50 protein-coding genes and 3 pseudogenes (2 of these 53 only partly in view) are annotated in these 56,237 nt (G+C 75.0%); 20 read left to right on the plus strand and 33 right to left on the minus strand.

Annotated features, from left to right (window positions below):
- Positions 1 to 201 (minus strand): annotated as a pseudogene (locus ACQPYN_RS27990) (PspC domain-containing protein) (its annotated part extends 225 nt beyond the left edge of the window); the annotation flags it as partial.
- A gap of 31 nt (positions 202 to 232) precedes the next feature.
- On the opposite strand from ACQPYN_RS27990, the gene ACQPYN_RS27995 reads away from it, so the two are divergent.
- Both ACQPYN_RS27995 and ACQPYN_RS28000 read left to right on the plus strand, forming a co-directional pair.
- A complete protein-coding gene (locus tag ACQPYN_RS27995; protein WP_433029984.1) occupies positions 233 to 1,438 on the plus strand; it encodes a PspC domain-containing protein in 1,206 nt (401 codons plus the stop codon).
- Positions 1,431 to 1,721: a hypothetical protein gene (locus ACQPYN_RS28000; RefSeq protein ID WP_433029986.1), complete on the plus strand. Its 291-nt coding sequence runs from the start codon at positions 1,431 to 1,433 to the stop codon at positions 1,719 to 1,721. The genes ACQPYN_RS27995 and ACQPYN_RS28000 overlap by 8 nt, the downstream gene beginning before the upstream one ends.
- Positions 1,722 to 1,800: 79 nt before the next feature.
- On the opposite strand, the gene ACQPYN_RS28005 is transcribed toward ACQPYN_RS28000, so the two are convergent.
- A complete protein-coding gene (locus ACQPYN_RS28005) occupies positions 1,801 to 3,735 on the minus strand; it encodes a primary-amine oxidase (protein WP_433029988.1) in 1,935 nt (644 codons plus the stop codon).
- Between the two features lie 67 nt (positions 3,736 to 3,802).
- Positions 3,803 to 5,260, minus strand: coding sequence for an APC family permease (locus ACQPYN_RS28010; RefSeq protein ID WP_433029990.1), 1,458 nt, complete (start codon positions 5,258 to 5,260; stop codon positions 3,803 to 3,805).
- A gap of 294 nt (positions 5,261 to 5,554) precedes the next feature.
- On the opposite strand from ACQPYN_RS28010, the gene ACQPYN_RS28015 reads away from it, so the two are divergent.
- Both ACQPYN_RS28015 and ACQPYN_RS28020 read left to right on the plus strand, forming a co-directional pair.
- Positions 5,555 to 7,000, plus strand: coding sequence for an APC family permease (locus ACQPYN_RS28015; protein ID WP_433029992.1), 1,446 nt, complete (start codon positions 5,555 to 5,557; stop codon positions 6,998 to 7,000).
- Positions 6,997 to 7,728, plus strand: a complete 732-nt coding sequence (locus tag ACQPYN_RS28020; RefSeq protein ID WP_433029994.1) for an IclR family transcriptional regulator — start codon at positions 6,997 to 6,999, stop codon at positions 7,726 to 7,728. The genes ACQPYN_RS28015 and ACQPYN_RS28020 overlap by 4 nt, the downstream gene beginning before the upstream one ends.
- Before the next feature lie 50 nt (positions 7,729 to 7,778).
- Here ACQPYN_RS28020 and ACQPYN_RS28025 read toward each other — a convergent pair whose 3' ends face one another.
- On the minus strand, positions 7,779 to 9,002 hold the full coding sequence (locus ACQPYN_RS28025; RefSeq protein WP_433029996.1) for an FAD-dependent monooxygenase: 1,224 nt from the start codon (positions 9,000 to 9,002) through the stop codon (positions 7,779 to 7,781).
- Positions 8,999 to 10,171: a PucR family transcriptional regulator gene (locus ACQPYN_RS28030; protein ID WP_433029998.1), complete on the minus strand. Its 1,173-nt coding sequence runs from the start codon at positions 10,169 to 10,171 to the stop codon at positions 8,999 to 9,001. The genes ACQPYN_RS28025 and ACQPYN_RS28030 overlap by 4 nt, the downstream gene beginning before the upstream one ends.
- Positions 10,172 to 10,279: 108 nt before the next feature.
- Between ACQPYN_RS28030 and ureA the strand changes: the two genes are divergently transcribed.
- Genes ureA through ACQPYN_RS28050 form a run of 4 tightly spaced genes read left to right on the plus strand, consistent with a single transcriptional unit; the run spans position 10,280 to position 15,586 of the window.
- The gene (gene ureA / locus ACQPYN_RS28035; RefSeq protein WP_433030000.1) at positions 10,280 to 10,879 is read left to right on the plus strand and encodes an urease subunit gamma; all 600 of its coding nucleotides are present in this window, start codon (positions 10,280 to 10,282) and stop codon (positions 10,877 to 10,879) included.
- The gene (locus tag ACQPYN_RS28040; RefSeq protein ID WP_433030002.1) at positions 10,876 to 12,564 is read left to right on the plus strand and encodes an urease subunit alpha; all 1,689 of its coding nucleotides are present in this window, start codon (positions 10,876 to 10,878) and stop codon (positions 12,562 to 12,564) included. Before ureA ends, ACQPYN_RS28040 begins: the two co-directional genes overlap by 4 nt.
- Positions 12,565 to 12,572: 8 nt before the next feature.
- Positions 12,573 to 14,258: an amidohydrolase gene (locus ACQPYN_RS28045; protein WP_433030004.1), complete on the plus strand. Its 1,686-nt coding sequence runs from the start codon at positions 12,573 to 12,575 to the stop codon at positions 14,256 to 14,258.
- Positions 14,255 to 15,586 (plus strand): MFS transporter, encoded by a 1,332-nt coding sequence (locus ACQPYN_RS28050; protein ID WP_433030006.1) that lies wholly within the window; start codon positions 14,255 to 14,257, stop codon positions 15,584 to 15,586. The genes ACQPYN_RS28045 and ACQPYN_RS28050 overlap by 4 nt, the downstream gene beginning before the upstream one ends.
- Here the strand turns inward: ACQPYN_RS28050 and ACQPYN_RS28055 are convergent.
- Positions 15,564 to 15,935, minus strand: a complete 372-nt coding sequence (locus tag ACQPYN_RS28055; protein ID WP_433030008.1) for a cupin domain-containing protein — start codon at positions 15,933 to 15,935, stop codon at positions 15,564 to 15,566. The two genes, ACQPYN_RS28050 and ACQPYN_RS28055, sit on opposite strands and share 23 nt — an antisense overlap.
- Positions 15,936 to 16,008: 73 nt before the next feature.
- Here ACQPYN_RS28055 and ACQPYN_RS28060 point away from each other — a divergent pair, with 73 nt between their 5' ends.
- A complete protein-coding gene (locus ACQPYN_RS28060) occupies positions 16,009 to 16,455 on the plus strand; it encodes a MarR family winged helix-turn-helix transcriptional regulator (RefSeq protein WP_433030010.1) in 447 nt (148 codons plus the stop codon).
- Between the two features lie 70 nt (positions 16,456 to 16,525).
- Here ACQPYN_RS28060 and ACQPYN_RS28065 read toward each other — a convergent pair whose 3' ends face one another.
- Together ACQPYN_RS28065 and guaA are read right to left on the minus strand one after the other, a co-directional pair.
- Positions 16,526 to 17,623 (minus strand): aminotransferase class I/II-fold pyridoxal phosphate-dependent enzyme, encoded by a 1,098-nt coding sequence (locus ACQPYN_RS28065; RefSeq protein ID WP_433039081.1) that lies wholly within the window; start codon positions 17,621 to 17,623, stop codon positions 16,526 to 16,528.
- Between the two features lie 31 nt (positions 17,624 to 17,654).
- Complete coding sequence (gene guaA, locus ACQPYN_RS28070) at positions 17,655 to 19,223, minus strand: glutamine-hydrolyzing GMP synthase (RefSeq protein ID WP_433030012.1); 1,569 nt, start codon at positions 19,221 to 19,223, stop codon at positions 17,655 to 17,657.
- A gap of 70 nt (positions 19,224 to 19,293) precedes the next feature.
- Between guaA and ACQPYN_RS28075 the strand changes: the two genes are divergently transcribed.
- Positions 19,294 to 19,908 carry a PadR family transcriptional regulator gene (locus ACQPYN_RS28075; RefSeq protein WP_433030014.1) on the plus strand — a complete coding sequence of 205 codons (615 nt, stop codon included), beginning with the start codon at positions 19,294 to 19,296 and terminating at the stop codon, positions 19,906 to 19,908.
- The gene (locus ACQPYN_RS28080) at positions 19,905 to 21,233 is read left to right on the plus strand and encodes an FAD-dependent oxidoreductase (protein WP_433030016.1); all 1,329 of its coding nucleotides are present in this window, start codon (positions 19,905 to 19,907) and stop codon (positions 21,231 to 21,233) included. Before ACQPYN_RS28075 ends, ACQPYN_RS28080 begins: the two co-directional genes overlap by 4 nt.
- A gap of 50 nt (positions 21,234 to 21,283) precedes the next feature.
- On the opposite strand, the gene ACQPYN_RS28085 is transcribed toward ACQPYN_RS28080, so the two are convergent.
- Positions 21,284 to 22,438, minus strand: a complete 1,155-nt coding sequence (locus ACQPYN_RS28085; RefSeq protein WP_433030018.1) for a cytochrome P450 — start codon at positions 22,436 to 22,438, stop codon at positions 21,284 to 21,286.
- A gap of 70 nt (positions 22,439 to 22,508) precedes the next feature.
- Between ACQPYN_RS28085 and ACQPYN_RS28090 the strand changes: the two genes are divergently transcribed.
- Both ACQPYN_RS28090 and ACQPYN_RS28095 read left to right on the plus strand, forming a co-directional pair.
- Positions 22,509 to 23,102, plus strand: coding sequence for a TetR/AcrR family transcriptional regulator (locus ACQPYN_RS28090; protein WP_433030020.1), 594 nt, complete (start codon positions 22,509 to 22,511; stop codon positions 23,100 to 23,102).
- Between the two features lie 56 nt (positions 23,103 to 23,158).
- Complete coding sequence (locus tag ACQPYN_RS28095) at positions 23,159 to 23,797, plus strand: maleylpyruvate isomerase family mycothiol-dependent enzyme (protein WP_433030022.1); 639 nt, start codon at positions 23,159 to 23,161, stop codon at positions 23,795 to 23,797.
- Between the two features lie 9 nt (positions 23,798 to 23,806).
- Here the strand turns inward: ACQPYN_RS28095 and ACQPYN_RS28100 are convergent, their stop codons facing one another.
- The 3 genes from ACQPYN_RS28100 to ACQPYN_RS28110 are packed head-to-tail and all read right to left on the minus strand — an operon-like array spanning position 23,807 to position 26,660.
- Positions 23,807 to 24,856 (minus strand): maleylacetate reductase, encoded by a 1,050-nt coding sequence (locus ACQPYN_RS28100; RefSeq protein WP_433030024.1) that lies wholly within the window; start codon positions 24,854 to 24,856, stop codon positions 23,807 to 23,809.
- A 5-nt stretch (positions 24,857 to 24,861) separates the two neighbouring features.
- A complete protein-coding gene (locus tag ACQPYN_RS28105) occupies positions 24,862 to 25,704 on the minus strand; it encodes a dioxygenase (protein WP_433030026.1) in 843 nt (280 codons plus the stop codon).
- Positions 25,701 to 26,660 carry an amidohydrolase family protein gene (locus ACQPYN_RS28110; protein ID WP_433030028.1) on the minus strand — a complete coding sequence of 320 codons (960 nt, stop codon included), beginning with the start codon at positions 26,658 to 26,660 and terminating at the stop codon, positions 25,701 to 25,703. The genes ACQPYN_RS28105 and ACQPYN_RS28110 overlap by 4 nt, the downstream gene beginning before the upstream one ends.
- Positions 26,661 to 26,755: 95 nt before the next feature.
- Between ACQPYN_RS28110 and ACQPYN_RS28115 the strand changes: the two genes are divergently transcribed.
- From ACQPYN_RS28115 to ACQPYN_RS28130, 4 genes are all read left to right on the plus strand, one after another.
- A complete protein-coding gene (locus tag ACQPYN_RS28115) occupies positions 26,756 to 28,324 on the plus strand; it encodes a bifunctional 3-(3-hydroxy-phenyl)propionate/3-hydroxycinnamic acid hydroxylase (RefSeq protein ID WP_433030030.1) in 1,569 nt (522 codons plus the stop codon).
- Between the two features lie 50 nt (positions 28,325 to 28,374).
- Positions 28,375 to 29,613: an MFS transporter gene (locus ACQPYN_RS28120; protein WP_433030032.1), complete on the plus strand. Its 1,239-nt coding sequence runs from the start codon at positions 28,375 to 28,377 to the stop codon at positions 29,611 to 29,613.
- 22 nt (positions 29,614 to 29,635) lie between these two features.
- Positions 29,636 to 30,439 (plus strand): IclR family transcriptional regulator, encoded by an 804-nt coding sequence (locus tag ACQPYN_RS28125; protein WP_433030034.1) that lies wholly within the window; start codon positions 29,636 to 29,638, stop codon positions 30,437 to 30,439.
- An 83-nt stretch (positions 30,440 to 30,522) separates the two neighbouring features.
- Positions 30,523 to 31,689 (plus strand): RtcB family protein, encoded by a 1,167-nt coding sequence (locus ACQPYN_RS28130; RefSeq protein WP_433030036.1) that lies wholly within the window; start codon positions 30,523 to 30,525, stop codon positions 31,687 to 31,689.
- Between the two features lie 92 nt (positions 31,690 to 31,781).
- Here ACQPYN_RS28130 and ACQPYN_RS28135 read toward each other — a convergent pair whose 3' ends face one another.
- From ACQPYN_RS28135 to guaB, 8 genes are all read right to left on the minus strand, one after another.
- Positions 31,782 to 35,039: a bifunctional cytochrome P450/NADPH--P450 reductase gene (locus ACQPYN_RS28135; protein WP_433030038.1), complete on the minus strand. Its 3,258-nt coding sequence runs from the start codon at positions 35,037 to 35,039 to the stop codon at positions 31,782 to 31,784.
- 17 nt (positions 35,040 to 35,056) lie between these two features.
- Positions 35,057 to 35,740: a hypothetical protein gene (locus ACQPYN_RS28140; protein ID WP_433030040.1), complete on the minus strand. Its 684-nt coding sequence runs from the start codon at positions 35,738 to 35,740 to the stop codon at positions 35,057 to 35,059.
- A complete protein-coding gene (locus tag ACQPYN_RS28145) occupies positions 35,737 to 35,892 on the minus strand; it encodes a hypothetical protein (protein ID WP_433030041.1) in 156 nt (51 codons plus the stop codon). Before ACQPYN_RS28145 ends, ACQPYN_RS28140 begins: the two co-directional genes overlap by 4 nt.
- A gap of 20 nt (positions 35,893 to 35,912) precedes the next feature.
- Positions 35,913 to 36,380, minus strand: a complete 468-nt coding sequence (locus ACQPYN_RS28150; protein ID WP_433030043.1) for a helix-turn-helix transcriptional regulator — start codon at positions 36,378 to 36,380, stop codon at positions 35,913 to 35,915.
- 118 nt (positions 36,381 to 36,498) lie between these two features.
- The gene (locus tag ACQPYN_RS28155; protein ID WP_433030045.1) at positions 36,499 to 37,401 is read right to left on the minus strand and encodes a hypothetical protein; all 903 of its coding nucleotides are present in this window, start codon (positions 37,399 to 37,401) and stop codon (positions 36,499 to 36,501) included.
- Positions 37,402 to 37,414: 13 nt separating this feature from the next.
- Positions 37,415 to 38,743, minus strand: coding sequence for an AAA family ATPase (locus tag ACQPYN_RS28160; RefSeq protein WP_433030047.1), 1,329 nt, complete (start codon positions 38,741 to 38,743; stop codon positions 37,415 to 37,417).
- 84 nt (positions 38,744 to 38,827) lie between these two features.
- Positions 38,828 to 39,964 carry a GuaB3 family IMP dehydrogenase-related protein gene (locus tag ACQPYN_RS28165; RefSeq protein WP_433030049.1) on the minus strand — a complete coding sequence of 379 codons (1,137 nt, stop codon included), beginning with the start codon at positions 39,962 to 39,964 and terminating at the stop codon, positions 38,828 to 38,830.
- An 18-nt stretch (positions 39,965 to 39,982) separates the two neighbouring features.
- Entirely contained in the window at positions 39,983 to 41,488 is a 1,506-nt protein-coding gene (gene guaB / locus ACQPYN_RS28170) for an IMP dehydrogenase (RefSeq protein WP_433030051.1), read from the minus strand.
- 83 nt (positions 41,489 to 41,571) lie between these two features.
- On the opposite strand from guaB, the gene ACQPYN_RS28175 reads away from it, so the two are divergent.
- On the plus strand, positions 41,572 to 41,961 hold the full coding sequence (locus ACQPYN_RS28175) for a DUF5319 domain-containing protein (RefSeq protein ID WP_274190714.1): 390 nt from the start codon (positions 41,572 to 41,574) through the stop codon (positions 41,959 to 41,961).
- A gap of 70 nt (positions 41,962 to 42,031) precedes the next feature.
- Here the strand turns inward: ACQPYN_RS28175 and ACQPYN_RS28180 are convergent, their stop codons facing one another.
- The 3 genes from ACQPYN_RS28180 to ACQPYN_RS28190 all read right to left on the minus strand — a co-directional run bounded on the left by ACQPYN_RS28180 (position 42,032) and on the right by ACQPYN_RS28190 (position 44,424).
- Positions 42,032 to 42,913, minus strand: coding sequence for an anti-sigma-D factor RsdA (locus tag ACQPYN_RS28180; protein ID WP_433030053.1), 882 nt, complete (start codon positions 42,911 to 42,913; stop codon positions 42,032 to 42,034).
- A complete protein-coding gene (locus ACQPYN_RS28185; protein ID WP_274194704.1) occupies positions 42,914 to 43,492 on the minus strand; it encodes a sigma-70 family RNA polymerase sigma factor in 579 nt (192 codons plus the stop codon).
- Between the two features lie 335 nt (positions 43,493 to 43,827).
- Positions 43,828 to 44,424 carry a response regulator transcription factor gene (locus ACQPYN_RS28190; RefSeq protein WP_116709579.1) on the minus strand — a complete coding sequence of 199 codons (597 nt, stop codon included), beginning with the start codon at positions 44,422 to 44,424 and terminating at the stop codon, positions 43,828 to 43,830.
- 626 nt (positions 44,425 to 45,050) lie between these two features.
- On the opposite strand from ACQPYN_RS28190, the gene ACQPYN_RS28195 reads away from it, so the two are divergent.
- The gene (locus ACQPYN_RS28195; RefSeq protein WP_274190717.1) at positions 45,051 to 45,347 is read left to right on the plus strand and encodes a WhiB family transcriptional regulator; all 297 of its coding nucleotides are present in this window, start codon (positions 45,051 to 45,053) and stop codon (positions 45,345 to 45,347) included.
- Positions 45,348 to 45,469: 122 nt separating this feature from the next.
- Here ACQPYN_RS28195 and groL read toward each other — a convergent pair whose 3' ends face one another.
- The 9 genes and pseudogenes from groL to glmS form a co-directional block, all read right to left on the minus strand.
- On the minus strand, positions 45,470 to 47,101 hold the full coding sequence (groL, locus tag ACQPYN_RS28200) for a chaperonin GroEL (RefSeq protein WP_433030056.1): 1,632 nt from the start codon (positions 47,099 to 47,101) through the stop codon (positions 45,470 to 45,472).
- Between the two features lie 93 nt (positions 47,102 to 47,194).
- On the minus strand, positions 47,195 to 47,506 hold the full coding sequence (gene groES / locus ACQPYN_RS28205; protein ID WP_274190719.1) for a co-chaperone GroES: 312 nt from the start codon (positions 47,504 to 47,506) through the stop codon (positions 47,195 to 47,197).
- A gap of 130 nt (positions 47,507 to 47,636) precedes the next feature.
- The gene (gene rimI, locus ACQPYN_RS28210; protein ID WP_433030058.1) at positions 47,637 to 48,143 is read right to left on the minus strand and encodes a ribosomal protein S18-alanine N-acetyltransferase; all 507 of its coding nucleotides are present in this window, start codon (positions 48,141 to 48,143) and stop codon (positions 47,637 to 47,639) included.
- A 133-nt stretch (positions 48,144 to 48,276) separates the two neighbouring features.
- Positions 48,277 to 48,714, minus strand: a pseudogene (gene tsaB / locus ACQPYN_RS28215) (tRNA (adenosine(37)-N6)-threonylcarbamoyltransferase complex dimerization subunit type 1 TsaB); the annotation flags it as partial.
- 150 nt (positions 48,715 to 48,864) lie between these two features.
- The gene (tsaE, locus tag ACQPYN_RS28220) at positions 48,865 to 49,407 is read right to left on the minus strand and encodes a tRNA (adenosine(37)-N6)-threonylcarbamoyltransferase complex ATPase subunit type 1 TsaE (protein WP_433030060.1); all 543 of its coding nucleotides are present in this window, start codon (positions 49,405 to 49,407) and stop codon (positions 48,865 to 48,867) included.
- A complete protein-coding gene (locus tag ACQPYN_RS28225) occupies positions 49,404 to 50,600 on the minus strand; it encodes an alpha/beta fold hydrolase (RefSeq protein WP_433039083.1) in 1,197 nt (398 codons plus the stop codon). Before ACQPYN_RS28225 ends, tsaE begins: the two co-directional genes overlap by 4 nt.
- The gene (alr, locus tag ACQPYN_RS28230; protein WP_433030062.1) at positions 50,597 to 51,772 is read right to left on the minus strand and encodes an alanine racemase; all 1,176 of its coding nucleotides are present in this window, start codon (positions 51,770 to 51,772) and stop codon (positions 50,597 to 50,599) included. Before alr ends, ACQPYN_RS28225 begins: the two co-directional genes overlap by 4 nt.
- A pseudogene (locus ACQPYN_RS28235) lies at positions 51,768 to 53,224 on the minus strand (NAD(P)H-hydrate dehydratase); the annotation flags it as partial. The pseudogene ACQPYN_RS28235 and the gene alr, both read right to left, overlap by 5 nt.
- A 68-nt stretch (positions 53,225 to 53,292) precedes the next feature.
- Positions 53,293 to 55,167, minus strand: a complete 1,875-nt coding sequence (glmS, locus tag ACQPYN_RS28240; protein ID WP_433030064.1) for a glutamine--fructose-6-phosphate transaminase (isomerizing) — start codon at positions 55,165 to 55,167, stop codon at positions 53,293 to 53,295.
- Positions 55,168 to 55,270: 103 nt separating this feature from the next.
- Between glmS and ACQPYN_RS28245 the strand changes: the two genes are divergently transcribed.
- On the plus strand, positions 55,271 to 56,152 hold the full coding sequence (locus ACQPYN_RS28245; protein ID WP_433030066.1) for a dienelactone hydrolase family protein: 882 nt from the start codon (positions 55,271 to 55,273) through the stop codon (positions 56,150 to 56,152).
- On the opposite strand, the gene ACQPYN_RS28250 is transcribed toward ACQPYN_RS28245, so the two are convergent.
- Positions 56,124 to 56,237: the final stretch of a hypothetical protein gene (locus ACQPYN_RS28250; protein WP_433030068.1), read on the minus strand. It continues 642 nt past the right edge of the window; only the last 114 of its 756 coding nucleotides appear in the window; the start codon falls outside the window, past its right edge; it ends in the stop codon at positions 56,124 to 56,126. The two genes, ACQPYN_RS28245 and ACQPYN_RS28250, sit on opposite strands and share 29 nt — an antisense overlap.

Below are 56,237 nucleotides of genomic sequence, written 5' to 3' on the forward strand. Positions count from 1 at the left end.
CTCCACGGAGGCCGTCTCGTCCACGACCTCATCGTCACACGTGCGCGACCCCGGGCGGGGCGGCGGCGACCCCCGAGGTCCTCGGGGTCGTCTCGGGGTGGGGACCGGGGTGGCTCCCGGAGGTTTCGGGCCCTCGCGGCGGCCAGTGTCGACGTCATCGCCGGCCCGCACGGGGCCGACGGGGAACGACGGGCCGCGCACACCGGCCCGATCGGCGAGGAGGATGAGGACGATGAGCAGTCCCGGCCAGGGGTCGCGGGCGCCGGCGGGTGCCGACGTCGGCGCGACCCTCCGCGAGATGTGGGCGACGCGCCCCGCCCGGCTGAAGGAGGACCGCAAGATCGCGGGCGTCGCCGCCGCGATCGCGCGGCGCTACGCCGTCGACCCGACGCTGGTGCGGGTCGGGTTCGTGGTCTCGCTGTTCTACGGGGTGGGCCTGCTGGTCTACCTCGCCGGCATCCTCGTGCTCCCGCGGGTCGACGAGACGGGGCGGCGACGCGAGACGCCGGTGTGGGCGATCGTCATCGGGACGCTCCTCGGGATCGCCGCGGTCGCCTCGGCGTTCTCCGGCGACCTCGGCACCGTGATCGGCATCGTCGTCGCGGTCGCCCTGCTCTACGCGCTGCACCGCAGCCGCGGCCACCTGCGGGACCCGCAGCGGCCCGTGGCGGTCGACGGGGTGACGCCCACCGTCGAGCCCGGGGAGGCCCCGAAGCCGCCGTCGTGGGATCCGCTCGGCGCGGCCCCGTTCGCCTGGGACCTGCCCGAGCCCGCCGCCCCGCCCGTGCCGAAGCCGCCGCGCTCGAAGGTCGTGCCCGTGACCCTCGGCGCCGCGATCGTCGCGGCCGGGATCGTCGCCCTGCTGGGCCTGCTCGGCCTGGTGCCGCTCGGCGCCACCGCGGTGCTCGGCACCGCCCTCGCCGTGATCGGCGCGGGCCTGGTCGTCGGCGCCTTCCTGCACCGGGGACGCGGACTGATCATCGCGGCGGTGCCGCTGGCGCTCGTCCTGGTCGCCGCCGCCAACGGCGCCGGGAACGGGCCGTGGAACGACGCGGACGTCCGCTTCGACTCCGACGGCGCCCCGGGCTCCGTCCAGACCCTCGGCGACGCCTCCTGGGCCCCGATGATCGGGATGGTCGCCCCGGCCTATGAGACGGCGTTCGGCGACGCCCAGCTCGACCTGCGCGGCCTCGCCGCGACCCCGCCGGGGTCGCCGCCCGTGCAGACCGAGGTGAGCAGCGGTGCCGGCGACGTCACCGTGCTCGTGCCGGTCAACGCCGACGTCACCGCGACGTGCGAGAGCGGCGGCGGCACGGCGGAATGCCTGGGCCGGGTCGACGGCCCGGTGACCGACCTCGGACCCGACGGGCCCGGCGGGCCGAGCATCCAGCTGCAGGCCGTCAGCGGCGGCGGAGACGTGGAGGTGCGCCGTGGATGAGCGCCGGACCGGTGAGACCTTCACCGACCAGCCCTACACCCCCGACCAGCCGTACACGATCCACCAGGACGTGGACACGCTCGGCGGCGACGCCGGCGAGGCCCCGGCCCGCCGGCCCGGGCCCGACCCGCTGGGCCTCGTGGCCGGCCTGGCCGCGATCCTCGTCGCCGTCCTGGCCCTCACCGGCACGATCGCGAGCGTCGACCCACGCTGGGTCCTCGCGCTCGTCGCCGTCGGCGTCGGGCTCGGCGTCCTCCTGGCGACCCTGCGCCGCCGCTCCTGAGAACGACTACTGGCTGGTATCGCTCGCACAGCGAGCGATACCAGCCAGTAATGCTGTGCAGGGTCAGGAGTGCCAGGACCTAGGAATGACAGTGCCCGTTCGACGACGGCGGGACGTCGAGCGTGGGGTTGCGGTCGAAGAACCCGACGGGCATCAGCCGGAAGCCGGCGTAGTCGACGGGCATGATCGGCCAGTCCTCCGGGCGCGGCACGTGCGTCAGGCCGAACGTGTGCCACAGGACGACGTCGGCGCCCCGGCCGTCCTCGTCGAGGGCCCGGTCGGCGGCGGTCCAGGTCGGCAGGCCCGCACCGCCGGCGTGCTGGTTGACGTAGTCGCCGGCCGGATAGCGCTCGTCGGCGTCGTAGGCGGTGACCCAGAGGTGCTTCGTCGCGAAGGCGGCGCGGCCGGCGACGACGGAGCGGTCGTCGGCGAGCAGCGTCGGGCTGCCCTCGGAGTGCAGGGCGTACGCGACGGGGCGACCGTGACGGTTGGTCGACTCCGGGTTGACCACCTGCCAGGTGCGCCCGCGGCCCGGGTCGGCGAGGCGCTGGGCCTCGGCCTCGTGCGTCAGCCGCGTGCGGGACTCGGTGAAGGCGTTGCCCCAGGGGTTGTCCTCCCCCATCGGCAGGGCGACGGCCTCGCACTCCTCGACGGCGTTGCGCTGACCGTCGACGGCCATGTCCAGACGGGCCGAGAACAGGTGCTGGTGGTAGGGCAGGCCCAGCCCGGGCGCCACCTGCGTGGCGTACGGGTGCCCCTCGGACGGGTAGGCCGAGGTGAACGGGATCCCGGTCAGCTTCGACTCGCACGCGATCGTGCCGTCGAGGTAGAGGTACCAGTAGAAGCCGTAGTCGTAGTTGCCGATCGTGGTGAAGAACGAGATCACCATGCGGCGCTGCCTGCGGGTCTCCGACGCGTTGGTGAACAGGTCGGAGTGCTTCCAGAGGATCCCGTAGTCCTCCTCGTGCAGGCAGATCGCGTTGGTGATCGTGCGCGGCGACCCGTCGTCGTCGGCCACCACCACGTCCATGTACCGGATCTCGCCGAGGCAGTCGCACCCGAGCTCGAGGGAGTTCGCGTAGCGGGCGAACATGTACTCGCCGGCGTCGAAGTAGTTCTGCCAGAACCGCACGGGCGACGGGTCGGCGTAGGGCACCACCATCTCGGCGATCGACGCCCGGTAGACCACGGGCCGGCCGTGGATGCCGATCTGGTGCAGGGTCAGGCCCTCGCGCTCGTTGAAGCCGATGCGCAGGTCCCAGCCCTCCCACTGGAGCCGGTTGCCCTCGAGGGTGAAGCTGACGCCCTCGGGCTGGGTGATCTCGATGGGCTTGAGGGTCGTGCGCTGCGGCCCGACCTGCTCGGGGTCGTCGAAGTTGCCCGGCTCGTCGGGCACCGGCAGCGGCGCGTGGTCGACCACGCGGGAGACCTCGCGGGCGACGAGGTCGACGTAGGCGACGACACCGTCGACGGGGTGGGCCCAGGGCGAGTCCTTCTCGTGGTCCTGGCGGAACCCGAGCACCCGCGCCATGCGGCGCCCGGTCTCCTCCGGGTAGTAGGCCCCGGCCGAGAGCGGCACGGCGCGGACCGTCGCCGGGTCGATGCCACGGCGCCGCAGCGCGTCGCACCACTCGGTCGAGGCCAGGACGATCTCTTCCATGATCTCGAACTCGGAGTCGATGATCGGGAGCTGGCCGCTGGTGGCGGGGTCGAGCTCGACCGCCGAGTCGATCTCGCCGCGGGACGCCGAGACGACGACGTCGCGCGAGGGCCCGCCGCTCATGTCGAGCAGCAGGACGCGGAAGCGACGGTCGACGCGGTCGCCGTCGTTGTGGGCGAGGACGGCCGCCTTCTCGGGCTCCTCGAGCCCGGCGAAGCAGTAGCGGACGGAGTCGCCGAGCAGCCCGGCGTCGGCGAGCACCTCGCGGACGGCCCGGAACTCCTCGGTCGTGGCCAGGTCGAGCGGGTGGGTGGCGGCGCCGGTGTCGATGTTCGCGGGGGCGGTGGCGGTCACGGGGTCCACTCCTTGTCGGTGCGGGTGACGGTGCGGGTCTCGGTGCGGGTGACGGGAGGGCGGGCCATCAGGCGTTCTCGCGCGGCAGGACGGGCGGCGTCAGGTCGGCGGGACCGTCGGGAGCCGCGGGGCCCCGCGCGCCGACGACGACGCCCACGAGGGTGACGACGACGAGCACGGCACCGATGCCCAGCGCCAGCCCCGTGGACCCGCCGATCAGCGTCGCGAAGTTGCCGATCGTGAGCACGAGGCAGACGAGCAGCCCCAGCAGTCCCAGGGTCGGTGCGATGCGCGTGTGCCACATCCGCCGATCGGCCCCACTCCGGGCGAAGTACACGAGGACGGCGAGGCACGTCATCACCATGAGGACGAGGACGCCGAGCGTCGCGGTGCCCGCCATCCAGGCGAAGACCTGGGCGACCGGGTCCAGGCCGGCGACCGCGAAGATCACGACGAACACCAGCGCCAGCCCGCTCTGCGCGAGGGAGGCGATGTGCGGGGACCCGTGGCGCTCATGGGTGCGGCCGCAGGCCTCCGGGAACGCGCGGTTCTGGCCGAGGGCGAACCAGTAGCGCGCGGCGACGTTGTGGAACGCCAGGATCGCGGCGAACAGGCTGGTCACCAGCAGGATCGTCACGATGTGCCCGCCGATCGGGCCGAGCCAGTTGGTCGTGGTGGAGACGAGGAAGGTGCCGGGGTTCGCGCCGGCCTCGGCGACGGCGGCCTCGTCGCCCCAGGCGGAGACGATGGCCCAGCTCGAGACCGCGTAGAAGATGCCGATGATGACGAGCGCGAGGTAGGTGGCGCGCGGGATCGTGCGCTGCGGGTCGCGGGCCTCGTCGCGGAACACCGCGGTGGCCTCGAAGCCGATGAAGCTCGCGATCGCGAACATGATCGCGATGCCGACCGCGCCGGAGGCGATCTGGCCGGGATCGAAGACGGCCGTCGACAGCCCCTCGGGGCCGCCGCCCTGGCCGACCACCACGACGTCGAGCACGACGACGATCGCGATCTCGGCGAGGAGCAGCACACCGAGCACGCGGCTCGAGAGCTCGATGTGGCGGTAGCCGAGCACGGCGACGATGAGGATCACCGCGATCGTCCACACGTACCAGGGGATGCTCGGGCCGCCGTAGCTGGTGACCAGCTCGTCGATGGCGGCGCCGATGTACCCGAGGACCGCGAGCTGGACGGCGGTGTACGTGGCCAGGGCGAGGAACGCCGCGCCCATCCCGAGCGGGCGCCCGAGACCGTGGCGCACGTAGGTGAAGAAGGCGCCGGCGTCGGGGACGTGCGGGCTCATCGCACAGAAGCCGACGGCGAACAGCAGGAGCACCACCGCGCACAGCACGAAGGTGGCGGGGAAGGCGGCGCCGTTCCCGGCCCCGACCCCCAGCGGGATGGTGCCCGCGATGACGGTCAGCGGGGCGGCCGCCGCGACGACCATGAAGACGATGGAACCGACCCCGAGGGTGCCGGACAGGCGTGAGGCGGGCGCGGGCGCGGATTCGGTGGGCGCGGCCATGGCGACTCCCGGGAATCGGAGGAAAGGGGCCGACGAGAATGTCGCGGGTCACGTTTGCGGAGGCGTTCCCGCGGGGTCAACCCCTCGTTGAGCTGCACGGGGCCCGGGGAGATCCGGAATCCCACGAATCCGCGTCGTGACCTTCGGCCGTTCTCCGAACGGAGATCGGCCATTCGCGCGAGCCCGTCCGAATGAGAATCGCGGCAGACCGTTTCTCGTTCGGAGGACGAGTTCGTCGCCGTGGCGGGGCTCCGGCCCTACGGTGACGGGCGTGCCGACGCCCGGAGGTCCGCCGTGACGCGCATCCCCGTGCTGCGGTCGCGCTCGCCGGTGGCCGGGCTGCGCCGCCGCTCCCTGCGCCCGCCGGGGGTCTTCGCCCAGTCCGTGGCCACCACCGCCCCGGCCGGCGCGATGGCCTCGACCCCGCTGCTCGTCATCGCCGCCGCCGGCAACGGGGCGCTCTGGTCGTTCGCGATCGCCGCCGTCCTCGTCGGGCTCGTCGCCGCGTGCATCACGGTCTTCGCGCGACGGATGGCCGCGGCCGGCGGGCTCTACAGCTTCACCGCGCAGGGGCTCGGCCCCGGCGGCGCCTACGCGTGCGCGGTCGCGATGGTCGTGGGGTACGGGATGCTCGTCGCCGTCACGTTCGCCGGCGCCTCCTGGTACGGCGGCGCGCTCGTGGCCCGGCTCGCGGGGGGCGGCGACGCGCTCGCGGCCGGCGCCGGCGTCGCGCTCGTCGTCGTCCTCGCGGTCACCGTGGCGGTGTGCGCGGTCCGGGGTGTGCGTCTGGCCGGGCGGGTGATGCTGGTGATCGAGGCCGTGTCGATCGGCCTGATCCTCGTGGTGCTCGTCGCGCTCGCCCTGACCACGGCACCCGGTCCGCCGCCGGCCCCGATGGACGGGTCGGGGCTGGAGGGATTCGGGCTGGGCGGCATCGCGGTCGGCGTCCTGCCCGCGCTGGCCGCGTTCATCGGGTTCGACAGCGCGGCGTCGCTGGGCGTCGAGGCCCGCAGGCCGTTCGCGTCGATCCCCCGGGCGATCACCGCCACGGCCGCCGTCGCCGCCGTGCTCTACCTGGTGGCGACGCTCGTGCAGCTGGCCACGCCCGGCGGCGCGGGCCGCGCCACGAGCCCGACGTCGGGCGTCCCGGCGACCGTCGGCGACCTCAGCTGGGCCTCGGTCCTCATGGACGTCGGCATCGTGGCCTCCTTCGGCGCGTGTGCCCTGGCCGCGCTGAACACGTTGGTGCGCGTGCTGTTCTCGCTGGCCCGAGAGGGCGTGGCGCCCGCGGCGCTCGGGCGCACCCACCGTCGCCACCTGACCCCGGCCGTCGCCGTGTGGGTCACGGTGCCGGTGCCGGCGGCCGTGGTGGTGGTCGGCACCGCCGCCGGGGTCGCGCCCGCGACGGTCTTCGGCGGCCTGGTCGCGGTGGCCACCCTCGGATTCCTCGCCGCCTACCTGCTGGTCTGCCTCGCCGCGCCCCGGTTCCTCGCCCGCATCGGCGAGCTCACCGGCGGGGTCGTCGTGGTCTCGGTGCTCGCGTCGGCCGCGCTCGTCGCCACCGTGGTCGTGGTGGTGGTCCACGCGAGCACCGGCCTGCTGATCACCCTGGCGGGCCTGCTCGTCCTCGGCGTCGGGGGCTGGTTCGTGCTGCGCCGGCGCCGCGGGCCGGCTCTGCAGGGGATGGGTGTGTACGACGAGACCACCACCGCCGACGTCCTCGCCGCGGGACCCCGGTGACCTCGCCGATCAGCGGGCGGCAGCCCCAGGCGGTGCGCAGCGCGCTGCTCATCCTCGAGGAGGTCGCCGCGGCCGGGGTCGGCGTCACCGCGAAGGAGATCTCCGCCGCGCTGCGGATCCCTCCCGCCACGACCTACCGGCTGCTCAACCTGCTCGTCGCCGAGGAGTACCTCGTGCGGCTGCCCGACCTCGGCGGCTTCGCGCTCGGGCGGCGCATCGCGAACCTCGCGCCCGCGCCCCTGTCCGCGCCGACCGCCGCGCGCGACGTGATGCGCCGGCTGCGCGAGCGCGTCCGCTGGGGCGCCCACCTCGTCGCCTACGACCGGCACCGGTTCCTGTTCGTCGATCCCGACCCCGACCACCCGCCGACCGACGCCGACGAGCTCGCCCGCCACCCGCACGCCAACGGGCTCGGGCGCCTGCTGCTCGCCGAGCACGACGAGCTCCCCGACGGCCCGCTCGCCCGCCTGACCCCGCGGACGGTGGTGGACCGCGACGAGCTCAAGGCCGCGCTCGTCGAGGTCGCGCGCACCGGCCTCGCCCGCCAGTGCGGGGAGTTCCACGCCGCCCTCGGCTGCCTCGCCGTCGCGATCCGCGCGCCGGGCGACGGCCGCCTCGTCGCGGGCCTCGCCCTCACCGGCCCCGCCGACCGCGTCGCGGCGCCCAACACCGAGCTGCTGTCGCTCCTCCGCGAGCACGCGGCGGAGCTGGCCCCGCTGCTGGCCTGAGTGCAAGCCCTGCGTCCACGCTGGCACTCAACGACAGGAAATCCGCTTCGTCAGGGCGCGCCGGCCGCGATCACGGGCACCGGCGCCGGCACGTCGACGCGGTTGCGCCGCCCCGCGAGCCGCGGGAAGCCCGGCAGGCGCGACAGCGCGCGCAGCACCGGCGGCGGGCCGGGGTCGCCGCTGCCGATGCGCTCGGCCGCGGAACGCTCCGTGCGCACCTGGGCCCGCTGCTCGCGCTCGACGGCCGGGCGGCGCGCCGCCTCGAGCCCCGCCGCGGCGTCGTCGAGCTGGCGCGGCGACGGCGGGGTCCGGCGCAGGGGACCGACGAGACGGTTGGCGAGGTCGGCCGCGTCGGCGAGCGCGAGGTTGATCCCGTTGCCCCCCACAGGCGAGACCACGTGCGCGGCGTCGCCGAGCAGCACCAGCCCGGGCCGCGTCCAGCGCTCGACGGTGGTGATGCGCACGGGGAGCAGGGTCAGGTCGGCGACGTCGCCCAGGTCGTCGAGGCGCCCGGCGAGCCACGGCAGGGCGTCGACGGCGGCGTCCCGCAGCGCGGACACCCCGCGGGCGCGGACCTCGGCGAGCGTCCCGGCGCGGATCGTCCACCCGAGCTGCCAGTCGCCGCCCTGGTCGAGCAGCGCGACGCTGCCGGTGGGCGTGCCGAACAGGTCGAGCCCCGAGTACGACGGGTCGTCGTCGCGGCGCGGCAGGGCGTGCCAGAGGATGTCGAGGCTCGCGCCCAGCTCGGTGGCCGCGAGCCCGGAGGTCGCCCGGACCTTGGAGTTCCGCCCGTCGGCGCCGACGACCAGCGCCGCGTCGAGGTGGTGCTTCGCGGCGTCGACCGTGTACTCGACGCCGCTCACGCGCCCGTCGGCGTCGTGGCGCAGCGACGAGAACCGCGCCCCCATGTGCACCGTCGCCCCGTGCGCGCGGGCCCGGGCGGCGAGCCACGGCAGGAACTCGGCCTGCGGGATCAGCGCGTAGAACGGGAAGCGCGTGCTCGCGCCGCGGTAGTCGACGAGCGTCCAGGTGCGCGACGCCGTGTGCCAGCGGAAGGCGTCGGAGCGGGTGTGCGGCACCTCGGCGAGCAGCGGTTCGGCCAGCCCGAGCCCGTCGAGGTACTCGAGCACCCCGGGCGCGAGCGTGTCGCCCCGGAAGCGGCGCGCGAAGTCGTGGCGGGACTCCAACAGCGTCACCGACGCCCCGCCCCGGGCGAGCAGGTAGGTCAGGAGCACTCCGGCAGGACCGCCGCCGACCACCACGACATCGCTCATTCCACGACGATACCTCTCGATCGTGGAGATATCTCGACGCAGGCGAGTGCCAGCAGCAGGACCGCGGCGTCTGCGGGAACCGTCGGGTCCCGGCCGGTGAGCCCGGCGACGCGGCGCAGGCGGTTGAGCACGGTGTTGCGGTGGCAGAACAGCGACGCGGCGGTGTCGGCCACCGCGCCGTCGACGGCGAACCGGCGCAGCGTCGCGACGAGCCGTTCCCGCTCCGCCGCGGGGATGTCGGCCAGGCCGCCGAGCTCGCCCACCACGAGGTCGGGCCCGACGTCCCCGAGACGGGCCGCGGCGAGCGGGAGCCAGGCCGAGGCGAGGGTGCGGGGCTCGGCGGGCCCGCCCGCCGTGACGTCGGCGAGCTCGCCCGCGAGCCGGGCACGCCGCGGGACGTCCCCGAGCCCGTGCGCCGTCGGCCCCACCCCGCAGCGCACGCCGTCCAGGGCCGCCCGCACGGGCGCGCCGTCCGGCCCCTCCCAGCGCGCGAGCAGCACGCTGTGCCGGCCGGTCGGCTGCACGTGCACCGGGCGCCCACCGGCGGCCAGGCGGTCCCCCGCCCGCCGGAGCGCGGCCGCGTCCTCGCCGGCGGCCGCGGCGACGAGGACGTCGTCCCCGGCGTCGAGCCCCAGCGCGATCGCGGCGCGCCGGACATCCTCCGGCGCGGGGTCGTCGGCCGCGAGGAGGGCGCCGATGAGCGCCGTGCGCTCACCCTGGCGCTCCCGGGCGAGCACCGCCTCCTCCTCCAGGTACGCGAGCCGGATGCGCGACGAGTAGTCCTCGACGACGGTCCACACGGTCTGGACGCGCTCGACCAGCAGCGCCGCCTCGTCCGGCGTCGCCCGCGCGCGCAGCGCCTCCCACAGCACCCCGAAGTCCTGGCGGACCGCGGTGAGCAGGTCGTCGAGGGGCACCCCGCGGCGCGCGCGGTCCCGGCCGATCGCGGGCCCCACCTCGGCCAGCCGGTCGGGCACGGAGCGCCCCGCGAGGCGGCCGAGCAGGTAGGCGAACGTGTCGTCGGCGTCGGTGTCGAGCCGCTCGGCGGGGACGAGGCCCCGCCCGTAGGCCGGGACGGTGCGGACCCGGTCGACGAAGGCGACCCGCAGTGCGTCCGCGTCGTCGCGCACGCGCTCCACGAGATCCCGCCAGCGACGCTCGTTGTGCATCTGCCCAACCTAGGGCGCGCGGGACGCGACGAGGACGCCTTCCGCGCGAGAGACGATCCGGGCACGCTCGAACGCTCATCACCCGAGACCGTCACCGGAGAGGCCGCCGTGCACCTCACCCCCCGCGAGCAGGAGAGGGTGCTGTTGCACAGCGCGGCCGAGCTCGCCCGCCGCCGCCTCGCGCGCGGCGCCCGGCTCGGGGCGTCCGAGGCGGTCGCGCTGGTGTGCGACGAGGTCTGCGAGCTGGCCTGGGACGGTCACGACCTCGACGACGTCGTCCGGCGGGCGCACGAGATCGTCGGACCCGACCAGGTGCTCGAGGGCGTCGCCACGACCGTGCCGTCGGTGCAGGTCGAGGCGCTCTTCCCGCACGGCACGACCCTCGTGCACGTCGACCGGCCGTTCGGGCCGCCGACAACCGGGGGCCCCGGCGCCGTCCGCCCCGCCGCCGGGACCGTCGAGCTCGCCCCGGGCCGGGCCCGCTGCGGCGTCCGCCTGCACAACGACGGCGACCAGCCGGTCTGGGTCACCTCGCACGTCCCGCTCGACCGGCTCAACCGCCGCCTCCGCGTCGAGGTCGACGACAGCGACGACAGCGCCGACCCCGCGCGCCTGCGCCTCGACATCGCCGCCGGGACGGCGCTGCGGGTGGAGGCCGGGACGACGCGGGCGGCGACGGCCGTGCGCCTGGGAGGTGCCGCCCGATGAGCTCCCTCGACCGCGCCGAGTACGCCCGGCTCTACGGCCCGACGACCGGCGACCGCGTGCGCCTCGGCGACACCGACCTGTGGGTGGAGGTGGACGCCGACGACACCGAGCCCGGCGAGGAGATGCTCGGCGGCTGCGGCAAGACCGCCCGGCAGGGCGCGCTGGTCACCGACCGCGCGCCCCGCGACAGCGCCCTCGACATGGTCGTGCTGGGCGTCCTGCTGCTCGACCCCGTCCTCGGGATCCGCAAGACCTCGATCGGCATCGCCGACGGCCGCATCGTCGGGGTGGGCCGCGCCGGCAACCCGGACGTCCAGGACGGCGTCGAGCTCGTCGTCGACGCCCACACCGCGATGGTGCCGGGCGAGGGCCTGATCGCGACGCCGGGTGCCGTCGACTCCCACGTCCACCTCTCCAACGCCGACCTCGTCCCGGCCGCGCTGTCGGTCGGGGTGACGACGCTGGTGGGGATGGGCATCGGCGGCGTCTGGGACGTCGGCGCCAACCCCGCACCCAACCTGCACACGCTGATGGCCTCCTGGACCGGCGCGCCGGTCAACGCCGCGTTCCTCGCCCGCGGGTCGTCCGGCTCGGCCGAGCTCCTGGAGCGGGCGGTGCTCGCCGGGGCGGGCGGCTTCAAGGTCCACGAGGACTGGGGCGCCGGCCCGGACGCCGTCGACACCTGCCTGGGCGTCGCCGAGCAGGCCGACCTCCCCGTCGCCCTGCACACCGACACGCTGAACGAGTCGGGCTTCCTGGACGACACGCTCGACGCCGTGGGCGGGCGGACCGTGCACGCGTATCACGTCGAGGGCGGCGGCGGGCATCCCGACCTGCTGCGCATCGTCGGCCGGGACTCCGTCCTGACGTCCTCGACCACGCCCACCCTCCCGCTCACCGCCGCCACCGTCCGCGAGCTGGGCCCGATGACGATGACCGTGCACCGCGGGCACCCCGACCTGCCCAGCGACCGGACCATCGCCGCGAGCCGCATCCGCGAGCACGCCATCGCGGCGGAGAACCGGCTGCACGACGACGGCGCCATCTCGATCATCAACTCGGACGCGCTCGGCATGGGCCGGATCGGCGAGACCGTGCGCCGCACCTGGCAGCTCGCCCACGTGCAGGCCCACCTCGCCGGCGAGACCGGCCCGGACGTCGCGAACAACGTGCGGGTCCTGCGCTACCTCGCCAAGCTCACGCACAACCCGGTGGTCGCGCACGGGCTCGCCGGGCACGTCGGCTCGCTCCGGGCCGGCCGGGTCGCCGACATCGTGCTCTGGTCGCCCGCCTGGTTCGGGGCGGTGCCCGAACTCGTGATCAAGTCCGGGTTCGTCGCCTGGGGTGCGGCCGGGTCGGGGTCGGGCTCCACGCGGCTCGGTCAGCCCCGCCGGATGCGCGGCTTCCACGGGGCCCGCGGGGGCGCGCCCGCCCGCCTGTCCCACCAGTTCGTCGCCGCCGCGTGCCTCGAGGACCCGACCGCGCGCGCCGCCCTGCCGGTCGGGCCGCGCTACACCGCGATCGCGGGCAGCCGGGGCCTCGGTGCCGCGGACATGCTGTTCAACACCGCGTCACCGGACGTCGAGATCCCCGGCGAGCCGGCCCCGGTGCGGGTCGACGGCCGCGAGGTGCCGCTGCACCACGCGGTCGATCTGCCCCTGACCCGCCTGCACCACCTGGGGTGAGGAGAGCCGTGGCCCGCGACCTGGAGATCGACCTGCTGCTGCGCGACGCCGACGTCGTGACCCTCGACGACGCCCGCCCGCGCGGGCGGGCCATCGCGGTGCACCACGGGCGTGTCCTCGCCGTGCTGGAGGACGACGAGCTCCCGGCCGGGGTGCGCGCGCGCCGCGTCGCGAGTGTCGGGGGTGCGACGGTGGTGCCCGGGTTCGACGACGCCCACCAGCACACGGCCTGGTTCGGGCAGTCGCTCGCCGAGATCCCGCTCGGCGGGCTGCGCGACCTCGACGCCGTCTACGACGCGGTCGCCGCGCGCGCCGCGGAGCTCCCGCCCGACGCGTTCGTCGTCGGCAGCGGCTACGACGACGTCGCGCTCGGCGGCTCGCCGGACCGGCGCGCGCTCGACCGCGCCGGGGGCGGGCGGCCGGTGTGGCTCAAGCACCGCTCCGCGCACGTCTGCGCGGTCTCCACGGAGGTGCTGGCGCGGGCCGGGGTGCTGGACGGGCGGGCCGTCGTCCCCGCCGGTGGCGTGGTCGTCCGCGACCCTGCCGACGATCCGGCCGGCGATCCCACCGGCGTCCTGCTCGAGGCCGCACAGGCCCTGGCCGGCGACCTCCTGCGGCCCTACGGCGTGGCGGATCTGGCCGATGCGATCGCGCGTGCCACCGCCGTGTTCGCCCGGGAGGGCCTCACCCACGTCACCGAGGCCGGGATCGCCGGCGGGTGGATCGGGCGCTCGCCGCGCGAGCTGGCCGCCTACCAGCTCGCCCGCGAGCGCGGGGACCTCGCCGTGCGCGTCGACCTCATGCCCGAGACCTCCGTCCTGCACGACGTCCCCGGTGGCCCGGGCCGCAGTCTCGACCTGGGCCTGCGGCCGGGTCTCGGGGACCTGGACCTGCGCATCGGCCCGATGAAGATCTTCTTCGACGGCGCCCTGAGCTCGCGGACCGCGGCGATGCGGGAGCCCTACGCCGATCGCGACCACGCCGGCTACCTCGGCGCCGACCCCGAGGACCTGCACGACGCCCTCGTCGAGGCCGTCGCCGGCGGCTGGACCGTCGCGGCGCACGCCATCGGCGACCGGGCCGTGGACGCCGCCCTCGACGCGTTCGCCGCGGCCGCCGACCGGCCCTGGCCCGGCGTGCGCCCGCCCCGGCACCGCCTCGAGCACGCCGGGGTCGTCGACGACGCCGCCCTCGCGCGCCTGGCCGCCCTCGGCGTCACACCGATCCCGCAGGCCCGGTTCCTCTACGAGATCGGCGACTCGATGGCCGCCGCCGTCGGCGACGACCGCGCCGGCCTGCTCTACCGCCACGCCTCGTTCCTGCGCGCCGGGCTGCGGGTGCCGGCGAGCTCGGACCGGCCGTGCGTCGCCGACGGGCACCCCCTGCGCGGGATGCAGTCGATGGTGCAGCGGCGCACCGCGACGGGACGGACGCTGGGCGCCGACGAGGCCGTCGACGTCGAGACCGCGCTGCGCGCCTACACCGTGGACGCCGCCTGGATCGCCGGTGACGAGGACGTCCGCGGGCGGCTCGCGCCCGGCCTCGCCGCCGACCTCGTCGTCCTCGGCGAGGACATCACCCGTGTCGACACCGACCGCATCGGCGACATCGAGGTCGTCGCCACCCTCCGGGGCGGACGCGCCACGCACGGCGCGGGCGCCCTGGGGCTGCCGCCCGACGGAGATCCCTCATGAGCGACACCGCACCCGCCCCCACCCCTGCCGACGCCCGCCGCGTCGCCGTCGGCGCCTTCGTCGGCACCGCGCTGGAGTGGTACGACTTCTTCCTCTACGGCACCGCCGCGTCCCTGGTGTTCAACCGGCTGTTCTTCGCCACCGACGACGCCGTGGTCGCGACCCTCGCCGCGTTCGCCTCCTTCGCCGTCGGGTTCGCCGCTCGACCGCTCGGCGGGATCATCTTCGGCCACCTCGGCGACCGCATCGGGCGGCGCGCGTGCCTGCTGATCACCGTCGTCATGATCGGCATCGTCACCGGGCTCGTCGGCCTGCTGCCCGACTTCGCCGACATCGGCATCGCGGCGCCGGTACTGCTCACCCTGCTGCGGCTGCTGCAGGGCGTCGCGGTCGGCGGGGAGTGGGGCGGCGCGATCACCCTCGCCGTCGAGCACGCCCCACCGGAGAAGCGCGGGCGGTACGCGGCGATGCCGCAGATCGGCTCGCCCGTCGGCACGCTGCTCTCCTCCGGCGCGTTCCTGCTCGTGGCGCTGCTGCCGCCCGAGGACTTCGACTCCTGGGGCTGGCGGCTCCCGTTCCTCGCGGCGTTCCCGCTGGTCGCCGTGGCCCTGTGGCTGCGCCGGCGCGTCGAGGAGTCGCCGCTGTTCGACCGCCTGCTCGCCGAGGACGCCCGCGCCTCCGCCCCCGTCCGCGAGGTGATCACCGGCGCGTGGCCGGGCCTGCTCGTCGGCGCCGGGTCCGCGCTGCTCGGGGTCGGCGGCTTCTACCTCGCGACCACGTTCGTCATCAGCTACGCCACCGGCGACCTCGACCTGCCGCGGCCGCTGGCGCTGGGCGCGACGCTCGTCGCCGCCGTGGTGGAGATCGGCGTGCTCGTCCTGGGCGGGCGGCTCGCGGAACGCTTCGGGGCGGCGCGGGTGACGGTGGTCGGGGGTATCGCCTCCGCCGTCGTCGCGCTGCCGATGTTCTGGCTGCTCGACACCCGCAACGCCGCGGCGGTCGTCTTCGGTGTGACCCTCGGGGTCGCGATGCTCTCGATCCCGTACGCGGTCTCCGGCGACCTGCTCGCCCGGCTCTTCCCGGCCCGCCTGCGCTACAGCGGCATCGCCCTCGCCGCCAACCTCGCGGGGATCGTGTCCGGCTTCGTCCCCCTCGTCGCCACCGCGGTGCTCGCGGCGGCCGGCGGGGGCTCGTGGGCGCCGGGGCTCCTGCTGGTGGGGATCGCGCTGATCACCGTGGTGAGCGGGATGGTGGCGCCGCGGCTCTACGTGCCCGAGGGCGAGCTGTCGTTCGAGGGCGGCCGGCCTACCGCGCCCAGGGAGGCGTGAGCCGCGACCCGTCGGCGAGCTCCGCCTCCAGCCCGGGCGAGGTGGTGACCCAGACCGACGCCGTCGTCGTCCCACCGTCGACGCGCAGCTCGGCGCGCGCCGGGACGAGGACGACGTCGCCGGCGACGACCGTCTCGGGGTGGCCGTCGAGGACCACGACGAGGTCGCCGTCGAGCACCAGCAGCACCTCCTCGCGGCTCGGCCGGTGCGGCGCGCCGACCTGACCCGGCGGGACCTCCAGACGCCAGGCACAGAGCTCGGCACTGCCGCGCGACGGGGCGACGAGGGCGTGGAAGGACGCGCCGTGCACCTCGTGGCGGACGGCGTCGGCAGGGCGGAGGACGGGCATCGGAACTCCTCGATGTAGTCAATGTGATTGACCATATGGTCAGTCTGCTTGACCGGTGTGTCAAGGTGCGGGCGTGGACGACCGCGCTGCCACCGACCTCGCCATGCTCGTGCTGCGCGCCGCCACCGAGGTGGTCGACGGCATCCAGGAAGGCATGACGGCCCGCGGGTACGACGACCTGCGCCCCGCCCACGGCTTCGCGTTCGCCCGCATCGCGGCGGCGGACACCACGGTGGTCGACCTCGCCGAGCACCTGGGGACGACGAAGCAGGCCGCGAGCCAGCTGGTCGCGGGGCTCGTCGAGCGCGGCTACGTCGTGCGCGAGCCCGATCCGCGTGACGCCCGCGCGCGGCTGCTGCGGCTGACCGAGGCGGGCGAGGCGTGCACCCGCGCGGCGGAGGCGGCGGCCGCCGACGTCGTCGCCGGCTGGAACGAGGTGCTGCCGCGGGCGTCGCTGGGCGCGCTGCACGCGATGCTGCGCCGCGTCGTCACCCCGGGGCCGCTGCGCCCGGCGTGGTGACCGGTCGCGAGTGATCGACGGAAGAATACGGACACTCAACGTCAGCGACGGTCCGCCGCTGGCACGGAGCTCAGAGCTTGCGCAGCCTCAGGAGCGCGTCGGCGAGGATCTCGTCGCGCTTGCAGCACGCGAAGCGGACCTGGGTCTCGACGCCCTCGGGCGAGGCGTGGAAGACCTGGTTCGGCACGGCCGCGACGCCGACGCGCTCGGGCAGCGAGCGGCAGAAATCCAGCGAGTCGGTGACCCCGAGGGGTGCGACGTCGGCGGTGACGAAGTACGTCGCCTTCGAGTGGAACACCTCGAGGCCCAGCTCGCGCAGGCCGTCGGTGAGGAGGTCGCGCTTGCGTCCGAGTTCGGCGCCCAGGGCCGCGAGACGGCTGTCGGGCAGCTCGAGCCCCGCGACGATGCCGTGCTGCAGCGGCGTGCCCGCGGCGAAGGAGAACCACTGCTTGACCCCGAGCACCTTCGCCACGAGGTCGGCGGGCCCGGTCGCCCAGCCGATCTTCCAGCCGGTGACCGAGAACGTCTTGCCGCCCGAGCCGACGGTGATCGTGCGCTCGAACATCCCCGGGAGCGTCGCGATCGGGACGTGCACGTTGTCGTCGAACACCAGGTGCTCGTAGACCTCGTCGGACAGCACGATCAGGTCGTGCTCGAGCGCGACGTCCGCGATCGCCTGCAGCTCGTCGCGGGAGAGCACCGCGCCGGTGGGGTTGTGCGGGGTGTTGAGCACGATCATCGTCGTCCGCTCGGTCACCGCCGCCCGCAGCGCGTCGGCGTCCAGCGCGTAGTGGGGCGCGTGGATCCGGACGGGCACGAGCGTCGCGCCGAGCAGCGCCGCGGTCGCGCCGTAGAGGTCGTAGTACGGCTCGAGCGCGATCACCTCGTCGCCGGGACGCAGCAGCGCGGTCATGGCCGACGAGAGCGCCTCGGACGCGCCGGAGCAGACCACCACGCCGCCGTCGGCCGCGACGTCGAGGCCGTACCAGCGGCGCTGGTGCTCCGCGATCGCCGTGCGCAGCGACGCGATGCCGACCGCCGGCGGGTACTGGTTCCACCCCTTGTGCATGGCGGCGACGGCGGCGTCGACGACCTCGTGCGGGCCCGGGGTGTCCGGGAAGCCCTGGCCGAGGTTGATCGCGTCGTGCTCGAGCGCCAGCCGGGACATCTCGCTGAAGATCGTCTCGGCCACTAGTGGGTCACTCCCATTCGATCGTCCCCGGCGGCTTGCTCGTCACGTCCAGGACCACGCGGTTGATCTCGGCGCACTCGTTGGTGATCCGGGTGGAGATGCGTTCGAGCACGTCGTAGGGCAGGCGGGTCCAGTCGGCGGTCATCGCATCCTCGCTGGAGACGGGACGCAGCACCACCGGGTGCCCGTAGGTGCGTCCGTCACCCTGCACACCCACCGAGCGCACGTCGGCGAGCAGGACCACCGGGCACTGCCAGATCACCTCGTCGAGGCCCGCCGAGGTCAGCTCCTCGCGGGCGATCGCGTCGGCGCGGCGCAGGGTGGCGAGCCGCTCGGCGTCGACGGCCCCGATGATCCGGATCGCGAGGCCCGGGCCGGGGAACGGCTGGCGACGCACGATCGTCTCGGGCAGGCCCAGCTCGGCGCCGACCTTGCGCACCTCGTCCTTGAACAGCGCGCGCAGCGGCTCGACCAGCGAGAACTGCAGGTCGTCGGGCAGGCCGCCGACGTTGTGGTGCGACTTGATGGTGGCAGCGCCCGAACCGCCGCCGGACTCGACGACGTCGGGGTAGAGCGTGCCCTGGACCAGGAAGTCCGCGCCCTTGCCCTCGGCCACCTCGCGCGCCGCGCCCTCGAAGGACCGGATGAACTCCCGTCCGATGATCTTGCGCTTCTCCTCCGGGTCGACGACGCCGTCGAGCTCGCGCAGGAACGTCTCCGCGGCGTCGACGGTGACGAGGTCGACGCCCGTCGCGGCGACGAAGTCGCGCTCGACCTGGCCGCGCTCCCCCTCGCGCAGCAGGCCGTGGTCGACGAACACGCAGGTGAGGCGATCGCCGATCGCCCGCTGCACCAGCGCCGCGGCCACCGCGGAGTCGACGCCGCCGCTCAGGCCGCAGACGGCGCGGCCGTCGGGGCCGATCTGCGCGCGGATCGCGTCGACGGTCTCGGCGATGATGTTCGCGGTGTTCCAGTCGGCGTCGACGCCCGCGACGTCGCGCAGGAAGCGGCGCAGCACCTCCTGGCCGTGCGGCGAGTGTCCGACCTCCGGGTGGTACTGGACGCCGGCGAACCGGCGCGCCACGTCCTCGAACGCCGCGACCGGCGCGCCGGGCGACGACGCGGTGACCGTGAAGCCCTCGGGCGCCTTCGTCACGCCGTCGCCGTGGCTCATCCACACCGGGTGCGCGTCGGGCAGGTCGTCGTGCAGGCGCCCGGGCTCGGTCACCGACAGCTCGGTGCGCCCGTACTCCCGCGCGCCGGTGTGCTCGACGACCCCGCCGAGCGCGCCGGCCATGAGCTGGAAGCCGTAGCAGATGCCGAACACCGGCACCCCGGCGTCGAACAGCGCCGGGTCGACGCCCGGCGCCCCGTCGGCGTAGACGCTCGCGGGCCCGCCGGAGAGCACGATCGCCGCCGGGTCCTTGGCGAGCATGTCGTCGACGGCCGTCGTGTGCGGCACGACCTCCGAGTACACCTGCGCCTCACGCACCCGCCGGGCGATGAGCTGCGCGTACTGAGCGCCGTAGTCGACGACGAGGACGGGTCGGTCACCACTGCCGGTCACGGTCTCCATCGTGCCCGACGACCGACGACGACCGGACCCTTGCTGTCTTAGTGTCGATGACACTAGTGTCCCCGCTACCATGACTCAGCGCTCCGGACTCGCCCTCGCCGTCCTCGCCCTCGCCGCCGAGGAGCCCATGCACCCGTACCGGATGCAGCAGCTCCTGCGGGAGCGCGGCAAGGACCAGGTGGTCAACGTCGGCCAGCGCTCGCAGCTCTACAAGACGATCGACCGCCTCGTGCGCGACGACCTGCTCGTCGCCCGGGCCACCGAGCGGGAGGCGACGCGCCCCGAGCGCACCGTCTACGCGGCCACCGACGCCGGCCGCGAGCTGGCGATCACCTGGACCCTCGACATGCTCACGGCGCCGCGCCACGAGTTCGCCGAGTTCACGGCCGCGCTGGCCTACCTGCCGCTGCTCGACCCCGAGGTCGCCGCGGACGCGCTGGCCCTGCGCCTGTCCGACCGGCGCAGCGAGCTCGAGCGGGTGCGCCACGACCTCGCCACGGCGCCCGACTTCCTGCCGCGCATCGTCGTCGTCGAGGCCGAGTACGCGATCGCGCACCTCGAGACCGACGTCGCCTGGATCGCCGCCCTGCTCGGCGACCTCCGCTCCGGCGCCCTCACCTGGGACCGCGCCGCCCTCACCGACATCGCACGCCGGGCGGACCCCGGCGGGGAGGACCGACCATGAAGGTGATCATCATCGGCGGTGGGACCGGCGGCATGTGCCTCGCGCACGGCCTGCGCCGCGCCGGCATCGACGTCGCCGTGCACGAGCGCGACCGCACCCGGACGAGCGGCCTGCACGGCTACCGCGTCGGCATCTCGCCGAACGGCGCGCGGGCCCTCAAGGCCTGCCTCGACCCCGAGCTGTTCGCGACGTTCGTCGCCACCACGGCCGCGCCCTACGAGACCCTCGCGATGCTCACCGAGCGGTACCGGACGTTGATCACGATGAGCTTCGACGAGTTCCCGCACACCGGCGACGAGCCCGAAGACCGCGAGCACAACGTCAGCCGGATGACCCTGCGCCAGGTCCTGTTCACGGGCATGGAGGACGTCATCAGCTTCGATCGTCGCTTCACGCACTACTCCCAGGACCCCGACGGGCGCGTGACCGCGCACTTCGACGACGGCAGCTCCGACACCGGCGACCTGCTGGTCGGCGCCGACGGCGCGGGCTCGCCGGTACGGCGCCAGTACCTCCCGCACGCGACGCACACCGAGACCGGGCTGGTCGGGATCGGGGGCAAGACGCTGCTCACCGAGCGCAGCGAGGCCCTGCTGCCCGAGGCGGTGCAGAACGGCTTCGGGATGTACTTCGACCGGCGCGGCCAGTTCGGGATCACGCACGTGATGCGGATGCCGTGGGGCAGCGTCGACGGTCCGGGCTCCAACGACGAAGGGCTGACGGGATGGCCCGGCCTGCGCTTCGACAACACCACCGACTACGTGTCCTGGGCGATCACGACGTCCCGCACGCTCGCGCCGCCCGACGTGCTCGAGCGCGAGGGCGCCGACCTCGTCGCCCTCGCCGGCGAGCTGTCCGCGGGCTGGGACCCCCGCTGGCTCGACCTGATCGCCACCTCGGACCCCGGCGCGGCGGTCGCGCTGAGCATCCGCACCGCCGACCCGGTCCCTGCGTGGACCCCGAGCACCGTGACGATGATCGGCGACGCGATCCACACCATGACCCCGGGCCGCGGGGCCGGCGCCAACACCGCACTGCGCGACGCCCGCGAGCTGCGCGACCGGCTCGTGCGCGTGCGGGACGGGGAGCTCGGGCTCGTCGAAGCGGTCGGCGAGTACGAGGACCTCATGCGCCGGTACTCGTCGCTCGCCGTGCGCGAGTCGCTGGAGTTCATGAACGACAACGGCACCGCCCGGCGCCCGGTGATCGGCCCGCTCTCGGTGCTGGCCCAGCGCACGGGGATGCGCCTGGTCGACCGCATCCCGCCCGCCAAGCGCCGGATGGCCCGCGGCTTCCAGAAGGTGCGGGACTCCGAGCTCGTCTGAGGGCCTGCGGCTACGTGAGTGATCCGGGTCGTCATGACGACCCGGATCACTCACGTGCGGAGCATCAGCGCGAGGGGTCCCGCGTCCACCTCGCCGCGGTGCCAGGGCACCTCGGCGAGCGGGACGGCCAGGCGCAGATTCGGCGCCCGACGGGAGAGGGCCGTCAGCGCCGCGGTGATCTCCAGGCGGGCCAGCGCCGCGCCCGGGCAGTGGTGCGGGCCGCGCCCGAAGCCCAGGTGCGGGCCGCGCCGCCCGGGACACAGCGCCCCGGGGTCGTCGAAGCGGGCCGGGTCGTGGTTCGCCGCCTCGATGCGCAGGAGCACCTCGTCGCCCGCCGCGATCGCGACGCCGCCGAGCTCCAGGTCCTCCTGGGCCCAGCGCGGGAAGACCTCGACGCCCAGGCGCCGGACGAGCTCGTCGACGACGCCCTCGACGTCGGCGCGCTCGGCGAACCCGGCCAGGGCGTCGGTGCGCAGCAGGTGGAGCACGGCGACCGCGAGCCCACCCCGCACCGTGATCACCCCGGCCGCCAGCAGCGCGCTGACGAGGGCGACCAGCTCACCGTCGCCCAGGCGCCCGTCGGCGGCGTCGTCCACCGCGACGAGGGCACCGAGGAGATCCTCGCCGGGGTCCTCGCGCGCGGCCGCGACGAGCCGGGCGGTGAACGCGGTCAGCGCGCCCCACGCCCGCTCGGCCTCGGCGAGCAGGGCCGGGTCGCCCGCGGCGGCCATCGGGTCGGCGCGCAGGGCGTCCTCGACCAGGCCCCGGAACTCGGGGTGCTCGGCCAGGTCGACGCCGAGCAGCATCCCGAGACTCCCGACGGCCAGGGGCGTCGACAGCACGTCGACCAGGTCGACCGGGCCGTCGGCGTCCACGAGCGCCGCGACGTGGGCCTCGGCGAGCGCGGTCACCCGCGGCGCCAGCTCGGCGATCCGGCGCGGCGTGAACGCCCGGGCGACGAGGCGGCGCAGCCGGGCGTGCGCCGGCCCGTCCTGGAACAACGACGCCCGCTCGTCGACGGGGACCCCGGGCGGCACGAGCCCGAGACGCCGGTCGGCAAGCCCGGCCGCGACCAGGTCGTAGGACGTGACGAGCCACGCGCGGCGCCCGTCGGCGCGGACGACACGGGTCACCGGCCCGGCCGTCCGGTCGTACGCCGGCGGTCGGATCGGGTCCGGGCGGTCGAGCGGCAGCGTCTGCTCCACGACTCCTCCTTCACATTGCGGATGCAACGTGAAGGATGACGATACAACTGCAATGTGGCAAGGTGACGCCGTGCCGAAGCAGGTCGACCCCCACCAGCGCCGGACGCTGCTCGCCGACGCCCTGCTCCGCGTCGCCGCCACCCGCGGGCTCATGGACGTGAGCCTTCGCCACGTCGCGGCCGAGGCCGGGGTCACCGCGGGGATGGTGCAGCACTACTTCCGCACCAAGGACGAGATGATGGTCTTCGCGCTGGACGTCGTCTCGGCCCGCGTCCAGGCCCGTCTCGAGGCCGACCCGACCACGCACGACGGGCCACGGGCACTCGTGCGCGCCCTGCTCGTCCAGCTCCTGCCGGTCGACGACGACCGCGCGCTCGAGGGCCGGGTCGCGATCGCCTTCCACGCCTACGCCGCGAGCCGCCCCGCCGTGGCGACCCGGTTGCGCGAGGACACCCGGGGGATGCGCGCCATGATCGCGGAGCAGATCCGGTCCGGGGGACGGAGCGCCCTGGACCCCGAGCAGGCCGCCACCGGCCTGCTCTCCCTCGTCGAGGGGCTGGCGGTCCACGTCCTGGGCGGCCACGTCAGCGCCGACCACGCCGTCGCCACCCTCGACGCCCACCTGGCGATGGCCTTCGGCTTCGTGAGTGCGGAGCATCGATGAGTTCGCGGCACGGCGGCCGTCCACCTCCGGACGCATCCGCCGAGGAAGGGACCCTCATGCCCGTGGCCGACCCGAGCACCGTCTACGCCGCCACCCACGTCGAGCGGGCCGCGCTCGCCGACGACCTCGCCGGGCTCACCGACGGGCAGTGGGCGACGACGTCGCTGTCCGACCGGTGGACGGTCGAGGAGACCGTCGCCCACCTCACCGCCGCCGCGAGCATCGGGCCGTGGCGCTGGGTGCGCAGCGTCCTGGGTGCGCGGTTCGACTTCGACCGGCACAACGACCGCCGCCTCGCCGAGCACCGCGGCGCCACACCCGCCGAGACCCTCGCGCGCTTCCGGGCGGTGCGGGACAGCACGACGTCGACGTGGGGCCCGAAGGCGGCGTGGCTCGGCGAGGTCGTCATCCACGGCGAGGACATCCGCCGCCCGCTCGGGCTCGTGCGCACGCCGCCGGTGGAGACGACCACCGCGGTCGCCGAGTTCGTCGCGGGCCGCGACTTCACGGTCGCCGGGAAGACGGTCAGCGACGGCCTGCGCCTCGAGGCCACCGACGGCCCGTTCGCCGCCGGCGACGGTCCCCTGGTCACCGGTCCGACGCTGGCGCTCGTCATGGTCATGGCCGGGCGCGCCGCCCACCTCGACGACCTCGACGGACCCGGGGTCGCCACCCTGCGCAGCCGACTCCGGTGACGCCGGCCGCTAGAACGCCGCCTCGAGCAGCGCCGTGAGGCTCTCCCGCGTCACCGGGGCGGGGTTCGCGTAGGGCGCGGCGAGCACCTGCTCCACGACGCGGGGCAGCCCGTCGGCGGGCATGCCGAGGGCCGCCAGGGAGGTCGGGGCGCCGAGGTCGCGGGCCCGCGCGGCCAGGGCCTTCGTGACCGTGTCCGGATCGCCGGTGACCCCCAGCGCCCGGCCCAGAGCCGCCATGGCGGCGGGCGCGCCCGGGCCGTTGTGGGCGACGACGTGCGGGAGCACCACGGCGTGCGTCTCCGCGTGGGGCAGGTCGAACGAGCCGCCCAGGACGTGGCAGAGCTTGTGGTGCAACGACATCGTCGTCGCGCCGAGGACCGCCCCGCAGAGCCACGCGCCCTGCAGCGCCTCGCCCCGCGCCTCGAGGTCGCCGGGTGCGGAGACGATCGACGGCAGCGCGGACAGCAGCGCCCGCGCACCCTCCTCGGCCATGACGGCGGTGATCGGCGTGCCGTCCGGCGCCCACAGCGCCTCGACGGCGTGGGCCACGGCGTTGAGCCCGCTCGTCACCGAGAGCCCGACGGGCAGGGAGACGGTCAGCTCGGGGTCGTAGACGACCGACCGCGGCAGCACCGAGCGGTCGCGACCGGTGCGCTTGACCCCGTCCTCGGTGAGCCCCCAGATCGGGGTCATCTCCGAGCCGGCGTAGGTGGTCGGCACGGCGACGACCGGCAGGCCGTGGCGCAGCGCGACGGCCTTGCCCAGCCCGACCGACGATCCGCCCCCGACCACCACGCAGCCGTCCGCGCCGAGCTCCCGGGCCCGGTCGGCGGCCGCTCCGGCCACCTCGACGGGCACGTGCTGGCGCGCGCCCGCGAAGACGCCCGCGGCGCGCCCGCCGAGCCCGTCGGCGGCCCGCTGCAGCGTCGCCTCCTGCTCGGGCGTGCCGAGCACCACCACCCGGGTCAGCCCGAGGCGCTCCACCTCGTCGCCCAGCTCGGCGAGGCGGCCGGGGCCGAAGACCACGCGCATCGGCAGGGCGTCGTGGACGAAGCGCATACCCGTCAACCTACGTCCGTGCGGACGAGGACGACGTCCACGTCGGCGTGGCGATACGGCCGGTCGAGCCCCTCGGCGTCCGCGTCCACCTCCACGAAATCGACGATCAGGTCGGACTTCACCGCGAACACCGCGTCCTGCTCGAGGTACGGGCTGCCCTTCACGAACAGGTGCGTCGTCAGCGTCTCGAACCCCGGCGCCGAGACGAGCAGGTGCACGTGCGCAGGCCGGTAGGGGTGGCGTCGGGTCGCGCCCAGCAGCGCGCCGACGGGCCCGTCGGTGGGGATCGGGTAGTGCCCCGGGACGACGGTCCGGAACCGGAAACGGCCGTCGTCGTCGGCGTGGAAGAGCCCGCGCCCGTTGCCCGCCGGCTGCAGGTCCGGCTGCTGGACGTCGTAGGAGCCGTCCTCGGTGCACTGCCAGACGTCGATCTCCGCGCCGGGCACGGCCCGCCCGGACGGGTCGAGCACCCGGCCGGTGACCAACGCGCGCCGGCCGCCGCCGACGTCGTCGATGCTGTCCCCGAGCACGCGCGCCGGGGACGCCGTCATGTGGAACGGGCCGAGGACGGTGCTCTCGGTGCCTTCAGGAGAGCCGTTGAGCGTCTCCACCAGCGACGACACCCCGAGCACGTCGGAGAGCAGGATGAACTCCTGGCGGGTGTCGTCACACTGGGCGCCCACGTCGGTGAGGAAGCCGATCGCGGCCTCCCACTCGGCCACGGTGGGCTCCACCTCGCGCACGAGCTCGTGGAGGTGCACGACGACGCGCTCCAGGATCGTGCGCAGACGCTCGTCGGGCGTGGACGCGAAGCTCGCGAGCACCTCGTCCGTGAGACCGGCGCTCACAGCCGCAGCAGCCGCTCGGCGTTGCCGTGCGCGATCTTGGCGCGGTCGGCCTCGCTGATGGGCGCGCTACGCAGGAACTCGGTGGCGACGTCCATCTCCTCGAAGGGGTAGTCGGTGCCGAAGAGGATGTGGTCGGACCCCAGCGCGAGGAGCGAGCAGATCAGCGGCGCGGCGGAGCAGACGCCGCTGGTCGTGATGTAGAGGTTGTGCCGCAGGTACTCCGAGGGGCGCCCACGGGCCAGCTCGATGCCGTGGTGGGCGTGGAAGTCCCAGCGGGAGTCCAGGCGCCAGAGCACGAACGGCAGGGCCTCGCCCATGTGCCCGAGCAGCAGCTTCGCCTCGGGGAAGTCGTCGAACACGCCGGAGAAGATCAGGCGCAGGGCGTGCGAGGCGGTGTCGGTGCCCCAGCTCCACATCGGGCCGATGAGCTCGGGGTGCCCGGACAGGACGTCCGCCGCGTCGACGCCGTTCGCCGGGTGCAGGTAGAGCGGGACGTCGAGACCCGCCGCGTACTCCCAGACGACGCGCAGCTCGGGGTCGTCGAGGTAGCGGCCCTGGGTGTGGGCGTTGACCAGCGCGCCGCGCAGGCCGAGCTGCGTCACCGAGCGCTCGAGCTCCTTCGCCGCCGCCTGCGGGTCCTGCAGCGGCAGCGCGGCGAAGCCCGCGAACCGCGTCGGGTGGGCCTCGATCGTCGCGGCGAGCAGGTCGTTGACGGCGGTGGCGCGCGAGACGGCCGTCGCGGCGTCCGGCTCGGCCTGCAGGCCCGGCGAGTTCAGCGAGAGCACCTGGACGTCGAGCCCGGCGGCGTCCATGCGCTCGAGCCGCGCCCCGGTGAGGTCGAGCAGCCGGCGCGACATCTCCGCCCACACGTGGGGTTCCGCGATCGTCGCCGTGCCCGCGCCGTACCCGGCGAGCTCCTCGGTGACGAAGTGCTCTTCCAGCCCGATCGTCCGCATCCTGACCCCGCTCCTGTGATTCACCATCGCGCATTGACTTCCTCAATGATGAATCCTACCGTTCGTCGGTGTCAAACCTCACCGGAGGAGCACGCATGATCGAGACGCCCGAGACCGTCGACGTGGCCGTCGTGGGCTACGGCCCCGTGGGGATGGCGACGGCCGCGCTGCTGGGCGCCGCCGGGCACCACGTCGTCGTGCTGGAGCGCTACGCCGGGCTCTACAACCTGCCCCGGGCGGCGATCTTCGACGACGAGACGATGCGGACGCTGGCCCGTCTCGGCGTCGCGGAGGAGCTGCTGCCGAAGCTGCACGTGCAGCGGAACTACGAGTGGCGCAATGCCGCGGGCGAGCTGCTCATCGAGCACGACTTCGCCGCGACCGGGCGCTCCGGCTGGGCGGAGTGGTACATGATGTACCAGCCCGAGCTGGAGGACGCGCTCGACCGGCGCGCCCGTGAGGCCGGCGTCGACGTCCGCTTCGACGGCCCGGTCGTGGGCCTGGCCGACCACGGCGACCACGTCGAGCTGCAGGTCGGGGGCCGCGAGCCCCGCCGGGTCCGGGCCCGCTGGGTCATCGCCTGCGACGGCGGCAACAGCTTCGTGCGCTCCGCGCTCGGGCTGACGATGGAGGACTACGGGTTCTCCGAGCCCTGGATGGTCTGCGACTTCCGCTTCCGCGACGCCGCCGCGGCGCACACCGTGCCCACCGCGCGGCAGGTCGGCGACCCCGCCGGCCCCACCTCGATCATCTCGCTCGGCCCGGCGCACCACCGCTTCAGCTACATGCTCGACTCGGTCGAGGACTTCGACGTCGAGCGCGACCCCGAGAAGGTGTGGGCGCGCACCACCCGCTGGCTCTCCCGCGACGACGCCGAGCTCATCCGCGTCGCCACCTACACGTTCCGATCCCTGGTCACCGACCGGTGGCGGGTCGGGCGCGTCCTGCTCGCCGGCGACGCCGCGCACCAGATGCCGCCGTTCCTCGGGCAGGGCATGTGCTCGGGGATCCGCGACGCCCAGAACATCGCGTTCAAGCTCGACGCCGTCCTGCGGGGCCGGCTCACCGACGACGTCCTCGACACCTACCAGCAGGAGCGCGAGCCCCACGTCCGCGCGGTGATCGAGAAGGGCATCGAGCTCGGGCGCCAGCAGACCGTGCGCGACCCGGAGCGCGCCGCCGAGCGCGACCGCGTCCTGCTCGGGCGCCGGGCGGCGCACCAGAAGCCCGACACCATCCGCTTCCCCGGGCTGGTGGACGGCCTGCTGGCGACGGCATCGGGGCCCGGGCGGGGCGAGCTCGCGGTGCAGGGCGTCGTCGACGACGGCACGGTGCGCGACCGGCTCGACCAGGTCGTCGGATCCGGGCCCCACCTGCTGCTCGACGCCCGCAGCGTCGTCCTCGACGAGGACACCGCCGCCGCCCTCGCCGAGGCAGGCGTCCGTGTCGTCGCGCTGCACGCCGGGGGAACGCCGGTCGGCGACGGCCTCCTGGACACCGACGGCACCCACCTGGACTGGCTCGCGTCCCTCGGTGTCGTCGCGGCCGCCGTCCGTCCCGACCTCTACGTCTTCGGCACCGCGACCGACGCCGACACCACGGACGCCCTGGCCCGCGAGCTCGTCGCGGCGCTCGGCGTGCCCAGCCCGGCCCTCCAGCACTGACCAGCAGCACCAGCCCGCACCCACCCTCGCCGACGACGCCAGGAGCCCCGATGACCGCCCCACCCGCACGCGCCACCGAGCGCCTCGTCCTGGTCCTCTCGGCCGGCTTCGCCGCGCTCGAGGGCTACGACCTCGCCTGCTACGGCGTGACCGTCCCGTCCCTGCTCGCCGACCGGGGCTTCGGCGCCGACAAGGCCGCCGCCGGCACCGTCGGCGCGCTGGTGGCCATCGGGATGCTGCTCGGTGCCGCGATCTGCGCGGCCACCATCCGCCGGGCCGGCAGCCGGCGGCTGCTGATCGGCGGCGCGGGCCTGTTCTCCCTGGGCATGCTCGTGTGCGCGATCGCGCCGACGTTCGCCCTGTTCGGGGCCGCGCGCCTCGCCGTCGGCGTCGGGCTCGGCATCGTGCTGCCGACGGTGACGGCCTACGTCGCCGACCTCTCCGCGGCGGAACGCCGGGCCCGCAACGTCGGCATCATGATGTCCGGGTACGCCGCAGGCGCACTGCTCGCCCCGCTGCTGGGCGCCGCCCTGCTGACCGGCGGGAGCTGGCGCTGGATCTACGTCATCGGCGCCGCCCCGGCGTTCGTGCTGATCCCGCTCGCGATCCGGATGCTGCCCGAGAGCCCGGTGCACGAGGAGTCGGGCGGCGCCGTCGCCCGGGGTGACCTCCTGGGCCTGCGCCCGCTGCTCGCCCCCGGGGTGCGGGGCGCGACGCTGCTGTTCTGGGCGATGTCGTTCTGCGGCCTGCTGCTCGTGTTCGGCATCAGCACCTGGCTCCCGACGATCATGCAGACCGCCGGCTACTCGCTCGGCTCCTCGCTGCTGCAGACCGCGGCCCTGTGGGTCGGCGCCGGTGTCGGCATGGTCCTCGGCGGGCGCATCGCCGACCGTGTCGGCATCAAGCCCGTCGTGGCCGTCGCGTTCCTCGCCGGCGCCGCGAGCCTGCTGGTGATGAGCGCCCGCCCCGCGCTCGGCGTGCTGTTCCTGCTCATGTTCGTCGGCGGGCTCGGGCTCATCGGCTCGCAGGTGCTCACCAACGCCTACATCGTCGGCCACCACCCGCCGGAGCTGCGGGGCCGGGCGATCGGCTGGGCGCTGTCGATCGGGCGCCTCGGCGCGATCGCCGGCCCGCTCGTCGGTGCGGCGATCCTGTCCTCCGGGCTCGGCGTGGCGTGGAACTTCTACCTGTTCGCCGTCCCCGGGATCGTCGGGGCGCTGCTGGCGCTGGCGGTCCCGGCGATCCGGTCCCGCGCGGCGGCGCCGGACACGGACCGGGTCACCGCCTGAGACCGTGACTACGCTCCTCGGCGTGGCCTCCGCCGGCGCGCAGGACGACGACCCCGAACCGCAGGGACCGTCGAGCGCCTCCCGCCAGGGCATCCAGTCGGTCGAGATCGCGATGACGGTGCTGGACGCCCTCGAGCGCGGCGGCGGGCCGATGAGCCTCACGCAGATCGCGCACGCCAGCGGGATGGGCGCGAGCAAGGCGCACCGCTACCTCGTGAGCCTGGGGCGTGCGGGGATGGTGGCGCAGTCGCGCAGCTCCGGGCTCTACGACATGGGTCCGGCGTTGCGCCGCCTCGGCGCCGAGTCGCTGCGGCGCATGGACGAGGTCGGGCTGGTCTCGCAGTACATCCCGGGCCTGCGCGACCGGACCGGCCACGCGGTCAACCTCGCGGTGTGGGGCGACCACGGACCGGTCATCGTGCGGTGGGACTACGGCGCCTACGCCCTCCCGATCACCGTGCGCGTGGGCGCGACGATGCCGATGCTGACGTCGTCGGTGGGCCGGGTCTACCTCGCCCACCTGCCCCGCTCGCTCACCGAGCCCGTCCTGCGCGCCCAGGAGGCCGACACCGGCGCCGGCTCCACGCGCGAGGTCGACGCCGTCGTCGAGGAGGTCCGGCGCCTGGGATACGCCCGGACCTCGGGCGGCGTCATCCCGGGCATCGCCTCGGTCGCCGCGCCGGTGCTCACCACCGGCGACTCCCTCCCGCTCGTCGTCGCCCTGGCCCTGCCCGAGCGCGCGGCGTCGGAGGACGTCCTGCGCGACGTCACCGCGGCGCTGCTGGAGGCCACCGCCGCCATGTCCGCGGAGCTCGGGGTCGCCTGAAAACAGGCGGCGCCGCGACGATCGTCCTGACTAGCGTCCCTCCCCGACCGCCGGCACCCGAGCCGCGGAGAGGAGACAGCACAGTGCAGAAGGTCAGCGAGCGTTTGGTCAACTGGGCGTCGATCCTCGATGCGCGCACACGGGAGCAGGCCGAGCGGACCGCGGCGATGCCGTTCATCCACCCGCACGTCGCGCTCATGCCCGACGCGCACCTCGGCCGGGGCGCGACCGTCGGCTCGGTGATCCCGACCCTCCGGGCGATCATGCCGGCGGCCGTGGGCGTGGACATCGGCTGCGGGATGGCGGCCGTCCGGACCCAGTTCGACGTCGGGGAGCTGCGGGCGAAGGGATCGCTCGCGCCACTGCGGGAGTCGATCGAGCGGGCGATCCCGCTCGGGGCCGGGCACCACAACCGGAAGGTCGTGGCGACCTCCGTGCCGCGGGTCGAGGAGCTCACGCACCTCGCCGAGGAGGCCGGGTTCGACCCGTCGGGAGACAAGAAGGGGTGGGAGGCGCAGCTCGGCACGCTGGGCAGCGGCAACCACTTCATCGAGGTCACCGTCGACGAGGCCGACCGGGTGTGGCTGTTCCTGCACTCCGGATCCCGGGGCGTGGGCAACAAGATCGCCCAGCGGCACACGGCCGTGGCGCGGGAGGCCTGCGCCGGCGTCGACCTGCCCGATCCGGATCTCGCCTACCTCACGGAGGACACCGAGGAGTTCTGGACCTACATCCGCGAGCTGCGGTGGGCCCAGCACTTCGCGCTGCTCAACCGCGAGGAGATGATGGACCGGGTGGTGCGGCAGACCTCGGAGTTCGTCGGCACCGAGGTGGTGGAGCAGGAGCGGATCTCCTGTCACCACAACTACACCGAGTCCGAGGCGCACTTCGGCGAGCAGGTCTGGGTCTCCCGGAAGGGCGCCATCGACGCCTCGGCGGGCCGGGCCGGGCTGATCCCGGGGTCGATGGGCACCGCGTCCTACGTGGTGGCCGGCAAGGGCGAACCCGCGTCGCTGCACAGCTCGCCCCACGGGGCGGGCCGGGCGTACTCGCGGACCGCGGCCCGGAAGACCTTCACGCACGACCAGCTGCGGGAGGCCATGGCCGGGATCGAGTTCCGGGACACCGAGGCGTTCCTGGACGAGATCCCCGCGGCGTACAAGGACGTCGACGTGGTCATGGCCGACGCCGCCGACCTCGTCGAGGTGCGGCACACCCTGCGGCAGATCGTGAACGTGAAGGGCACCTAGGGCGCGCCCGGATCGGCGCGAAGGGCACCGTCGGCCGCTCTAAGCGGCCGATGGTGCCCTTCGCGCGATCTCGCCGAGGTGGCACCCCGCGCCTACACCACCGCGGTCTCGCCCCAGATGTCCTCGAGGTAGCGGTTCGACGCCCGCAGGCCCGCGAGCCAGGCCTCGCCGTCGGCCTCGCCCGCGCCGGTCTTCGCGCGGAACACCGCGACCAGGGCCGCGCGCACGCCCGGCGCCATGGTCGAGGCGTTGCCGCACACGTAGACCACGGCGTCCTCCTGCATCGCCGCCCACACCTCGTCGGCGGCGCCCTCGAGCGCGTGCTGGACGTAGCGGTACGGCGAGCCCGGCACCCGCGAGTACGCCGGGAACAGCGTCGCCACGCCCGCCTTCTCGTAGGCCGCGAGCTCGTCGGCGTAGAGCAGGTCGTCCTCGGGGTCGCGGCAGCCGAGGAACAGCAGCGAGCGCGCGATCGGGACGCCGCGCGCCCGCAGCGACTCGCGCTCCTGGAGGAACCCGCGGAACGGGGCCATCCCCGTCCCCGCGCCCACCATGATCATCGGGACGTGCGGGTTCTCCGGGGGCCGGAAGCTGATGCTCGGCGAGCGCACGAAGGTGAACACCGTGCCGCCCTCGGGGACGTCGCCCAGGTGCCCGGAGCACACGCCCCGGAACGTCGCGCCGTCGCCCGCCCGCGCCGGGCCCTCGAGCACCCCGACGGTCAGCGCGACCTCCGACGCCGTCTGCGGCGACGACGAGATCGAGTAGAACCGCGGGCGCAGCGGGGGCAGCAGGTCGAGGAACGTCGCGAACGGCAGGTCGCACTCCGGGTGGGCCTCGAGCAGCTCGACCAGCGTGCGCCGCGGCTTGGCGATCTGCTCCCGGTAGCGCGCCTTCGCGTCGTCGTCGCTCGCCGCCAGGCCCGCGAGCTCGTCGCGCGCCGCCCCCTCGGGCATCGCCGCGGCCATCGCCGTGAGGCCCGCGCGGCTCGCGACGTCCTGCAGCTCCACGCAGCCCACGAGGATGCCGAGCAGCGGATAGGGCTCGCCGACAGGGAGGTGGGTCGGCGCGCTGCCGTTCGCCGTGAGCGTGACGAACTGGCCCCCGTCGAGCCCGAAGCGGGCGATGACGCGGTTGACCAGCCCGATCGGGTTGCGGGGCAGCACCCCGAGGTGGTCGCCGGTCGCGTAGGTCGCGCCGGCGGGCAGCGCGATCTCGAGGTGGCGCACCGAGCGGCCACCGGGTGTCCCGGCCCGGGCGGTGAGCTCGCGGTTCACCCGCACCGTGGCCGCCTGGCCCCGGTAGGACTGCAGCACCGGGCTCGCGGTCCGCCGCTGCTCGAGCGTCACGGACAGGCGCGGTCCGGCGCCGGCCGTCGCCGTCGTCGAGGCGTCCAGGCCCAGGGCGGCGCCGAGGCCGTCCCAGAGCCCGGCGTACCAGTCCTCGAACTGCGCGTCGAAGTCGCCGCGGGCGTCACCCTCGCCGCGCGGGTACACGCGGGTGGCTCCCCGTGCCTCGAGTCCGCGGTCGACGCGCATCGGCACGGCCTGGTACGTCGCGGCCCAGTCCCGGTTGCCGCACCCGAAGACCGTGTACTTCACGCCCGTGGCCGAGGACGCCGAACCGTCCAGCCAGGCGCAGAACTTCCCCGCGTTGTCCGGTGGCTCCCCGTTGTACGACGACGTCACGACGACCACGGCGCCCTCGCTCGGCAGCTCGCCGACGGCCTCGTCGAGCGCGGCGGTGCGGGCGGTGTAGCCGCGGTCGCCCGCGTCGCGGGCGATGCGGGTGGCGAGGTCCTCGGCGGCGCCGAGGTTGGAGCCGAACAGCACGAGCAGCGGCGTGCCGTGCCGGTCGACGGGGGCGACCGGGAGGGACGCCGACCGCGGTTCGGGGACGCTGACCGCCGGCCGGACCGTCGACCCCCACGTCCGGCCCTCCCGGGGCCGCACGGTGATCGTGAGGCCCTCCGGCTTCACGGTCAGCGTCTCCTTGATCTTCAGCTGGTAGTTCGCGTGGTCGATGAGTTCGAAGCGCTGCAGGAGCATCCCGAGCACGAGGGTCGCCTCCTGCAGGGCGAACTGCCGCCCGATGCACGCCCGCTGGCCCGAGCCGAACGGCCGGTAGGCGTTGGGGGGCAGGGCGTCGCGCCGTTCGTCGGACATGTGGTCCGGGTTGAACTCCCGAGCGTCGGAGCCCCAGACCTCCGGGAGTCGGTGCAGCATCGGGGTGAGCGCCACGATCCCCGTTCCCGGGTCGAAGGGGCCGTATCCGCCGACGGTCTCGCCCGGTTTCCTGGCCTGGCGGGTGAACGCGGGCGCGGTGGGCCAGAGCCGCAGGGTCTCGTCGAGGATCTGCCGGACGTAGCCGAGCTGGTTGATCTGCGCGCCGGTCGGGGACGCGCCGGGGTCGGTGCCCAGCACGCGGTCGACCTCCTCCTGCGCCCGGGCCACGACCTCGGGGTGCTTGAGCAGGTAGGCGATCGCGAACGACAGGAGCCCGCTGGTCGTCTCGTGGCCGGCGATGAGGAACGTGCCGCACTGCGCCACGATGTTGTGGTCGGGCAGCGTGTTCCCCTGCTTGTCCGTGCCGACGAGCATGTGCCCGAGCAGGTCGTTGCCGGGCTCGCCGGACGCACGCCGCTCCTTGACGATCGTGTCGATCGTCTCGTCCATGTACTTCGCGTTCGCCAGGAACCGCCGTTGGGCGCCCCGGCGGAGCTTCACCTGGACCGGGAGCATCTGCTGGCGTTTGAGGCTCTCGGAGAGCGACTCCATCATCGCCTCGACGAACGGGTGCTGGGAGTCGCGGTAGAAGGAGTTGAAGCGATACCCGAACCCGCAGAGCGCGATGGTGTCGAGCGTCAGCCGGGTCATGTCGCCGGCGACGTCGATCGGCTCGTCGGGGTTGAGCCGCTCCCACTTGAGCATCATCTGCTCGGCGATGTCGACCATCGGCTCGACGTAGCCCTTCATCGCCCACGTCGAGAAGCTCGGGAGCAGGATGTCGTGGGCGGACTTCCACAGAGGGTCGACGGTGTCGGCGGTGAAGAGCCCCGCGCTCATGTGGGTCTTGCGGATCTCGCGCTGGCCGGTGCCGACGAGCTTGTCGAAGCGGGTGTCGTCGCAGAGGTCCTGGACCATGTCGAGACCCGAGACGACGTACGTGACGCCGCCGGGAGTGTGGAGCTGGAAGATCGGGCCGTACTCGTCGGACAGCTCCATGATGCTCTGGACCAGCCGGTGCGTGTCGACGTCGCGCATGTTGCCGACGACGGGCAGCGGCTTCGGTCCCGGGATGTCCGACAGCGGCCGGGCCGGGGCCGCCGCGCTCGAGGTGGGGGTGGTCATGGCTCGCTCCTGGAGGGTCAGCGCGGGGCGGGGACGGCGGGGGACTCGGGTGCGCTGCGGGCCGCGCGGTCGTGGCGCAGGAGCACGACGGCGACGAGCAGTACCCAGGCCGGGAGGACCAGCAGGCTCGCGGGGTGGTCGGTCGCGGTGATCAGCAGCCAGGTCGCGAGCACGTAGCCGGCGATCGCCGCGCCGCGGGGCATGACGCCCGCGCTGCGCAGCAACGTCGTCGTCGTCAGCGCGAACATGCCCGCACCGCGCACGGAGAACACGAAGACCAGGCCGTAGCCGAGCCCGGACAGGGCGCGCGCGGCCTCGGGGGACAGCGGCGGGCCGCCGCCGATGGTCGTCACGAACACCGGCGTGGCGAGAGCGGCGGTGCCCGCGAAGAGCAGGGCGACGAACAGGACCCCCGACAGCAGGTTGAGACCGCTCGCCATCGCCGAGGGCGCCGGTGCCAGCGTGTCGAGCACGGAGCGCAGGGCGACGACGAACCAGAGGAACGCGATCCCGGCCAGCGGCACGAGGTAGAGGGCCACGGCGGTGACGACGGTGTTGCCGGCCCCGTCGTAGAACGTCCCGTAGGCGGCGTCGGGGGCGCCGAGGTGCGGCACGCCGTTCACCACCACGAGGGCCGCGATGAACAGGCCCGAGAAGACGAGGCCCATCACGGCGGCGAGCCGCGGCGTCGCGGGCTTCACCGCTCGTCCTGCACGGGCTCGGCCTGCAGGTCCTCGAGGACCCGCAGCAGGTCGAGCGTGCCGGAGAACGCCTGTTCCCGGCCGGTCTCGGTGATCACGGTGCCCTCCAGGCGCCCGTCGGGGGTGCGGAGGAGATCGACGGTCAGGTGCACGCCCGCCTCCTCTCCGCTCGTCACCGTCGAGCGTGCGGCGAGGAGGGGACGGACGCCCCGGCCGGACCTTCCAGTCGGGCTTCCAGTCGTGTGCGCAGCTCGCGCCGGGAGGTCACGCCGAGCTTCGCGTAGACGTTGCTGAGGTGGTACGCGACCGTGCGCGGGGTGATGTAGAGGTCGCGCCCGACCTCGCGGTTCGTCAGCCCCCGCGCGACGAGGGCGACGACGGCCTCCTCGTGCGGGGTCAGCCCGAGCGCGCCGGGATCGCTGCTGGTGGGCGCCGGCGTGAGCCCGGCGGCGTGCAGCAGCTCCTCGGCCCGCGCGCACCACGGGGCGGCACCGAGGCGGGCGAGGGTGTCGCGGGCGCCGCGCAGGAGGTCGACGCCGGCCCGGCGCTCGCCGGCGGCGAGCAGGCGGCGCCCGATCTCGGTCTCCAGGCGGGCCACCGCGTGCAGGGCGACGACGTCGGCGACGCCCGCCTCGGCCACCGAGCGCCAGGGCGCGCCGAGCCGGACCCGCAGCCGCGCGACGTCGACGGCGTACCGGCCGGCCGCGCGCGGGCGAGGTCGTCGAGCGCCGCCGTGGCCTCGCCGACCCGGCCCAGGGTCAGCAGCGCCTCGACCTCGAGCACCCGCGGGGCGAGCACGCCGAGGCCGTCGGCCGCCGCCCGCACCGTCGGCTCCTGCGCCGGCGCGAGCGCCCGCAGCACGGCCCGGGGATCGTCCTCGACCTCGGCGAGCACTGCCTCCGCGACCGCGGCGCACAGATCGACGCCCCACCAGTGCGGGCCGAGGGTCGTCGCCGCCGCGAGGTGGGTGCGCGCCTCGTCCCCGCGTCCCCGGATCGCCAGCGCCTCCGCCGCGAACGTGTGCGCGAGCGCGCCGGGCAGCGCCGTCCCCCGTCGCGGGCGAGCGTGATCGCCAGCTCGAAGCCCTCGACCACGCCGTCGGGGACCCCGATCCGGTCCGCGACCGCGGGGCGGAAGGCCAGGGCGAGGGCCAGCGCGCGCACCGGCTCGCCCGCCCGCGCGCGGTGGACCGCCTCGTCGAGGTGCAGCGACGCGGTCGCGTCGTCGCCGCCGAGCGTCGCGAGCATCCCGCGCAGGGTCAGCGCGTCGACCGGTGGCGCGCGCCCGTCGTCGCCCCCGGCGCGGTCGAGTACCGCCAGGGCGTCGTCGCCGCGCCCCGCGACCGCGAGCCCCAGGATCAGCGCCAGCCCCGCCGGGAGGCGGACGTCGTCGCCGCGGGCGGGGTGGGCGAGCGCGACGCCGGCGGTCTCCATCGCCCGCGCCGGGTCGCCGCGCAGCAGGTGCAGCACCGCGAGGTGGGCCGCGGCCCCGGCACGCGCCCGGTCGCCCGGCCGTCCGTCCCCCGGCGCGCCCGTCGCCAGCGCCGCCTCCAGTCGCTCGCGGGCCACGCCGAACCGCCCGGTGACGAGCGCCAGCTGACCGAGCACCGCGGTGCGCCAGGGCGATGGCCGGCAGCCCTCGACCGCGCCCTCCAGGGCCACCGCCCGCGCGACCTCACCGTCGGCGAGCAGCCGGGACGCCGCCGCGAGCAGCCGGCGCTCGCGGTCGTCCGGGTCGGTGCTGAGGTCGGCGGCCGCGCGCAGCAGGTCGGCCGCTTCGGAGCCGGCGAGCGCCGCGCCCGGCTCGCCGACCAGGTCCTCGAGCTCGGCGGCGAGCTCCGGATCGGGCCGGCGGCCGCGGCGACCCGGTGGTCCAGCGCGGCGCGGCCCGAGAGGAGGCCCGCCGACGCCGCGTGCAGGGCGCGCCGGCGCATCGGCGGCAGGTCCCCGCGGATCGCGGCCCGCACGAGGGGTGCACGAACCCGATCCGGACCGTCGGCCCGCCGGGGAGCTCCTCGACCAGGCCCATCCCGACCGCCTCGTCGAGCGCGGCGGCGGGGTCGTCGAGGCCCGCGACGGCGGCGGCGAGGGCGAGCGGGGCACTCTCACCGAGCACCGACGTCGCGACCACCAGCGCCTCCGTGGCCGGCGCCGCACGGGCGAGGCGCACGAGCACCACCGACGAGAGGCTGCGCGGCGCGGGCAGCGCGTCGGCGCTGCCCGCGAGCACCTCGGGCGGCAGTTCCTCGAGGAGCGTCCGCGCGTGCAGCGGGTGGCCCCGGGTGTGGCGCCACAGCCGCTCCGCTGCGCCGGTGGAGCCCAGCGGACGACCGACGGCGGCGGCGAGCTCGGAGAGCTCCGCGGGCTCGAGACCCTCGAGGCGCACGCGGCGGATCGCCCGTCCCGCGGCCGGGAGGCGCTCCCACCAGGCGTCCTCCGAGGCGGCTTCCCGCGCGTCGGGCCCGGACCCGGCGACCCGCACGCCCGCCAGCACGAGGACCCGGTCGTGGCGCAGCCGTCGCAGCGTGAACACCAGCACCCGCACCGAGGCGGGGTCGGCCCACTGCAGGTCGTCGAGCACCAGCAGCACGGGGTCCTCGCCCGGCTGGTCGTCCGGCAGGGCCCCCAGCGCACCGAGCAGGTCGGCGCCCACGGCCAGCGGGTCGGCCCGCGGGTCGCGGTCGGGGCGCAGCAGCGGGAAGCGGTCCAGCAGGGCCGGCGGGAGGTCGGCCAGGAGCTGGTCGAGCAGCCCGTGCGCGAGCCCGGTCTCCGCGGCGTCGCCGGTGGCGGTGAGGACGGCGGACGCCCGGCGCCCGGCGACGGCGCGCGCGAGGACCGCGCTCTTGCCGGCGCCGGCCTCGCCCTCCACCCACACGACGCCCGGTCGCCCGGCGCGCGCCTCGTCCCAGGCCTCGTCGACCAGCGCCAGCGGGCCGCGGCGCCCGACGAACACGGGAGCCGACGTCGCACGCCGCGGCCACGGGGCCTCCGGGTGCGCGGTCATGAGGGCGACCTGAGCGCACCCGTCGTCGCCTGTCCAGGCCCACTTCCGTGGGAGACCGCATGATCGCCCTGCGTGGTCACGCGGTCAGCGGCGGACGGACAGCCCGACGCGCTGGAACTCCTTGAGGTCCGAGTAGCCGGTCTTGGCCATCGCGCGGCGGAGGGCGCCGAAGAGGTTCATCGTGCCCGCGCCGGAGCGGGCGGGCCCGGTCAGCACGGTGGCCAGGTCGGGCGCGACGGTGGGCACGCGCGTGATCCCGCTGCGGGGCAGCGACGGGTGCGCGGCCGACGCCGTCCAGTACCAGCCCGCGCCCGGGGCCTCCTCGGCCGCGGCGAGCTGCTCGCCGAGCATCACCGCGTCCGCCCCGCAGGCGATGGCCTTGGCGAGGTCGCCGGACGTGCCCACCGCGCCGTCGGCGATGACGTGGACGTAGCGCCCGCCGGTCTCGTCGAGGTAGTCGCGCCGCGCGGCGGCCGTCTCGACGAGCGCGGTGGCCATCGGCACCCCGATGCCCAGCACGGCGTCGGTGGACGTCGCCGCGCTCTGCCCGTAGCCGACGATGACGCCGGCGGCGCCGGTGCGCATGAGGTGCATGGCGGTGCGGTAGTCGGCGACCCCGCCCGCGACGACGGGGATGTCGAGTCCCTCGATGAAGTCCTCGAGGTCGAGCGGGCCCTCGGCGCCGTCGTCCTCGCCCCCCACGTGCTCGGCGGAGATGATCGTGCCCTGCACCACGAGCACCTCGACGCCCGCGGCCAGCAGGGTCGGCGTGAGCTCCCGGGCGTGCTGCGGGCTCACGCGCGCCGCGACGGTGGCGCCACCGCCCCGGATGCGCTCGAGCGCCTCGGTGAGCAGCGCGGGCTGCACCGGCGCGGCGTGCAGGCGCTGCAGCTCGGCGACCGCGTCGGCGGGGTCGGTGGCCGCGCGGCCGACCACCTCGGCCAGCGCCTTCTCCGTCTCCGGGTGCCGTGCCCACAGGCCCTCGGCGTTGAGGACGCCGAGCCCCCCGAGCCGGCCGACCTCGGCGGCGGTGGCCGGGGAGACCACGGCGTCCGTCGGGTGCGTCAGCAGCGGGAGCTCGAAGCGGTAGGCGTCGAGCTGCCAGGCCGTCGACACCGCCGACGACGAGCGCGTCCGGCGCGACGGGACGATGTCGAGATCGTCGAACACGTAGCTGCGCTGGGCGCTGCGGCCCCGACCGATCTCGACCTGCTCGCGCACGCGGGAGGTCCTTCCTGGCTAGCGCGCGCCGTAGTTCGGCGCCTCGGCGGTCATGGTGACGTGGTGCGGGTGCGACTCGGCGAGCCCGGCGGCGGTGATGCGCACCATGTGCGCCCGCTGCAGCTCCTCCGTGGTCCGCGAGCCCGTGTAGCCCATGGCCGCCCGCAGTCCGCCGACGAGCTGATGGGCCACCTGGGCCAGCGGCCCCCGGAAGGGTACGCGTCCCTCGATCCCCTCGGGCACCAGCTTGTCGTCGGAGAGCACGTCGTCCTGGAAGTAGCGGTCCTTGGAGTAGGAGCCCTGCCGCCCCCGGGTCTGCATCGCCCCCAGCGAGCCCATGCCGCGGTAGGTCTTGAACTGCTTGCCGTCGAGCAGGACGAGGTCGCCCGGGGTCTCCGCGGTGCCGGCCAGCAGCGACCCGAGCATCACCGTGCTCGCGCCGGAGGCGAGCGCCTTCGCGATGTCGCCGGACGACTGCAGCCCGCCGTCGCCGATCACCGGCACGCCGGCCGGCGACGCGGCCGCCGCGGCCTCGTGGATCGCGGTGATCTGCGGGACGCCGACCCCGGCGATGACGCGCGTCGTGCAGATCGAGCCCGGCCCCACGCCGACCTTGATGGCGTCCGCCCCCGCGTCGACGAGCGCCTGGGCGCCCGCGCGGGTGGCGACGTTGCCGCCCACGACCTCGACGCGCTCGCCGAGCTCCTGCTTGAGCTTCGCGACCATCGCGGTGACCGCGCGGGAGTGCCCGTGCGCGGTGTCGACGACGAGGACGTCCACGCCCGCGTCGACCAGCGCCATCGAGCGCGACCAGGCGTCGTCGCCGACACCGACCGCCGCGCCGCAGAGCAGGCGGCCGTCGGGGTCCTTGGTGGCCATCGGGTACTGCTCGGTCTTGACGAAGTCCTTGACCGTGATCAGCCCGCGCAGGATCCCGGCGCCGTCGACGAGCGGGAGCTTCTCGATCTTGCGTCGGCGCAGCAGGCCGAGCGCGGCCTCGGCCGTCACGCCCACCTGCGCGGTGACGAGGTCCTCGGAGGTCATGACCTCGCGGACGCGACGCGAGTGGTCGACCTCGAAGCGCATGTCGCGGTTGGTGATGATGCCGACGAGACGGCCGGACTCGTCGACCACGGGCAGCCCCGAGATCCGGAACTTTGCGCAGAGCGCATCGACCTCGGCGAGGGTGTCCTCGGGCGAGCAGGTCACCGGGTCGGTGACCATGCCGGCCTCGGACCGCTTGACGACCTCGACCTGCGCCGCCTGCGCCTCCGCCGGCAGGTTGCGGTGGAGCACGCCCATGCCGCCCTGGCGGGCCATCGCGATGGCCATCCGCGACTCGGTGACCGTGTCCATCGCCGAGCTCACGAGCGGGACGCGCAGGGTGACCCGGCGGGTCAGCCGCGCGGACGTGTCGGCCTCGGAGGGCACCACGTCGGACTCGGCCGGCAGGAGCATGACGTCGTCGAAGGTCAGGCCGAGCAACGCGAACTTCTCGGGCAACCCGGGCTCGGTCAACACCATGTCCTCAATCGTAGTCGCGCCGCCGACCGGTCCCCCGGGCGCGCGGACCGCCGCCGCGTGACGCGCGCCGCGGGACGGGTAAATTGCTGGTCGTGCCGTACGAAGCGTTGCCGCCCGACCCGTTCGCGGGAGATCCCGCGGACCCCGCCCGCGCGCTCGGGGGGCCGGACGCCGACGCCGCCGACGACGCGCCCCTCGACGACGCCGAGCGCGACGAGGTGGTGGCCGACCTCGGTGACCTCGCCGTGTTCGAGGCGCTGCTCGCGCCCCGTGGCGTCCGCGGCGTCGTGGTCGACTGCGAGGACTGCTCCGAGCAGCACTACCACGACTGGGACCTCCTGCGGGCGAGCCTCCAGCAGCTCCTCGACGAGGGCCACATGCGCCCGCACGAGCCCCCGTTCGACCCGGACCCCGCGTCCTACGTCACCTGGGAGTACTGCCGCGGGTTCGCGGACGCGACGCTCGCGGAGTAGCCCTCCCCCTCCTCACGCACGAACGGCCCGGTCCCCTCGCGGGGGCCGGGCCGTTCGGCGTTCGGGGTGGTCAGCCCGTGGTGGACGTCGCACCGGGGCTGGAGGACAGCCCGTTGGTGGTGGTCGACGGCGGCGGGTCGTCGGCGCCGCGGGTGTCGGGGGACGCCGGGTCCGCCGGGTCGGCGGGCGTCGGGGAGGCGTCCTCGGGCGTGACCGGAGCCGGCTCCGCGGGGCTCGGCGTCGCCGGGTCGTCCGCGGTGGAGCTCCCGCCCGACGACGGCGCCGTGCTCGGCTCGGAGCCTGCGGGCTCGCGGGACGAGGGCGACGGGTCGGACTCGATCGAGCTCTGCACCCGGTCGCGCTCCTGCACCAGCGGGGCCCGCTGCTCGGGCGCCACCTGCGGGATCGCGATGTTGGCCTGGGCCAGCTCGTTGCGGGCCGCCGTGGTGTCGCCCCGCGCCAGGGCGCCGTTGGCGGCCTCGATGCGGTTGCGGACCTCCTCGACGCGCTCGACACCCTGGGCGCGCTCGGAGAAGAAGACCTTGGAGACGCCCCAGAGCGTGTCGCCCGGCATCGCACCGTGGACCGCGACCGTGAGCCCCGCACAGGCGACGGCGGCCGCCACGGCGGCGATCGCGAACGGCATGCGTCGACGGCCGCGTGAGCGCAACCGGTCGCGCGACTCGTGCCCGGCGGCGACGGCCTCGGCCGCCTCGTCCAGGGACACGAGCTCCGGCATCGGGTCGGCCTCGATGTCCGCCCGCCACGCGGCGAGGATCGCCGCGAGACGGTCGTCGTCGTCGGAGCCGCCGAATCCGTAGCCGTCGGCCCCTCCGCCGGCACCGCCGGCGAGCGCGTCGATCAGGGCGTCGTCCGCCCGGACCGCTGCGAGGTCGACGGGGCCGTCGACGAGGTCACCCTCAGACCCGCCCGACGCCCGGTGGCCGCCCACTCAACTCACCTCTTCCGAGATCGCGGACACGGCGGTCCGCAGCTTCGACAGGGCCCGGTGCTGTGCCACCCGCACAGCGCCGGGAGTGGATTCGACCGCTTCCGCGGTCTCCTCCGCTGACAATCCAACGACGACACGCAACACGAGGATTTCCCTCTGTTTGGGGGGAAGCGTGTCGAGCAGTTGACCCATCTGGACGGACAACGCTCCGTTGAGTGCCCGCTGCTCGGGGCCGTCCCGGGGATCGAGCTCCTCGGGGAGCTCCTCCACGGGCTCGGAGCGACTGCGGGCGACCGAACGGTGGGCGTCGACCACCTTGTGGGCGGCGATCCCGTAGACGAACGCGAGGAACGGGCGGCCCTGGTCGCGGTAGCCCGGCAGCGCTGTCAGCACGGCGAGACACACCTCCTGGGCCACGTCGTCGGCGGAGACCGCCGACCGTTCCTGCCGGCCGATGCGCGCACGGCAGTACCGCACGACCAACGGCCGGATGATCGCGAGAACGCGGTTGAGAGCCGAGCGGTCGCCGTCGTTGGCGGCGGCCACCAGACCCTCGAGGTCGTTCCCTGCTTCGCTCATCGCTGCGCGTGGCCCCGGTGTTACGCGGGGCGGTGGCACCGGGCGCATCGGCCGTGATGCCGACACGGGGTCCACCGCCGGACGGACCGGCGTCCCGGCCGAGGTGAGGTGACCGGACGACGGGTTGGTCGGATCAGCGTAGCGGGCGGTCTGCGGGCCCTGCGCGGCCCAGGAAGCGGGTGGTGCGGCGTTCGCCCGATCCGGGCCCCGCCACCGATCCGCCGCACGGTGCACCGCGCGGGGGATCCCGATCACCGGCGTCGGGACGTCGTCGGCGTGCATCCCTCGGGTCACGTCGCCGGCACCCCCCGAACGTCCGTCGTTCCGGTATGCGGTCAGGAGACCAGGCCCCGTCGGAAGCCGTGTGCCACGGCCTGCGCGCGGTCACGGACGCCCAGCTTGCGGAACAGCCGGCGGGCGTGGGTCTTGACGGTGTCCTCGGAGAGGTAGAGCTCGCGGCCGATCTGGCCGTTGCTCTTGCCCTGGGCCATGCCGCGCAGCACCTGCAGCTCCCGCTCGGTGAGCTGGACGCCGGAGTCGGCCGGGGTGCGCGGGGCGGGCACCGAGGTGCTCGCGAGGGTGTGGGCCAGCGCGGCGACGAGCTCGGGACGCGAGGCGTCCCAGCGCAGGTAGCCGCGGGCGCCGCCGGCGATCGCCGCGGCGATGCTGCCGGAGTCGTCGGGAGCACCGAAGACGATGACGTTGGCCTGCGGGTGGGCGGCCACCAGGCGGCGCGTGGCCTCGACGCCCGTGGGCACCGCGCGCTGGGTGCCGACGAGCACGACGTCGACGGTCTGCCGCGAGAACCGCGTGAGCAGCTCGTCGCCGTGGGCGACGCAGTCGATGCGGTGGACCCCCGGGACCGCGGACATCACCCTCGTGAGGCCTTCACGGACGCTGCGACGATCGTCGCAGATCAGCACCGTGGTCACGGGAGCTCCTTTCTGCACGGACGCAGCAGCCGATGAGCGAGCACTCTCCCCCATCGGCGTCCGGAGCGACGAGCTTGACCCGCCGTCGGCGCTCTTTTCGCCGGGGCGCGTCGGCCCCGGCTCGCGTCCGCGGTCGAGTCCGCGCTCGACGTGCCGGTCCATGCGCTCTCCTCACGACGGGCGCAGGGCTGTCCACGCCTCGATGGGGCCGAGGGCCTCCACGGCCTCCGACTCCGCCCGGTCGGACCGGACGAGCGTGACGACCCTCCCCCTGTCCAACGTGCCAGCGACCTTACGGTGACGACCGGAGATCCACCGGATACGACCGTCCGGCGACCTCCCGTGTACTCCGCGTGCGGAGGATGATCACGGATCGGAGCCGGTTCGGCAAGCACCCCTGCATGTAGGCGACCGTTCATCGTGAGGGATGGCGCACGTCGCAAGCTCTTGTCCGGTCGCGCGCAACCGCCATAGGGTCCTCATCGGTGGTCGCGGTCCGCGCCGTCGTGGGCACGGTCAGTGACGGGGCCACCGGGAGCGCGACCGGCACGGAGGCGGACCACACCGACCCCCGTGCGGACGTGCGGTGCAGCCGGACCCACGGGTCCTCGCGTAGGAGGTGGCTCATGGCGGACGTCCGCCGGCTTCCGGGACCCAATGCCGACATCTGGGACTGGCAGCGACTCGGTTCCTGCCGAGGCATGGACAGCGCGTTCTTCTTCCACCCCGACGGTGAGCGCGGCCCCGCCCGTGCGCACCGCGAGCGCCGGGCGAAGGCGGTGTGCCGCGACTGCCCGGTGGTCGAGCCGTGCCGCCGGCACGCCATCGCCGCCGGCGAGCCCTACGGCATCTGGGGCGGCATGTCGGAGTCCGAGAGGGTCGCGGTCGCCACCGGGCGTCCGCGGCGTCTCACGAGCGGCTGAGCCGTTCGGAGGACCCTTCACACACACGACGGGCCCCACCGCAAGTTGCGGTGGGGCCCTACGTGTGTCATCTCCGGCTCACTGACCACCGGAGCGCGACAGCCGCATCCGGCGCGGCTGAACTAGTGGCCGTGCCCGTGACCGTGGCCGTGGCCACCGCCCGCGGCGGCGGGCTCCTCGTCGGCGGGCTTGTCCACGACAGCACTCTCCGTGGTCAGGACCATGCGCGCGATGGAGGTGGCGTTCTCCAGCGCGGAGCGCGTCACCTTGACCGGGTCGATGATCCCGGTCGCCATCAGGTCGCCGTAGGTGCCGGCCGCGGCGTCGTAGCCGGTGCCCCAGCCCGCCTCGGCGACGTGCGCGGCGACGACCGAGCCCTCGAGCCCCGCGTTGCGGGCGATGGCCCGCAGCGGCGCCGAGAGCGCCCGGCGCACCAGGGCCACGCCCGTGGCCTCGTCGCCGGTGCGACCGAGGCCGTCGGCGAGCTCGGCCGAGGCGTGCAGCAGCGCGCTGCCGCCGCCGGGGACGATGCCCTCCTCGACCGCCGCGCGCGTGGCGGCGATCGCGTCCTCGATGCGGTGCTTGCGCTCCTTCATCTCGGTCTCGGTGGCCGCGCCGACCTTGATGACCGCGACACCCCCGTGGAGCTTGGCGAGCCGCTCCTGGAGCTTCTCGCGGTCCCAGTCGGAGTCGGTCTCGCCGATCTCGCGCCGGATCTGGGAGATGCGCGCGTCCACGGCCTCCTTGGAGCCGCCACCCTCGATGAAGGTGGTGGTGTCCTTGGTGATCACCGCGCGGCGCACGCTGCCGAGCACCTCGGGACCGGCGTCGGACAGCTTCGTGCCGGTCTCGGGGTTGACCACCGTCGCGCCGAGCGCGGCGGCGAGGTCGTCCATGAACGCCTTGCGGCGGTCGCCGAAGAACGGCGCCTTGACCGCGGCGACCTTGACCGTCTTGCGGATCGAGTTCACCACGAGGGTCGAGAGCGCCTCGGCCTCGACGTCCTCGGCGATGATCAGGAGCGGCTTGCCCGACTCGACGACCTTCTCCAGCAGCGGGAGGAGGTCCTGGATCGCGCTGATCTTGTCCCGGTTCAGCAGGACCTGGGCGTCCTCGAGGACCGCTTCCATCGAGTCGTTGTCGGTGACGAAGTAGGGCGAGATGTAGCCCTTGTCGAACTGCAGACCTTCGGTGATCTCCAGCTCGGTCGCCAGCGTCGAGGCCTCCTCGACGGTGATGACACCGTCCTCGCCGACCTTCTCCATGGCCTCGCCGATGAGGTCACCGATGGTCTGGTCGCGGGACGCGACCGCGCCGACGGCGGCGATGCCCTGGCGGCCGTCGACCGGGGTGGCGCGCGAGCGCAGCACCTCGGTGACCTTCTCGGTGGCGGCGACCATGCCGGCACCCAGCGAGGTGGGGTTGGCACCCGCCGCGAGGTTGCGCAGGCCCTCGGCGACCAGCGCCTGGGCGAGGACCGTGGCCGTCGTGGTGCCGTCGCCGGCGACGTCGTTGGTCTTGGTGGCGACGTTCTTCGCCAGCTGCGCACCGAGGTTCTCGAAGGGGTTCTCGAGCTCGATCTCGCGGGCGATGGTGACGCCGTCGTTGGTGATCGTCGGACCACCGAACTTCTTCTCCAGCACGACGTGACGCCCCCGCGGTCCGAGGGTCACCACGACCGCACCGGCCAGCTGGTCGACGCCGCGCTCCAGGGCGCGGCGGGCGGTCTCGTCGAACGTGATCTGCTTGGGCACTGACCTACCTTTCGTGACGCGAGACGACGCCGCCCCGGTCACCCCGTCCGGGGCCACCGGGGCGGCATCGCTGTGCTCTGTGGAGCGGCGTCGTTAGTTGACGACCGCCAGCACGTCGCGCGAGGAGAGGATCAGGTAGTCCTCGCCGTTGTACTTGATCTCGGTGCCGCCGTACTTCGAGAACACGACGACGTCACCCACCGCGACGTCGAGCGGGATGCGGTTCCCGTTGTCGTCCACGCGGCCCGGGCCCACGGCCAGGACCTTGCCCTCCTGGGGCTTCTCCTTCGCCGTGTCCGGGATGACGATGCCGGACGCGGTCGTGGTCTCGGCCTCGCTGGCCTGCACCACGAGCTTGTCCTCGAGCGGCTTGATGTTCACGCTGGCCACGTCGGTGACCTCCACCTGTCTGGGGTCGGAGCGTTATACGCCGGAAACGATCTCCACGGCGCCGGTGGTCCGACCCGTCGTCGCGGGTGCCGGGGCGGCTCCGACGCCGTGCTGTTGGCACTCTATCCCCGAGAGTGCCAGGTCATCAACGAGGGTCTGACGCGGGCGGGTCGCCGCCCGGCCGGTCATGTCGCGGGCGCTTCATCGTGTACGCGTCCGCACCCGAGGAGTAGTAACGGCGGCGGGTGCCGACGACCTCGAAGCCGGTGACGCGGTAGAGGTGCTGCGCGGCCTCGTTGTCGGTGCGCACCTCCAGGTACGTGGTCGCAGCGATGCGGTCGGCGGCCGCGAGCAGGCCGTCGAGCACCGCGCGCCCGATGCCCCGTCCCTGGTGGCCGGGGTCCACCCCGATCGTGTGGATCTCGGCCTCGGCGTGCTGACCGAGCCGCGCCGGGAGCAGCGCGATGCCGCCGTAGCCGACGAGCTCCCCGGCGCTGCGGGCGGCGAGGTAGACGTGGCCCGCGCGCAGCTCGTCGCGGAACGCCCGCGCGCTCCACGGGTCGTCGCCGGGGAACAGGACGGCCTCGAGCTGCGCGCACCGGTCGGCGTCGTCGGGGGTCAGGGCGTCGACGACGACGTCGGTGCTGGTCATGCGCGCGTGACGGTCTTCGGCGCGCCGGGCGGGACCGCGTCGGGGCGGCGCAGGTAGAGCGGCGCCAGCGGGCGGGCGTCGTCCCCGCCCGCAGGGCGCCCGCGGCGACGTCGACCAGCCCGGCGGGCGTGGGGCCGGGCAGCTCGACCTCGGCACCGATCTGGCCGGCGGCGTCGCCCACGATCCGGTCCACCGGGCCGAGGTCGGTCTCCAGGCGCTCGGCGAGCACGGCCGGGGCGACGACCTCGGGGCCGTGGGTGCGGACCCCGTCGACCACGAGGCTCCAGTAGACCTCGCGGCGGCGGGCGTCGGTGACGACCAGGACGCGAAGCGTCGGGGGGAGCACGCCGATAGGGGAGCCGGACCCTTCGGACCGGACGCGGCCCGGCAGGCCTGCGGCCATCGCGTCGTGGGTGCCGACGCCGTGCACCGGGATGCCGAGGGCGTCGCCCATCGCCGCCGCGGTGACGAGCCCGACGCGCAGGCCCGTGAACGGTCCGGGGCCGAGTCCGGCGACGACGGCGTCGAGGTCGCCGCGGGTGCGTCCGGCCTCGGCCAGCGCGTCGCGGACGGCCGGGGCGAGGAGCTCGGCGTGGGCGCGGGCGCCGACGCCGTCGCGGGCGGCGAGGGTGACGGGGGCCCGTCGGGATGCAGCTCGACCACGCCCGCGGTGATGCGGGCGGTGGCGGTGTCGAGGGCCAGGACGAGCACGCCCGAGACCCTACGAGCCGGGGTCGCCGCCGCCGACGAGGCGGGCGGGGCCCTCGAGCACGGCGACCCGGGCCTCCGGCGCGTCGGGCGTCCCGGTGCGGTCGAGCCGGACCGTCAGGTGCTCGGCGGCGAGGTGCTCGGCGACGCCCTCACCCCACTCGATCACCACCGCGGCGCGGGTGAGGTCGGTGTCGAGGTCGAGGTCGTCGAGCTGGGCGGCGACGTCGCGGGGGTCCGGATCGCCGCTCGTCCCGACCCCGAGCCGGTAGGCGTCGACGTGGACGAGCACGACCCCGCGGCCGCCCAGGGCATCGGGCAGCGGCGGGTGCTCGCGGGCGATGACGAAGGTCGGGGACGTCACCGGGCCCTCGACGCCGAGGCCCTCGCCGATACCGGCGGCCAGGCACGTCTTGCCGGCCCCGAGCGGGCCCGCGAGCACGACGAGGTCGCCGGGCTGCAGCCGCGTGCCCAGGTCGTGCCCGAGGGCCGTCGTGTCCGCGGCCGTGGGCAGGACGACGCGACGTCCCGCCCCCACGGCTCCCGGGCGGGTCACGCCCGTCGCCGGGGTCGGCGCAGCCCCCGGCGCGGTCGGTCGGCCGACGCGGCTCGTCCCGGCCGCAGGCGGCGCAGGACCTGGGTGCGGTGGGTGCAGCGGCGCAGGAGCTCGAGCAGGGCGGCGTCGAACTCGCCGGGCTGCTCGAGCATCGCCATGTGCCCGGCGCCCTCGAGGGGCAGGAGCTCGGCGTGCGGCATCTCCGCGGCGATCAGCTCGGAGTGCTCGTACGGGATCATCCGGTCCAGCGTCCCGCCCGCGACCAGCACCTCGCACTGCGACAGCCCCGCGAGCGCCGCGCGGCGGTTGTGCGTGGAGAGCGTGTTGGCGAACGAGGTGAGCGCGTCGAGCGGGGTGGCCGCGATCGTCTGGTCGACCAGGTTCACCAGCGCCGGGTCGGTGGAGCGGTCGCCGAACGACAGGCCCTGCACGAACGCCCAGATGACGTTGCCGGCGGCCCGCCGCACGCGGTCGGCGAAGGCGGGCTGCCAGTGCGCCACCCGGCCCAGCACGTTGACCGTCGGGTTGCGGTGCGACAGCACGGCCTGCTTGAGCCCGCCGGCCATGACGTCGCCCGCCGAGGTGCAGACCAGCGCCACGCCCGCGACGCGCTCCTTGAACAGCTTCGGGTTCCGCTCGGCCAGCGCCATGATCGTCATGCCGCCCATGGAGTGCCCGACCAGCACGATCGGGCCCTCGGGGACGACGGAGCGCAGGATCGCGTCGAGGTCGGCGCCGAGCTGGGCGATCGTGCACGAGCGCGCGCCGGCCTGGCCGGAGCGTCCGTGGCGGCGCTGGTCGTAGAGCACGGTGCGCACCGCGGGCTCGGTGAGCTCGGAGAGCATGCGGCGCTGGAAGTGCCAGCACTTGCGGTCGAGGGCGAACCCGTGGACGAGCACGACGGTCAGCTCGGCCTTCGCGCCCGGGGTGACCGGGTCGACCTCCTCCACCGAGAGCCGCACACCGTCGTCCGCGGCCACGGACGACTCCCGGCCCGGCGGGAGCATGCCGAGCTTCGAGGGATGGGCCTTCTCCTCCTCGGAGAGGCGCGCCCGCTGGCGCAGGATGCGGTTGCGGGCCCGGCCGGCGCCGACCGCGCCCGCGGCGGCGGCGCCGCCCAGCACCGCGCCGGCCACGGCCCCTGCGACGCCGCCCGGCGAGACGCGGTGGTCGTGGCGCCCGTCGTCGCTCATGCGCGGGGCCCGGAGGTCCGGGTGACGCGGGGACGGCAGCCGACGCCCGTGACGACCTCGTAGTGGATCGTGTCGAGCCAGCGCGCCCACTCGGCGGCCGTCGGCTCGCCCGCGTCGCCGGGGCCGAACAGGACGACCTCGTCGCCCGCGGTGACGACCGCGTCGGCGGCCTCGGCGGCCGGCCCCAGGTCGACCACGACCTGGTCCATGCACACGCGCCCGACGACCGGTCGGCGCCGACCGGCCAGCTGCACCGTCATCGTCCCTCCGAGCCGTCGGGGCACCCCGTCGGCGTACCCCGTGGGGACCAGTGCGAGTACCCGGTCGCTGGGAGCGACCCATTCGTGACCGTACGAGACACCTTCCCCGGCGGCGATCCGTTTGACCAGCGCGACCCGGGTGCGGAACGTCATGACCGGGCGCAGTCCGTGATGGTCCGGCGCCTCGAGCGGGTCGAGGCCGTAGACGGCGATGCCGGGCCGGACGAGGTCGAGGTGCAGGTCGGGGCGGGTGAGGGTGGCCGCGGAGTTGGCCAGGTGCCGCCACGGGGCGGGCCCGCCGAGGCGCGCCGTCGCCGCCCGCCAGGCCTCGTCGAGACGGGCGGCCTGGACGTCGATCGTCGGGTGGGCGGGGGCGTCGGCGTGCGCGAGGTGCGACCAGACGGCGGCGACCTCGACCTCGCCCCTGACCCGCGCGTCCTCGGTGGCGTCGAGCAGCTCGGCCCAGGCGTCGGGCGGGCAGCCGTTGCGGCTCAGCCCGGTATCGATCTTGAGGTGCACGCGGGCGGGCCGGCCGGCACGGCGCGCCCCGGCGACGACGCCGTCGAGCTCCGCGCGCGAGGAGACCCCGAGGTCGACGCGGTCGGCCACCGCGGGGGCGAAGTCCTCGTCGGGCAGGTGCAGCCAGGAGAGCACCGGGGCGTCGATGCCGGCGGCGCGCAGCTCGGCGGCCTCGCCGAGGGTGCAGACGCCGAGCCAGGTGGCGCCGCTCGCCAGCGCCGTGCGCGCGACGTCCACGGCGCCGTGGCCGTAGCCGTCGGCCTTGACCACGGCCATCGTGGCGGCGCCGGAGCGCCGGGCGAGGCCGGCGAGCAGGTCGACGTTGTGCGCGAGGGCGTCGTGGTCGACGTGGGCCTCGACGCGGGGGCGGCCGGTCGTGGTGGTCACGCGCACGCCCCCGGACCCGGCGGATCGCCGTCGGCAGGGCGGCCTGGACGTGCGACGCGGGGACCGGCGACCCGGGGCCGACGTCCGCGCCCGCCCCGATCTCGGCGGCGCGGGCGTGCACGAACGCCGCGCAGCCGCCCGCCCACCAGGGCTCGAGGCCGGCGGCGAGCAGGGCGCCGGCGACCCCGGAGAGCACGTCGCCGGAGCCCGCGGTGGCGAGCCAGGCGCTGCCCGCGGGGTGCACGAGCACGCGCCCGTCGGGGGCCGCGACGACCGTGGCGTTGCCCTTGAGCAGCACGGTGACCCCGAGGTCGGCGGCCGCGCGGCGGGCGGAGTCGACGCGGTCGTCGGTGAGCTCGGCGACGCGGACGAACTCCCCGGCGTGCGGGGTGATGAGCACCGGGGCGCCCGCGGCCTTCTCCCGCAGCTCGGCGTGCTGGGCGAGCAGCGTCACCGCGTCGGCGTCGGCGAGCACCGGCAGGCCGGCGTCGAGGACGTCGCCGAGGGTCTGCGCGCCGTCGTCGTCCGTCCCGAGGCCCGGCCCGACGACCCAGGCCTGCACGCGCCCGGCCTCGCCGACGGTGTCGGTGGCGACGATCTCGGGCCACGCGGCGCGGACCTCGTCGGCGGCGCTGCCCGCGTACCGGACCATGCCGCTGGTGGACAGCGCCGCGGCGCCGGCGGCGAGGACGGCGGCGCCCGGGTAGGTCCGGGAGCCGGCGGCGATGCCGACGACGCCCTGGCTGTACTTGTCGTCGCCGGGCCCGGGCACCGGCCAGCGCGCGCCGACGTCGGCGGCGTCGAGCACGTCGACCGGGGCAGGCGGGAGCTCGGGGCCGAGGCCGATGTCGATCAGGGTCACCGGGCCGCAGAGGGCGCGGCGAGCACGTGGACCGGCTTGCGGGCCCCGAACGTCATCGTGGCGGCGGCGCGGACGTGGTGCTCGCCGGGCACGCCGGTGAGCGGGTCGACGCCGCTGGGGGTGTCGACGGCGAGGATCGGGACGCCGGCGACCTGCGCGGCGTCCACCAGCGTGGCCGCCTCGGGACGCAGGCCCCCGCGGGCGCCGGTGCCGACGATCGCGTCGAGGACGAGGTCGGCGTGACCCACGGCGGCGACGCCGTGCTCGACGTCGGTGACGATGCGGCCGCGCTGTCTGCGCAGGGCCGCCAGCCCCGCGGGGTGCGCGCGGTCCGGGCTCAGCAGCACGGCGGTGACGGCGACGCCGCGCCGGCGCAGCTCGTCGCCGGCCCAGAGCCCGTCGCCGCCGTTGTTGCCCGCGCCGGCGAGGACGACGACCCGCCGCCCGGCGACCCCGCCGGTGCGGCGCCGGAGCTCGGCGAGGGCGACCTGCGCGACGCCGTGCGCCGCCCGCCGCATGAGCGCGCCCTCGGGCGTGCGCGCGAGCACGGGCTCCTCGGCGGCACCCACCTGCTCGGGCGTCCAGACGCCGTACACGGTTGCCTCCTGCGTCGTACGTGAGCGATGTTCACGGTGATAGCCGTGAATATCACTCACGGAGGGAGCTACTCGACCGTGACGGACTTCGCGAGGTTGCGGGGCTTGTCGACGTCGTAGCCGCGGGCGCGGGCGACCTCGGCGGCGAAGACCTGCAGCGGCACGCTCGCCACGAGCGGCTGGAGCAGGGTGGACACCGCCGGGATCTCGATGAGGTGCTCGGCGAACGGGCGCACCGTCTCGTCGCCCTCCTCCGCCACCACGATCGTCCGGGCCCCGCGGGCCTGGATCTCGCGGATGTTCGAGAGCAGCTTCTGGTGCAGGATCGCGCGCCCCTTGGGCGACGGCATGACCACCACGACGGGCAGGTCCTGCTCGATCAGCGCGATCGGGCCGTGCTTGAGCTCGCCCGCCGCGAACCCCTCGGCGTGCATGTAGGCGAGCTCCTTGAGCTTGAGCGCGCCCTCGAGGGCCACCGGGAAGCCGACGTGGCGGCCCAGGAAGAGCACCGCCTTCGACGCCGAGAGCTCGCGCGCCAGCGCGCGGGTGGGCTCGACGACCGTCTGCAGCACGCGCGCCACGGCGTCGGTGCTCGACTCGAGCTCGGCGTACTCGCGGGCGACCTCGTCGGCGTACTTCGTGCCGAACACCTGCGCCAGCGCCAGGCCGACGAGGTAGCAGGCGACGACCTGCGCGGTGAACGTCTTCGTCGCCGCGACACCGACCTCGGGGCCGGCGTGGGTGTAGAGCACCGCGTCGGACTCGCGGGGGATCTGGGCGCCGTTGGTGTTGCAGATCGCCAGCACCCGGGCCTTCTGGTCGCGCGCGTGGCGCACGGCCTCCAGCGTGTCGGCGGTCTCGCCCGACTGGGAGATCGCGACGACGAGCGTCGAGCGGTCGAGTACGGGGTCGCGGTAGCGGAACTCGCTGGCCACCTCGACCTCGACGGGGATGCGGCACCAGTGCTCGATCGCGTACTTCGCGAGCAGGCCCGCGTGGTAGGCGGTGCCGCAGGCGACGACGAACACCTTGTCGATGTCGCGCAGCTCCTGGTCGGAGAGGCGCTGCTCGTCGAGCACGATGCGGCCGTCGACGAGGTGCCCGCGCAGGGTGTCGGCCAGCGCCGTCGGCTGCTCCTCGATCTCCTTCAGCATGAAGAAGTCGTGGCCGCCCTTCTCGGCGGCGGCGATGTCCCAGTCGACGTGGAACGGGCGGGTCTTGGCGGTGTCGCCGTGGAAGTCGGTGACGACCGCGCCGTCGCGGGTCAGCGTGACGATCTGGTCCTGACCGAGCTCGACCGCCTCGCGGGTGTGGTCGATGAACGCGGCGACGTCGGAGGCGACGAACATCTCGCCCTCGCCGACGCCGACCACCAGCGGCGAGGAGCGCCGGGCGGCGACGATCTCGTCGGGCCGGTCGGCGTGGGTGAACACCAGCGTGAACGCGCCCTCGAGCCGCGCCACGACGGCGCGCACGGCGCCCGTGAGCCCGGCGCCCGGGTCGGCCTCGAAGGCGCGCGCGACCAGGTGGGCCGCCACCTCGGTGTCGGTGTCGCTGGCCAGCTCGACGCCCTCGGACTCGAGCTCGGCGCGCAGCGCGGCGAAGTTCTCGATGATCCCGTTGTGGACGACCGCGACCTTGCCGGTGGCGTCCTGGTGCGGGTGGGCGTTGCGGTCGGTCGGCGGCCCGTGGGTGGCCCAGCGGGTGTGACCCATCCCTGTGGTCCCACCCCGCCCGCTGGGCGCGTCCGACGCCCCTCCCTCGGGCAGCACCGCGACGAGGTTGTCGAGCGGTCCGGCCGCCCGGTGCACCTCGAGCGACCCCGTCCCGTCGACGACGGAGACCCCCGCGGAGTCGTACCCGCGGTACTCCAGTCGTCTCAGACCATTGACGAGGACCTCTTGGGCTCCGCGCCAGCCGACGTATCCCACGATCCCGCACACGGGCCTCAGGGTAGACGCGCCCGCTCGCGGCTCCTGCGGGTGCACGACCTGCCGGGGGGTCACGACGGGCCGTGACGGGCCCGCTCCGATAGGTTCCCGGGCCATGGCGAGCGTGATCGGTGGGAAGGCCCTGGCGCCGAAGGCCGTGGTCGCCGAGCTCTCGCGGCCCGGCCCGTACCCCGTGCTGCGCGGAGAGCTCGCGCTGGTCGGCCTGCCCGGAGCGGTGTTCACCCCCGCCACGGGTACCGGCCTGCCGGCCGTGGCCTTCGCGCACGACTGGCTGCAGCCGGCCTCCCGCTACTTCGGGCTGCTCCGGCACCTCGCGAGCTGGGGGATCGTCGCCGCGGCCCCGGACACCCAGCGCAGCCCGATCGGCTCGCACCGTGCCCTCGCCCACGACCTGCGCACCGCCCTCGGCGTCTGCTCCGGCGTGCGGCTGGGCGGCAGCGCCCGCGGCGCCGCCGTGAGCGTCGACCCCGGCAAGCTCGGCCTCGCCGGGCACGGCATGGGGGCCGGCTCGGCCGTCCTCGCGGCCGCGGTGCCCGCGGCCGACACGCAGGTGCAGGCGGTCGGCGAGCCGTACTGGGAGGTGGGTCACGGCGTCGCGGTCCAGGCCGTCGCCACCATCGCCCTGACCGACACGAAGCCCTCGGCGGTCGACGCCGCCCGCGCCGTGCACCTGCCCGGCATGCACCTCGGCTTCGGCAAGGACCTCGTGTCGCCGCCCGCGGCGGGCGCCGACCTTGTCGAGCAGAACTGGGGCGGCGAGTCCTCCCTGCGCATCCTCAAGAAGGCCACCCACCTCGGCCTGCTCGAGGGACGGCACTGGAGCGACATCCTGCTCGACGGCAAGGGCGAGCCGGCGACGCGGAGCCTCGTGAAGGCGCTGCTCACCGGCTTCCTGCTGCACCGCCTGAACGGCGACGGGCGCTACGCGGCGGCGTTCGACGGCCCGGTCAAGGGGACCGAGGTCCACTCGGCCTGAGCGGGTCGCCCCCGCCCGCCGCGAGGCGCTCGCGCACCCGCGCGCCGGCCTCGCGTCCGGCGGCACGGCTGCGCGCGGCGGCGGC

The organism is Actinomycetospora sp. CA-053990 (assembly GCF_050948445.1).
Lineage (GTDB): Bacteria > Actinomycetota > Actinomycetes > Mycobacteriales > Pseudonocardiaceae > Actinomycetospora > Actinomycetospora callitridis.

What these genes read in the sequence shown, in the direction of transcription:
- ACQPYN_RS27995 (WP_433029984.1), top strand. Translation starts at nt 233, where the DNA reads ATGAGCAGTCCCGGCCAGGGGTCGCGGGCGCCGGCGGGTGCCGACGTC.
- ACQPYN_RS28010 (WP_433029990.1), bottom strand. Translation starts at nt 5,260, where the DNA reads ATGGCCGCGCCCACCGAATCCGCGCCCGCGCCCGCCTCACGCCTGTCC.
- ACQPYN_RS28025 (WP_433029996.1), bottom strand. Translation starts at nt 9,002, where the DNA reads ATGAGCGATGTCGTGGTGGTCGGCGGCGGTCCTGCCGGAGTGCTCCTG.
- ACQPYN_RS28030 (WP_433029998.1), bottom strand. Translation starts at nt 10,171, where the DNA reads ATGCACAACGAGCGTCGCTGGCGGGATCTCGTGGAGCGCGTGCGCGAC.
- ACQPYN_RS28040 (WP_433030002.1), top strand. Translation starts at nt 10,876, where the DNA reads ATGAGCTCCCTCGACCGCGCCGAGTACGCCCGGCTCTACGGCCCGACG.
- ACQPYN_RS28050 (WP_433030006.1), top strand. Translation starts at nt 14,255, where the DNA reads ATGAGCGACACCGCACCCGCCCCCACCCCTGCCGACGCCCGCCGCGTC.
- ACQPYN_RS28055 (WP_433030008.1), bottom strand. Translation starts at nt 15,935, where the DNA reads ATGCCCGTCCTCCGCCCTGCCGACGCCGTCCGCCACGAGGTGCACGGC.
- ACQPYN_RS28065 (WP_433039081.1), bottom strand. Translation starts at nt 17,623, where the DNA reads ATGTCCCGGCTGGCGCTCGAGCACGACGCGATCAACCTCGGCCAGGGC.
- guaA (WP_433030012.1), bottom strand. Translation starts at nt 19,223, where the DNA reads ATGGAGACCGTGACCGGCAGTGGTGACCGACCCGTCCTCGTCGTCGAC.
- ACQPYN_RS28075 (WP_433030014.1), top strand. Translation starts at nt 19,294, where the DNA reads ATGACTCAGCGCTCCGGACTCGCCCTCGCCGTCCTCGCCCTCGCCGCC.
- ACQPYN_RS28080 (WP_433030016.1), top strand. Translation starts at nt 19,905, where the DNA reads ATGAAGGTGATCATCATCGGCGGTGGGACCGGCGGCATGTGCCTCGCG.
- ACQPYN_RS28095 (WP_433030022.1), top strand. Translation starts at nt 23,159, where the DNA reads ATGCCCGTGGCCGACCCGAGCACCGTCTACGCCGCCACCCACGTCGAG.
- ACQPYN_RS28100 (WP_433030024.1), bottom strand. Translation starts at nt 24,856, where the DNA reads ATGCGCTTCGTCCACGACGCCCTGCCGATGCGCGTGGTCTTCGGCCCC.
- ACQPYN_RS28110 (WP_433030028.1), bottom strand. Translation starts at nt 26,660, where the DNA reads ATGCGGACGATCGGGCTGGAAGAGCACTTCGTCACCGAGGAGCTCGCC.
- ACQPYN_RS28115 (WP_433030030.1), top strand. Translation starts at nt 26,756, where the DNA reads ATGATCGAGACGCCCGAGACCGTCGACGTGGCCGTCGTGGGCTACGGC.
- ACQPYN_RS28120 (WP_433030032.1), top strand. Translation starts at nt 28,375, where the DNA reads ATGACCGCCCCACCCGCACGCGCCACCGAGCGCCTCGTCCTGGTCCTC.
- ACQPYN_RS28135 (WP_433030038.1), bottom strand. Translation starts at nt 35,039, where the DNA reads ATGACCACCCCCACCTCGAGCGCGGCGGCCCCGGCCCGGCCGCTGTCG.
- ACQPYN_RS28160 (WP_433030047.1), bottom strand. Translation starts at nt 38,743, where the DNA reads ATGACCGCGCACCCGGAGGCCCCGTGGCCGCGGCGTGCGACGTCGGCT.
- guaB (WP_433030051.1), bottom strand. Translation starts at nt 41,488, where the DNA reads ATGGTGTTGACCGAGCCCGGGTTGCCCGAGAAGTTCGCGTTGCTCGGC.
- ACQPYN_RS28185 (WP_274194704.1), bottom strand. Translation starts at nt 43,492, where the DNA reads ATGAGCGAAGCAGGGAACGACCTCGAGGGTCTGGTGGCCGCCGCCAAC.
- ACQPYN_RS28195 (WP_274190717.1), top strand. Translation starts at nt 45,051, where the DNA reads ATGGCGGACGTCCGCCGGCTTCCGGGACCCAATGCCGACATCTGGGAC.
- rimI (WP_433030058.1), bottom strand. Translation starts at nt 48,143, where the DNA reads ATGACCAGCACCGACGTCGTCGTCGACGCCCTGACCCCCGACGACGCC.
- ACQPYN_RS28225 (WP_433039083.1), bottom strand. Translation starts at nt 50,600, where the DNA reads ATGAGCGACGACGGGCGCCACGACCACCGCGTCTCGCCGGGCGGCGTC.
- ACQPYN_RS28245 (WP_433030066.1), top strand. Translation starts at nt 55,271, where the DNA reads ATGGCGAGCGTGATCGGTGGGAAGGCCCTGGCGCCGAAGGCCGTGGTC.